Raw genomic sequence first — 57,671 nt, forward strand, 5'->3', positions numbered from 1 at the left:
CATGAAAAGTCGATTGGAATATTGCGAGGATTATTAAGTAATTTAATAAGTCCTTATGAAAAATTGCCAGTAGATTTTCAATTAAGTTTTGAACAGACTTATGGAATGCTTGAAGGAGATAGTGCTTCTGTGGCAGAGATAATATGTATTTTATCAGCTTTAAGTAAGAGGCCAATAAGACAAAATATTGCTGTCACTGGATCTATAAATCAGTTTGGAGAAATTCAGGCAATTGGTGGGGCCAATGAAAAAATTGAAGGATTCCATAGAGTTTGCAGCATTATTGATAAAACAGATGGAAAAGGTGTCTTAATTCCAAGTACAAATGCCGATGAATTAATATTAAGATATGAAGTTGAAGATGATGTTAGAAATGGAAAATTTCATATATATACCATGGAAACTTTAGAGGATGCTATTGAAGTATTAATACTTGATGAAGGAGAATCAGTAAAAAGTTTCTTTAAGGAAATAGAAAATGAAATTTTAAAATATAAGGGTGGAAAAAAGAAAAAGTAATTATTGGCTTATCTAATAAGTCAAATCTTTAAGTTAGATATCACAACTAAGATATGAACTTATTTCTAGTTGGGATATATTTCATAGTATAAATCTAACTTATAGTTTGGTTATCTATAAGAAAATAAAATAGAAGATGATCTTATGATATATATTTATATGAGTATATCGGGATTATCTTCTATTTTTTATGCATTAAGCAAAAATAATATATTCATTTAATATTTGATAATTATGTAGTGTAGTTAATTATCGGTATCTTTATTTTATATATCGTTAATATGTGTGATATAGGCGGATAATTAAGATAATGAGTTATAATAAATAGAAAAAAATGTAATAAATAGTTTGACGTTGAATAAAATAGTATGTTAAAATATGGTAAAAGGTGAAATGAGGGAAAAGAGGAGGTGAATGTAGAATATCTTAAAACTTAAATATATAAGTTTAAAACTACAATGTGAGATATTCTTAATTAATATGTATTTAAAATTTGAGAAACAAAAAAATATTCTAATAACTACTCTTAGTGGTGAACTAGATCATAATAGTGCAGAGGAAGTTAGAGTAAAAATTGATGATAGGATAGATAGAGATAATATAGAAAAAGTCATTTTAAATTTTTCAGGAGTTACTTTTATGGATAGTTCAGGAATTGGAGCTGTCTTGGGTAGATATAAAAAACTATCGAACAAAGGGGGGATGCTTTGTATTGCAGAACCTAATAAGAATGTTAATAGAATTTTTGAACTGGCCGGATTGTACAAGTTAATTAAAAATTATAATACTGTAGATGAAGCAGTAAGGTGCATTTAGATGGAGGGGTTATCATGTCTGACAATAAAATGAGCATAGAATTTGTAAGCAAATCTCAAAATGAAGCTTTTGCAAGAGTTGCAGTTGCAGCTTTTGTTGCTCAATTAGATCCAACAATTGATGAAATAAATGATGTAAAAACAGCAGTGTCTGAGGCAGTTACTAATTCTATAATACATGGATATGAAAATAGAGAAGATGGATTAGTTAGAATTGAAGCAGAAATTAATGAAGATCAAGTAACTATAGCGATTATTGATAAAGGAATTGGAATTGATAACATAGAGCAAGCTATGGAGCCATTATATACATCAAGACCTGATTTGGAAAGATCTGGTATGGGATTCACTGTAATGGAGACATTTATGGATGCGTTAGAGGTTGACAGTGAAAAAGGTAATGGTACAAAGGTGGTAATTAAGAAGAAATTTAACGTGGTAAGTTAGGTGAAATAAGATGGAAAAAGAGGATTTAAAACGAGAGGATTATAATTATGATAAGAATCCCAAGCTATTAGCTCTAGCAAGAAGTGGCGATACTGATGCTATGAATACATTAATAGAAATGAATTTGCCATTGGTGTCATCTATAAGTAAGAAATTTCTAAATAGAGGATATGATTATGAAGATATATTTCAAATAGGATCTATTGGGTTAGTTAAAGCTATTAATAATTTCGACTTAAATTATAATGTTAAGTTCTCTACTTATGCAGTCCCTATGATTATAGGAGAAATAAAGAGATTTTTAAGAGATGATGGGATGATAAAGGTAAGTCGTAATGTTAAAAGCCTTGCTAGAAAGATACATTTTCAGAAAGAGATTTTAACAAAAAAGCTCAAGAGATCACCTACTATAGAAGAGCTTGCAGATTATGCAAATGTTGATAAGGAGGAGATTTTATTTGCAATTGAATCTTCTAATAGCTTACAATATTTATATGATACAATACATCAGGATGATGGAGCTCCAGTTCTTTTAATAGATAAACTAAGTGAGAAAAGTGCAGATGATGAAAATCTTATTGAAAAGATAGCTCTTAAAGAAGCATTAAATAGTTTAGATAATAAAGCTAAGCAGATTATAATGTTACGTTATTTTAAAGATAAAACACAAGTTCAAGTAGCTAAAATGTTAGGTATAAGCCAAGTGCAGGTATCGAGAATTGAAAAGAAGGTTTTAGCTGAAATGCGGAAAAAATTAGAAGAATAAAATTTGCTAATTACACATTGGTAAGAAAAATGATAAACATAAAAAAGAGTTATTATAGAATATGTATTTGTATAATTTTTTATTAAATTAGATCAAATATATATTCTATTTTTTTATAAAATATATGCCAAAAAATAACACGATTAATCTTAATAATTTTGCAAATGATAGATATACAGGTAAAAAAGGAGAGTGATCATCTTGACTAATAATAAAGAAGTAAGTGAAGAAAGCATAAAGCAAAAATATAATGATATGGCCAATGAAGCCATTCCAAAATCAAAGATACTTAAAGATTGCTTAAAAGCGTTTTTAGTTGGAGGATTAATATGCGATGTGGGTCAATTGATTTACAATATTGCAGCAGGATTTGGAATTGCAGAAGAACAAATAATGAATATGGTTCCTATTATAATGGTATTTTTAGGAGCTTTGTTAACAGGTACTGGAGTATATGCAAAATTGGCTAATTTTGGTGGAGCTGGTACTGTTGTTCCGATAACTGGGTTTTCTAATGCTGTAGTTTCTCCAGCAATAGAGTTTAAAAAAGAAGGATTTATATTTGGAGTCGCAGCCAAAATGTTTACAATTGCGGGACCAGTATTGGTATATGGTATTGGTACATCAGTAATAATAGGAATAATTTATTATATAATTGCAATAATTTAAATCAAAAAAGGAATTGGAATTTTAAGATGGGGATATGTATTTTTTTGATAAATAATCGAGTTGCTTTTAATTCAAAAATGTAGAGGAGTGATTAATTTGCAAATGAAGAATAAAAAGATAGGAAATCAAACTGTAAAATTAGATAATCCACCCAAAATAATATCGACGCATTCTATAGTAGGCCCTAAAGAAGGGGAAGGACCGCTAAGTGAATATTTTGATGATATATTAAACGATGACATGTTAGGAAAGGAAAGTTTTGAAAAAGCCGAAAGCGAGATGATGTTTACAGCCATATCGCAAGCTTTAAAAAAAGGGAACCTTAAAGAAACAGATATAGATTATTTATTTTCAGGAGACCTATTAAACCAAATTATTTCATCAAGCTTTGCAGCTAGAGAATTCAGTATTCCATTCTTTGGATTATACGGTGCTTGTTCTACTATGTCAGAATCTTTGAGTTTAGCGTCAATAATTATGGATGGAGGATTTGCTAAATACGTGGTTGCAGCTACATCTTCACATTTTAGTTCAGCCGAAAGGCAGTTCAGATTTCCGCTTGAATATGGATCTCAGAGACCGGCCACAGCTCAGTGGACAGTGACTGGATCAGGAGCATTGGTTTTAGGACATGAGGGGAATTATCCGGAAATAACATATGTGACAACAGGAAAAGTTAAAGATTATGGGCAAAAAGATGCTAATAATATGGGAGCAGCTATGGCGCCAGCAGCGGCAGATACAATTGTAAATCATTTTAAGGATACAGGAAGAAAACCGGAAGATTATGATGTTATAGCTACAGGAGATTTAGGTGTAATAGGAAGAGAACTTGCTGATAAATTAATTGAAGACTTTGGATATAATATTAGAAATCAACATATAGATTGCGGCGAAATTATATTTGATAATGAAAAGCAGAATACATTGTCAGGTGGAAGTGGTTGTGGATGTTCAGCAGTTGTTTTTACAGGTTATTTATATAAAAGACTTATGAAAAAGGAAATTAAAAGAGTATTATTAGTTTCTACAGGTGCACTTATGAGCACTACGTCTTCTCTTCAAGGTGAGACAATTCCAGGAATAGCACATGCAGTCGCTGTTGAAATGAATTCAAATTAAGGAAGAGGAAACTTATAAATAAACGAGATATTAGATTATAAAAATCTTTTGTTTGAAAGGAATGAAAATTGAATGAATTATATAAGTGCATTCATAGTTGGTGGCATTATTTGCGTTATAGGTCAAATATTAATAGACGTCACAAAATTAACTCCAGGAAGAATCTTAGTAGTGTTTGTTGTGCTTGGAGCTATAGTAGGTGCTTTTGGATGGTATGATAAATTAGTTTCTATTGGCGGAGCGGGAGCTACAGTTCCGTTACCGAGCTTTGGAAATGCATTAGCTAAAGCTGCAATAAAAGAGGTAGATGAAATAGGATTATTAGGAGCTTTTACAGGTGGAATTAAAGGAGCTGCAGCAGGGATTACAGCATCAATATTCTTTGGATATCTTATGGCACTAATCTTTAATCCAAAAACCAAAAAATAAATAAATTTAATATGGAAAAATAATTGAGCCCAATGAAGATTATTATAGTAGAAATGCTTAAATAAAATTAACTTTTATAAATATGTATCGAAAATATATATAAGATATTAAAGTTTTGCCTTTTAATGTCTTTAAACGTATAATTATACTATAAATGAATGTATATATATAAAAATGAAAAATATAGTATAATAAAGAAGTTATTAATGAAGTAATTAGAATGGTGGGGTTTTTTTGGAAAAATACTGCAATAACTCTTGGGCTCAAATAGTTGAATTACTAAATAGTAATGTTCAAAGTGGACTTAGTGAAAATGATTGTGAAGCATTAAGATTAAAATATGGGACCAATAAGATTGATTTACCAAGTGGAAATAAAATTTATAAACATATACTAAATGCTTTAAAGCAAAAATCTATAATTATAAATTGGATAATTACAATAATTTTATTCGTATTTGAACATTATTTATTTGGTATAATAACAGCCTTGATATTATTATTAAATTTAATTTTAATAGTAATGCATACTATAAAAAGAGATAAAGAAATTGGAGCTTTAGAAAGGCTGAATTCTGCAGATACAGTAGTTATTAGAGATGGAGCCCAGAAAATTATAAAATCTGAAGAATTAGTAATGGGCGATATAGTAAAAATTAATAAAGACTCTGTTATTCCAGCAGATATAAGAATAATAAGTGCTAATGAAATTAAAGTTGACGAAAAGAGTATAACAGGAGAAGCATTTTATAAGGAGAAATTTGAAAGTAAGATAGTAGGAAATATATTTTCTTTAACAGATATGAAAAATATATTGTTTAAAGGGTCTATAATAAAATCAGGTAGCGGACTAGGTATAGTAATATCCACTGGTAATTCTACTCAGTTAGGTAGAATGCTTACCATGCTTACGTATGCAAGTAATAGAAAACATAATTTTGGGACAATGATATCTAAAATTTTAGAAAGATATTTATTAATTTATTTCCTAGGAATTATAATTATAGGATCATATTTTGTATATACAGGACAAGATGCAAACAAAAATTACATATGCACAGCTTTATTTGCCCTTGGTTGTTTTCCAGTTACTATAATCGCGAAATTAGTTTTTAAAAATATAATTAAAAGCTTTAGGAATGAAAATATAGAAATAATAAATTTTTCAGTATTTAATTTAATTAAAGATGTTAATATTTTATTTTTAGATAAAGTTGGTGCAATAAGCAAAAAAGAAATGATAGTCAAAAAACTATTTATTAACGATAATTTGATATCAACTGAAGATCCGTATGTAAAAGAGACAACCTTTGATAGGATAGTTGAAATATCATTAGTATGTAATAACGCTATTTATAATCCAAGTGATGATAGTGGAAAAGGAGAGTTAGATGAGCTTGCTTTTCTAAGTTATGCTGCTAGAAAAAAAATCTACAAAGCTGCTATAGATAGTAGGAATTCTAAAATTTTAGATATACCTATGGATTCTGATAAAAGATTCTCTACAGTTGTAAGTAAATTTAATAACAGATATAGAGCTAATACTAGAGGAAACGTAGATGATGTTTTAGAACAATGTACACATGTCATGATAGAAGGTATTGAGAAAGAGATTACGGATGAATACAAAGCAAAAATAAAGGAAGTTGATATGAATTTATCTATAGAAGGGTTAATAACAGAAGGTTTTGCGTATAGAAACTTTACTTATGAACCATCTAAATCTGAAAATATAGAAAGCAACATGGTCTTTGTTGGAATAATTGGATTGGAAAATCCACTTGAAGAGAATCTCGAAAATACAATAAATCGAATTAAGGATAAAGCAATAGTACCAATATTATTTACAGAAGAAAGTAAATTAAGTGCTATAACAAATGCAAAAATGGCTAATATAATAAAGAATAATAATCAGGTAGTAGCAGGAATAGAACTGGATTCTTTAAATCATCAAGAATTAAAGGATTTGCTTTGCAGGGTAAGGGTTTTTTGCAGAGTAAATCCAGAAATTAAATCAAAGATTGTTTCATTATTTATAAAAGATGGCCATAAAGTTGCAACTACTGGTGAAACGTTAGGCGATCTTCCAGCACTCAACTTATCAAACGTAGGAATAGGTAAGGGAAAAGCATCTACAATTGTAAAAAAGGTATCAGATGTATATATTAAAGAAAATTACCTAGATGGGTTCTTTAAAATAAGAGATTTTTCCAGAGTATTTGATGGCAATATAGATAGAGGATTCAAAGTATATTTCATTGCTCTATTCTCAGAACTTCTAACTTTAGTAGGAAGTATTATAATGGGACAAACTGGAAGTTTAGAATTTGGAAATGTGGTAACGATAAATGGAGTTTTATTCATTCCATTATCATTAATAATATTACTTAAAAAAGGGCGAGATATTACTAGAAATGAAATGATAGTTAGATCATTTGTTCTAAGCATAATTACAATGGTTTCAATTTACAAACTTGGTGATAAGGAAGCAGCGATAGTGACATTAACTATATTATCAATTGGAATTTTATTATTTACATTGTTTAATAGCAATATTTCTATAAGAAAATTTTCTAACGAATTGATTATGCCTGTTATATCATTGTTAGTAATTATTATTGCCGTAATTAGTATGATTCTAATTAATGGAATATTAATTAGAGATATAATAGGAATAGAAATAGCAGCATCGATAATATTTTTATTAATCTTTGAAATTTTAGCTAGAAAGTGGCAAAACTCATTAATGAGGTGAGTTGATGTTTTCTAAAAAAATAGGAGATGTAGGAAATCCACTAATATACATATTTTTGACGCTTGCAATTAGTTGTATTTTCTATGGAATGAATAAGGAATTTAGGGGGCTTACAATATTCATTGTAGCCTTCTTTTTTATATGTATATTTTATTATTGTGGTTTCAGTTTCTTTGTTATTATGATTATCTTTTTTGTTGTTGGAATTTTAATTAATTGTTCCTATTATAAAATTCCAAGCAAAATAGACGGCGAAGTAAGGATAATAAAAATAAGCAATTATGGTGTTATAGGAAGCTATGAAGGTAAGAGTATTACGATAAGAACTAATGATAAGAATTTAAGCGTAGGTGAAAAATATGAAATTATAGGAAAAGTTGATGACATACAAGATAGATATAATGGGATAGTTGGGGAAGTAGAGCCTAAAGTATTGTATAAGATTAATGGAGACTTGATAACAAAGCTTTATGAGATTAAAAGAAATATATATTTGCGGTTAGAAGAAAATTTAGGAACAAGAAAGGCAGGGCTAATATCATCAATTGCTTTTGGTTATTGCGATTATTTAGATTTTGAAGACAAAGATGAGATGAAAAACTTTGGAATCATACATAGCATAAGCGTTTCAGGGTTACATGTAGCTATAGTATATGGTTTTATAAGAATTTTTGTTGGGAGAAATTTAGGAATTTTGGTAACTATGATATATGTTGTATTTACAGGACTCAATTATTCTAGTATAAGGTCTTTTTTAATGCTTGCATGTGTAGAAGGTGGACGTATTTTAAAAAGAAATAATAATTCAATTTCTGCTCTGTGTTTCTCTGCAACATTTTTGGTTTTTTATGAACCTTATAGTATTTTTAATATATCTTTTCACTTATCTTATTTAGCTACTTTGGGAATAGCAATGTTTAATAAGAAGTTTAACAATACATTATATAAATTGAACATTAAATTAAGAGAAGCATTAAGTTTAACATTAAGCGCTCAGATATTTACGTTACCATATCTAATTTTAATTTTTAGGGATTTTTCAGCAAATTTTATTATTGGAAACTTAATTTTGGCTCCATTTGTAGATCTTATGGTTATTACAGGAAATGCATTGGTATTGACATATACTTATACTCAATTATTTGATTTTTGCAGTTATATAAACTTGAAAATAATAAATATGTTTGATTGTATTCTAAATTATATGGAGAACTTTTCATTGCCAATGTTTTATGGAAATGAAAATGTAGTTTTCTTCTATCTATTTTTAATGTTTAGTGCTTACTTTGTGAATAAAGGATATAAAAAGTTTGTTTATCTTCCTCTTATAGCTATTTTTATAATTACAATTCAGATATATAGTCCAATTCCAAGTATAAGGTATTATAAAGAAGGTGCCATTTTATTTTCTTATAAAGGTGATAGAATACTAATGTCCAATAAAAATCAAATTGATTTAAATAGACTTTCTAAATCAGCACTTGCAACAAAATATTTTAGACAGAGAAGTACGATTATTATGAATGGAATTTATAAAATAAGTTTCAAAGGAAAAGATTACGTTCTAGATACTGGTACTAAAAAATATCTATTAAAAGTTACAAGTGATAAAACTCAACATGAAGAGTATGATATAATAAATTTTAATGATAGGATCACTAATAACATATTTATAATAGATGGAAGATTAGTATAGTTTTATAGATTTATATTAGAATTAAATTAGAAGCACATTTTATACGAAAGGAAAATTAAAGTGATTAATTACGAAGTTTATGAGCAAGAGATCGAAAAAGGAAATATAAAAAATGGATATATATTTTGTGGGTTAGATGAAGAATTTATTAAAGATGGAATAAGTCTGATTATAAAAAAGAATATAGCTGAAGAATTTATGGATCTTAATTTAATAAGGATAGATGGAATGAATACAAGTTTTGATGCTATCATGAATGCGTGTGAAACAATGCCATTCATGGGAGAAAAAAAAGTTGTGGTTGTTTATAGGTCTAATTTTTTACAGGACAAAACTGATTCGTCAGGAACTAAAATATACAATGATATTAAGAGCTATATATCAAATTTACCTCCATATACAGTATTAATAATGTATTATTTATTGAATGATAAGAGAGATAGACCAAATAAAAATAAGAAATTAGCTACTATTGGTAAATCCTTAACAATAGTATATTGTGATAAATTAAAAAGGGACAAATATTTAAAGAAAGTATCGGAAGTATTTAAAGAGAAGGGAAAACAAATTGGAAGAACTGAGTTATCTTATTTCTGTGAGAAAGTCTATAATAATTTTGACATTATAAAAAGAGAAGCTGACAAGCTTATATCGTATTGTGGTGAAAGAGAGATAAAAAAAGAGGATATTGATATACTTATTTCAAAATCCAGTGAGGATGATACTTTTGATTTAGTTGAATTAATAGCTACAAAAAAAATTGATAAAGCTATAGATACTATGAAGGAAATTTTATATAAATCAGACCAGCATATGCTGATAATAAGTGCTATTCAAAAGCATTTCTTGAGATTATATGAGATAAAGATAAAACTTAGCAATGGAAAAAAAGTAGATGATTTTATGTCAGACTATAGGTTGCCGCAGTTTGTTTGTGAAAAATTAATAATGCAGACAAATAAATTCACAGAAAAGCAGTTATCAGAGTTAATTAGGCTTTGCGTTAATACAGAAACAAAGTTAAAATCAACTGGAATAGATAAGAATATGGAAATGGAATTCCTTTTAATAAATACACTTACAGTTAAAAAATAATATTTATTAAGAATATAAAAAAATAACCCATCTACTTAGATGGGTTTTAAGATTATGCCATAGAGTTTAACTTAGCAGCTAATCTTGATTTCTTTCTAGCAGCCATATTTTTATGAACAACTCCCTTAGTAGCAGCCATATCTAATGACTTAACAACTGATGTAAATAAAGCTTTAGCTTCTTCATTATTCTTAGCTTCTATAGCAGCTTCAAATTTCTTTATAGTAGTCTTTAAAGCAGACTTAATCATTCTGTTCTTTAAAGTCTTAGTTTCAGTAACTTTAATTCTCTTTTTTGCTGATTTTATATTTGCCATTCTTAATTCACCCCCTTAAATTTTTATAGGGTCTCTGCAGTTTTTGGGGAAATCTGCGTACGAGTTCATATTCAACAAACCTTATTATAGCATCAGAAGTTATGTAATTCAAGTATTAAATTCAAAGAAAAAGGAAAAATAAGACTGAGTAAATTTATAAAGAGGTGTTGGTATGATAAATGTAAGAACGGATTTAGTACTTGAAGCGAGAGAAATTTATAAAGAAAGTCACAAGGATGAAGTAGATATAGATGGAATAGAAGTTATAGAAGAAAGTGATGATGATATTAAGGTAACTACAGTAAAGGTAAAAAATGATGAAGGTGCTAAAAAAATTGGAAAGCCAAAGGGAAATTATATAACTATAGGAATGCCAGACTTTACAGCATATGATGGTGAAACTATGGATAGAGTTTCACAAGTAGTATCAGAGATTTTGCAAAGATTAATTAAGATTGATACAGAGAAAACAGTATTAGTTGTAGGACTTGGAAACTGGCAAGTGACACCAGATGCTTTAGGTCCTAAAGTGACAGAAAAGATTATGGTAACTAGGCATTTACAAACAGTTATGCCAGAAGCAATTGATGAGTCTGTAAGACCTGTTTGCTCTATAGCGCCTGGAGTACTTGGAGTTACAGGAATCGAAACTGTGGAAATAATTAAAGGCGTTGTGGAAAAAATTAAACCAGACCTAGTGATATGTATAGATGCTCTAGCTGCAAGAAGAGTTGAAAGAGTCAACACAACAATTCAAATTGGAGATACTGGAATATCGCCGGGTGCAGGAGTAGGCAATAATAGAAAACAAATAAATGAAGAAAATTTAGGAGTTAAGGTTATTGCGGTAGGAATTCCAACAGTTGTAGATGCAACAACAATTGCTAATGATACTATAGACTCTGTAATAGATTCATTAATAAATAATTCATCAAGTGGAAATGAATTTTATAAAATGTTAAAATCTCTTGATAAAAATGAGAAGGAAAGACTCATTAAGGAAGTGATGTCATCAAAAGCAAGTATGGATATGATAGTTACACCTAAGGACATTGATTTAATGGTTAATTCTTTATCAAGAATAATAGCCAATGGGATAAACATGGCAGTCCAACCTAATATGGATATGGATGAGATTAATAAGTTTATGGGTTGATTATTAATAATTTATTTCTTGAAATTTAGAATAAGAAGAAAAGATCTCAAAGTAATTTGAATTATTTTGGGATCTTTTTATTTTAGATTGATTATCAATGTATATTTTAATCTATTCTAATTTTTAAATAGATAGAATGATATTTATTAGAATAATTATGTAAATCCGTTAATATAAATATAAAAAAGGGCAAGGGGGGGATTACCGTGATATATATGAGCAGAAGAGGAAAAAAAGGTGAAATTAATAAAAGGATAAAAGCAAAACCTAACATTAATATAGGCTTAATAATCCTCATTTTAATTATAGGTGTATTTTTCATAAGATTAGGTAATGTTTTAAAAAATAGCAAGGAAAGAGGAGCATTTGCCTATGTTCAATTGTTAAATTTAGGAATGCCGATAATAGAATCCCAAGTTTATGATGAAGGAACCTATGCTGAAAATAAACTTTCATTAAAGAATGTTTGTTTTCAAGTATTAGGATTAAATAATCTTAGCTATAAAGGAATAATTCAAAATGAACTTAGTTTCTTTGGTGATGGAGAAAGTTCTAGCAATACTGAAACTAATTTTAGTTTTAATCCGTTTCAAATAAGCGAAGACAGTATATCAAAAGTACAAGTAAACACTGATAGTAAGAATACCCCAATATATGATCCTAGCTTAAAGAAGACATTGGATAAATCTAAGCCAGAAGTATTAATATATCATAGTCATACTACAGAAAATTATAATGCATCAGAACCAGATAGTTTAAATGAAGATACCAATGTAGTGGGAGTAGGCGATGTTCTTGCTAATGAATTAGAAGAGAATTATGGGATTTCAGTTATACATGATAAAACCAATAATTGTATTTCTTATAATGATAGTTATACAAGATCTGGAGAAGTGGTTGATAAATATTTAAAACAATATGGAGATTTCAAAATGGTTATAGATCTGCATAGAGATTCCGTAGAAGATAAAGCTGCGACAACAACAGAAGTTGATGGAATGAGCGCATCTAAAATAATGTTTGTAAATGCTGAAAATAGTACGAGATATCCTAAAAATAAAGAGCTTACAGAGAAAGTATTTAATAAAACATCTGAATTATTCCCAGGATTGCCTATAAAAATATTAACATATCATAGAGGGAAAAATGCATTTAATCAAAGTAAAAGCGATGGATGTTTACTTTTTGAAATAGGATCTCATACTAATACACCAGACGAGTCAAAAGTTACGGCAGAATGTATGGCTAGAGTAATTGCGGAAGTTTTAAATAAGAAATAAGTATAAAGTTACATGGAAAAGGGTTGGAAGTTATATTGAGTGCATAGGAAAAGTTAGATAACATGCAAGTTTGAGTTTTAGCACTAAGTATTTAAATAGATATTTCAAGTTGAGATTTAAATATAATCTTGATGATAAAAATTAAAGGAAAGATTAGGAGTCTAAAGCTAGAATTTAGATCCCTAGTCTTTTCTTTATTTTAATTTATTAATACATAATATTGAGATAATTGGTGAGTAGATTGTTTGAATGAGAAAGTTGAGGGTGAATAATAGTTTTGCTATATGGAAAGAATCTAAATAAAAATCAAAAAATAAATTAAAAAGGGTGTTTCGACATTGAAGAAAATTATTAAAAGTAACATTTTAAGAAGAATATCACCAATGATTTTTATATTATTCATTATTTTTATTGGAATAATTAAAATAGATATGATTAATACTAAAGCATTATCTCCTCTTGGAAATACTAATGAAAATTATAAACTTGTAAGCAATGAATTTGGAGAAGATTTCTCGAATTTTATCAAGGATAATTCATTTCTTAAAATTTATAAAGAATCTGAAAAAGATGTTTTAGTTAAGATAGGAAGTAATGATTTTAGGATAAATAATCAATCTTCTTTTATTAAAAAAATAGAGGATATAATTGAAAGAATAAAACCATAATATTAGTTAAATTATTTAGTTGATTTTAAAATATATATAAGGCATATTAGACATAGAGCATTGAGGGAAAGTTTTGATAGCCTTTCTTTATGGATATATGTTATAATTTAGCTGATTTAATTATAACGGGGGTGAAAGGACTGTTTTTCGTTAAGGATAACAGTTATGCGTATGAAAAGTGAAAGACAAAAACATATCAGAAATTTTTCAATTGTAGCACATATTGATCATGGTAAATCAACCCTTGCGGATAGATTACTTGAAACTACAGGAACCTTAACTAAAAGGGAAATGGAAGAGCAAGTTCTAGATAATATGGAGATAGAAAAAGAAAGAGGAATTACAATAAAGTCTCAAGCAGCGAGGCTTGTATATAGAAGAGACGATGGTGAAGAATACATTCTTAATTTAATTGACACTCCAGGACATGTAGATTTTAATTATGAAGTTTCAAGAAGTTTAGCAGCTTGCGAAGGAGCGATATTAGTTGTTGATGCAACACAAGGTATTCAAGCCCAAACTTTAGCTAATTGCTATTTAGCTTTAGATAATGATTTGGAAATTGCACCAGTAATAAATAAAGTTGATCTGCCATCTGCAAGACCAGATGAAGTTAAGAAAGAAATTGAGGATGTAATAGGAATTCCAGCAGAAGAAGCTCCTACTATATCTGCTAAAACAGGGCTTAATATAGGTGATGTATTAGAGTGTGTTGTTAAAACTATACCTTCACCTGATGGCGATGAAGAAGCTCCTTTAAAAGCATTAATTTTTGATTCTTACTACGATAGTTATAAAGGTGTTGTATGTATAGTTAGAGTGATGGACGGAAGAGTAAAGATTGGAACTAAAATTAAATTGATGGCTACTAATAAAGTTTATGACGTTACTGAAGTCGGAGTGTTTACTCCAGGAGTGCTTCCAATCAGTGAGTTAAGTGCTGGTGATGTTGGATATGTAACAGCATCCATAAAGAATGTTAGAGACGCAAGAGTTGGGGATACTATAACTGAAGCTAATAGGCCAACCGAAACAGCACTTCCAGGTTATAAACCTGCTATACCAATGGTTTATTCAGGAATATACCCAGTTGACGGAGCAAAGTATGATGAATTACGAGAAGCTCTTGAAAAGCTACAAATAAATGATGCGGCATTAAGCTTTGAGCCAGAAACATCTATTGCTTTAGGTTTTGGATTTAGATGTGGATTCTTAGGATTATTACATATGGAAATAATTCAAGAAAGAGTTGAAAGAGAATTTAATTTAGATATAATTACTACTGCACCATCTGTTATATATAAAGTAATCAAAACTGATGGAGAAACATTAGAAATAACAAATCCAACTAACCTACCACCTTTGACAGAAGTGGATTATATGGAGGAACCAGTAGTTAAGGCATCTATAATAACCCCAAAAGACTATGTTGGAGCAGTTATGGAGCTGTGTCAAGATAGGAGAGGTATATACATAGATATGCAATATATAGAAGAAACCAGAGCTGTTGTAAATTATGATATACCATTGAACGAAATTATATATGATTTCTTTGATACATTAAAATCTAGAACTAGAGGATATGCGTCTTTAGACTATGAATTTAAAGGATATATTAGAACTAAATTAGTTAAGTTAGATATATTATTAAATGGGGATGTAGTTGATGCATTGTCAATGATAGTTCCAGAGGAGAGAGCTTACCATAAAGGAAGAGGAATAGCTGAAAAGCTAAAAGAAATTATCCCAAGACAATTATTTGAAATTCCAATTCAAGCAGCAGTAGGATCTAAAATTATAGCAAGGGAAACCGTAAAAGCTATGAGAAAAGATGTATTAGCTAAATGTTATGGTGGAGATATCTCAAGAAAGAAGAAACTACTTGAAAAGCAAAAAGAAGGAAAGAAGAGAATGAGACAGGTTGGTTCTGTTGAAGTTCCACAAGAAGCATTCATGGCGGTATTAAAGGTAGATTAGTTAGTATAAGTAATATAAATATAGAATACTTTATACATGTAAATTATATTTATTTAAAGAGTAATTCTAAAAAACTAGCGAATGTATAAAATAAAAATATATTATTTTTGAGGAATTATTTGTATAATATTAATTAGTATTATACAAATAATTATTTTAATGCCGGTTTGGGAGGGGTTTGAATGTTTTTAAATGAGTTAAAGAAAAATGAAGGAATTGCATTTATGCAATTGGTTAAAATCCTTGCAAATTCAGACAATGTTTTTGCGAAAGAAGAAAAAAATCTTTACAATGACTATCTAGAAGAGCTAAATATAAATGAAAGTGAAATATCAGAATCAGATCTAAATTCTGTATGTGAAACTCTAAAAGGTTCGTCTAATAGATGCAAAAATATTATTTATTTTGAATTAATAGGCCTTGCTCTTATTGATGGAGAATATAATGAAGAAGAAGTTGAACTTTTAGAAAAGCTAGGTGAAGCATTGGGTATAACACGTAGTAAGAGAATAGCATTTGCTAATTATTTTTACAATTTTGTTAATGTGTATGGTTTCTCTGTTGTAGATGCAGAAAGTAAAATTGCCTTATTAAAAGAACAGGCAGAAAAATTATTAGTATAGATAGTTTTTGATATGAAAAAAGTATGATGTATATTATCTAAAAATAAATAATAAAGAATGAATGATAAAAGCGAGAATATCTATTGAAATTTAAATTAAAGGTGTACACACCTTATAGGTTTAAATGAAGGGTAAATGCTCCTCTAGTTATTCATTCTTTATTTTTGCTTTATTTTATCAAGTAAAATATTTAATAATGTATTGGAGGAAAAATTAATGAGGGATATATCTTTATATATACATATTCCTTTTTGTAAACAGAAATGTTTTTATTGTGATTTTCCATCTTATTCAGGAAAAGAAGGATTAATGAACGAATATATAGAAGCGTTAAGTAATGAAATATTACAAAAAGGAAAAGAATACAGAATAAGTAGCATATTTATTGGAGGAGGAACGCCATCCTACTTGAATGACTTAAGTCTAGAAAAACTACTAGGTACTTTAAATAAATTGAATTTAAAGGATGATTTGGAGTTCACAGTGGAGTGTAATCCAGGTACATTAAATGAAAGAAATCTAAATATTATGAAGGAACATAATGTTAATAGGATTAGCATGGGATTACAATCAACAAAAAACTCTTTATTAAAAGATATTGGAAGAATACATAGCTATGAAGAATTTGAAGAAAATTATTTTCTTGCTAGAAAGCTAGGATTTAATAATATAAATGCAGACTTGATGTTTGGATTACCTAATCAAACTATTGAAGATTGGGAATGTTCTTTGCGAAAAGTAGCAGAACTTGAACTAGATCACATATCTGCATATAGCTTGATTATAGAAGAAGGAACTCGGTTTTATAATTTATATGAAGAAGATAAGTTGAATTTACCTGAAGAGGATAAAGAACGAATTATGTATTTGGCCACTAAAGATATATTGAACGGGTATGGATATCATCAATATGAAATATCTAATTATTCAAAGAAAGACAAAGAGTGCTTTCATAATAAAGTTTATTGGAAATGCGATGAATACTTAGGGCTAGGGGTATCGGCTAGCTCATTTATAGATAAAAAAAGAATTAAAAATATAGACAATATTAAGGAATATATAAAAAGAATAAATAACAAAGAAAGTGTAACTGAAGAAATTCACGTAAATGATATTAAAGATGATATGGAAGAATTTTTATTTATGGGGCTTAGGATGATTGAAGGGATAAAAGTAGAGAAATTTAAAGAGCGATTTAATAAAGATATATATGAAGTGTATGGAGAAATTATTGAAAAAAATATTAAAAAAGGATTATTAATTCATAATTCGGGAAATCTATATCTAACTGCGCATGGCATAGAAATATCAAACTATGTAATGAGTGATTTCATTTTATCTTAATGGATTCTCTTATGAAAAGTTTAAAGAAAGATTAAGCGCAATTATAAAAATATATTGCGTATAAAAATGGAGAAAATAGGAGATATAAAGAGCTAAGTTAACAAAATTGCTTTATTATTAACGTTAGGTAGCTATAATAAATATAAATAGAATTGACAAAAAACATCATAAATAATATATTAAAAACATAGTCATTAGCACTCGAGGTTAATGAGTGCTAACAAAAAGAGGTGAGGTTATGAGTATTGATGACAGAAAAATAAGAATACTTCAAGCTATTATCAATGACTATATTCGAACAGGAGATCCTGTAGGATCAAGAACTATTGCTAAAAACTATAACTTAGGTATTGGGTCCGCAACAATAAGGAATGAGATGGCTGACCTTGAAGATATGGGATACTTAGAACAACCTCATGCTTCTGCAGGAAGAATTCCTTCTAGTAAGGGATATAGATTATATGTTGATCAGCTCATGGATAATCAGATGCTAACAGTTGAAGAAGATCTAAGGATAAAACAATATATAATCGATTCGGCAATGCTTGAAGTAGATAAAATAGTTAAGCAAACTAGCGCCTTATTGTCAGAACTTACTAAATTAACTTGTGTAATTGAGACACCATCAGTAAAAAGGAGCTTTATAAAGTCAATTCAGCTGATTAAAGTTGATGATCATAATTTAGTATCAGTTTTTTTAACAGATACTGGTGTCATAAAGAATCATATAATGAAGCTAAATAATAGAGTTCCTGAAGTTGAAACTTTAACACGAATAAATGAAGTTATAAATAATAGATTGGTGAATCTTTCTATACAAGAAATTAATTTAGAAGTAATTAATAACTTAAAAAAGGATCTAGGAGCCTATGAAGAAATATTCAATGCTTTATTGCCTATTTTATATGAGACTCTAAACTCGGCGGATTCTACAGAAGTATTCATGGAGGGAACTACCAACATATTTAATTATCCTGAATATAACGATATTGATAAAGCTAAAGAAATGCTATCGCTTTTGAATGATAAAGAAGCTTTGATGGAACTGTTTAATCCTCAAGACAATATAACAGTCAGTATAGGGGATGAAAACTACAAGCCACAAGCTAGAGATTGTAGTATAATATCAGCTGAATATTCCTTTAAGGATAGGCCTATTGGGAAAATTGGATTAATTGGACCTAGAAGGATTAATTACTCAAAGGTAATAATGATTATGTCAGAAGTTATAAAAGAGCTTAATAATATATTGAGCAATCCAAAATAGATGTTAGATTTAAAGAGAAGAGGTGTGTGTTAGATACATGGAAGAAAATAGAGATGTTAAAAATGAAGAACTAGAAAAAGAAGAAATTGCAGATGAAGTAGCAGAAAAGGATAATGAGACTCAAGAAAGTAATGATGCAGCAGAAACAAATGAAGCTAGCAAAGAGGCTTCAGAAAATATAGAAGCTGCAGAGGAAGATCAAGAAGATTTAGTAAAAAATCAAGAAGAGGAAAATAAGAAATTGAGAGAAGAATTAGATGCGACAAAAGATAGACTTTTAAGATTAACAGCTGAATATGATAACTATAGAAAAAGAACAGCTAAAGAAAAAGAAGGAATATATAGCGATGCATATGTAGATGTATTAAAAGAGATTGTTCCTATTCTTGACAATTTAGAAAGAGCTGTTGCAGCTGATGGTAGTATTGAAGACTTGAAAAAAGGAATTGAAATGACAATAAAGGGATGCAAAGATTCATTTGCAAAACTTGGTGTTGAAGAAATAGATGCTACTGGAGAATTTGATCCTAATCTTCATAATGCAGTAATGCATATAGAAGATGAAGAATTAGGTAAAAATGTAGTAGCAGAAGTTTTCCAAAAGGGATATAAGAAAGATGATAAGATAATAAGACATACTATGGTTAAAGTTGCTAATTAGAAATAGGAACAAGTTTCTTATTAAGATATATAAATAGAATTCAAAAATAATAAACTGAAAAATTCAAGTTTAAATAAACTAATAAAGTTTTAGGAGGAAAATATCATGGGAAAGATTATAGGAATTGATTTAGGAACTACAAATTCATGTGTAGCAGTTATGGAAGGTGGAGAACCAACAGTTATAGCAAACTCAGAAGGTGCTAGAACTACTCCTTCAGTAGTATCATTCCAAGCAAATGGAGAAAGATTAGTTGGTCAAGTAGCTAAAAGACAAGCGATTACTAATCCAGATAAAACAGTTATTTCAATAAAGAGACATATGGGAACTGGATATAAAGTTGATATAGATGGAAAACAATATTCACCACAAGAAATTTCTGCTATGGTTTTACAAAAAATAAAAGCAGATGCGGAAAGCTATTTAGGTGAAACAGTAACTCAAGCGGTTATTACTGTACCAGCTTACTTTAATGATAGCCAAAGACAAGCAACTAAGGATGCAGGTAAGATTGCAGGCCTTGAAGTATTGAGAATAATCAACGAACCAACAGCAGCATCATTAGCTTATGGTTTAGATAAAACAGATTCAGCTCACAAAATCCTAGTTTATGACTTAGGTGGTGGTACTTTCGATGTATCTATTCTAGATCTTGGAGATGGAGTATTTGAAGTATTATCAACTAACGGTGATACAAAGCTTGGTGGAGACGATTTTGATGAAAAGATAATGAAATATATTGCAGATGAGTTTAAAGCTTCAAATGGAATTGACTTAATGCAAGATAAAATGGCAGTTCAAAGATTAAAAGAAGCTTCTGAAAAAGCTAAAATTGAATTATCAGCATCTCAACAAACAAATATAAATTTACCATTTATCACTGCTGATGCAACAGGTCCAAAGCATATAGATTTAACATTAAGCAGAGCTAAGTTTAATGAAATTACTCATGACCTAGTTGAAAGAAGTATTGAACCTATGAGAAAGGCATTAGCTGATGCTAAACTTTCATTAAATGATATAGATAAAATAATCTTAGTTGGTGGATCAACAAGAATTCCAGCAGTAGTAGAAGCTGTTAAGAACTTTACAGGAAAAGAACCATCTAAGGGAGTTAACCCAGATGAATGTGTTGCAGTTGGTGCAGCTATTCAAGCAGGTGTATTAACTGGTGAAGTTAAAGACGTTGTATTACTTGATGTTACTCCATTAACACTTGGAATTGAAACAGCAGGTGGTATAGCTACTCCATTAATCGAAAGAAATACAACTATTCCAACAAAGAAGAGTCAAGTATTCTCAACTGCGGCAGATAACCAAACATCAGTTGAAATTAATGTAGTTCAAGGTGAAAGACAAATGGCTATGGATAACAAGTCACTTGGACAATTCACATTATCAGGTATAGCTCCAGCACCAAGAGGAATTCCTCAAATCGAAGTTACATTTGATATAGATGCTAACGGTATTGTTAAAGTATCTGCATTAGATAAAGGAACTGGTAAAGAAGCAAATATCACAATTACTGCTTCAACTAACTTAAGTGATGATGAAGTAGATAAAGCTGTAAAAGAAGCAGAAAAATTTGCTGAAGAAGATAAGAAGAGAAAAGAAAAAGTTGAAGCTGTAAATAACGCAGACCAAACTATATATCAAATAGAAAAGACTTTAAATGAAGTTGGAGATAAAGCTACTGAGGATGAAAAGGCAGCAGTAAGAGCTAAAATTGAAGATCTTAAGAAGGTTAAAGATGGAGATGATGTAGAAGCTACTAAAGCTGCAATCGAAGCAGTAAATCAATCATTCTATCCAATAGCTACAAAGATGTATCAACAAGCTGGTGGGGCTGAAGGAGCAGCTGATCCAAATGCAGCAGCTGGAGGAGCTCAAAGTGCACCACATGATGATAATGTAGTAGATGCTGATTTCAAAGTAGATGAAGATAAATAAGATATAAATTAGGTGTACTAAACTACAGTTATCTAATATAATAGGATAGGGAAGGCAAGCTCGTCTTCCCTTTTCTAAGGCATATGAAAGAAAATAACGAGCCCAAAATGTCATGATTATTTTTCATTAGGAGAAGAAGCAGATTGGACTCATAGCGAGCCTATTAGTGGAATCTGCTGATGAATGATAATGGAAAATAGGCACTTATGAAAAGAGCAGCTATGCTGCAAAAAGGAACTTTTCTTGGTAGGTGGATTCGTTATTTTTTTGATTATGACTAAAGTAAATAAAACTAGGTGGTGAATTTAAACGAATGGCAAATAAAGACTATTATGAATTGCTTGGACTTCAAAAGGGTGCAAGTGATGATGAAATAAAAAGAGCCTTTAGAAAATTAGCTGTAAAATATCATCCGGATAGAAATCAAGGAAATGCTGAGGCAGAAGAAAAGTTTAAAGAAATAAATGAAGCTTATCAAGTACTTTCGGATCCAGAAAAGAAAGCTAAATATGATCAGTTCGGATCAGCTGCCTTTGATGGTAGTGGCGGATTCGGAGGAGGAGGCTTTGGTGGCTTTGACGGATTCGATATGGGCGGCTTTGGAGATATTTTTGAATCATTCTTTGGAGGCGGAGGATCAAGTTCTAGAAGAAGAAATGGTCCAGTAAGAGGAAATGATATTGAGTATACAATAACATTAACTTTCGAAGAAGCTGTTTTTGGAGTAGAGAAAGAAATTTCTGTTACTAGAAATGAAAACTGTGAACATTGTCATGGAAGTGGAGCCGAACCAGGAACTAATGCGAAGACTTGCCCAACTTGTAGTGGATCAGGTCAAGTAAGAGTTCAAAGACAAACTCCTCTTGGAAGTTTTGTATCAACTTCTACATGTGATACTTGTAGAGGTACTGGTAAAATTATTGAAAAGCCATGTTCAGAGTGTAGAGGAAAAGGCAGTATTAGAAAAACAAGAAAGATAAAAGTTAACATACCAGCAGGTGTAGATACAGGAAATGTAATGCCTTTAAGAGGACAAGGAGAACATGGGTTAAGAGGTGGAAGTCCTGGAGATTTGTATGTAAGAATTAATGTTACTCCATCAAAGGTGTTTACAAGAAAAGGAAACGATGTTTATATAGATGCTCATATTTCTATGCCTAAAGCAGCATTAGGTACAGAAATAACTGTAGCTACAGTTGATGGAAATGTTAAATATACTGTTCCACCAGGTACACAATCAGGAACTATGTTTAGATTAAAAGGCAAAGGAATACAAAGAGTTAACTCAAACGGAAAAGGAGATCAATACGTAAAAGTTATTGTTGATATTCCTAAAACCTTAAATAAGGAACAAAAGGAAGCTTTATATGATTTTATGAGAGCATCTGGTGAAGAATTTGATGAGGCCAATGTTCCTAAGAAAAAATTATTTGGGAAAAATAAATAAAAAGATATCAAAGAAACTATTTGAATAATGCTTATAAATTGGCATTATTTTAATAGTTTTTTTTAAAAATAAAAATTCCCCGACAAAACCTATAGTTATAGTCATATTTTAAAATATAGGTTATAATATATTAAAATAATTATATTTAGGAGGAGAAAAAGTGAAGGAATTGAAGGAAAAATTATTGATTGAAATAGAAGAGTTTAGAGAATTAGGAAATAAGTTTTTATCTGGAGAAGTGTCCATTATGGATTTTAAAAAAGTTTCTGGAGGAATGGGCGTATATTCAGAACGTAATAAAAAAGAATTTATGATAAGACTAAGAATTCCTTCTGGAATAAGCAGTTTAGAAAATATGAAATGGTTATGCCATATAGCTGATAAATATAATTTAGATAAATTTCATTTAACTACAAGGGAAGCAGTGCAGTATCATAATTTAACGATAGACCAGGTTTGTGGAATAATGAAAGATGGTATAGATCATGATATATATTCTAGAGGAGGCGGCGGAAACTTCCCAAGAAATGTAGCTATGTCTCCACTATCAGGTGTAGATAAAGATGAAGCGTTTGATGTGACACCATATGCATTAACTGTAAATAAACATTTTTTAAGCAAAATAACATCATATAAATTTCCAAGAAAGTTTAAAGTATCTTTTTCAAGCAGCGACTCAGATCAGGGGCATTGTAATGTAGCTGATTTAGGGTTCTTAGCAACAATTAAAGATAATGAAAAGTATTTTAGAGTTTTTATGGGAGGCGGAATTGGAAGAAATCCTCAAGTTGCAGTCGAATATGATGAGCTTATAAAACCAAGTGATGTATTATACCACGTAGAAGCCATGACTAGCTTATTTATAAAAGAAGGTAACTATGAAGATAGAAATAAAGCTCGTATAAGATATATATTAGAGAGAATGGGCAAAGAGAAATTCATAGAAACATATAAAGAACATTTAAAATATGTGTTAGATAATAATGAGTTAGATTTATTTGTAGAATCTAAGGAAATTACTAAAGAAGGTAAAGAAATTGAATTAACACATTCAAGATTATATTCACAAAAGCAAAAAGGATTATACAGCGTATATTTCCATCCAATTGGCGGACAAATTTCTGTTAAGACATTAAGAGAAATTTTAGATAAATCAAAAGCAGTAAAAGGCTTAGAAATAAGACTTACCATGACAGAAGGTTTATATTTTAGAAACTTAAATGGTGATGAAGCTAAAGAACTTTTAAATGTAACACAAAATATTGGAGGAGAAACAGCTCTTCAGCAAAGTGTATCATGTATTGGAGTACCAATATGTCAAGTTGGAATTTTAGAGAGTCAAAAAATGCTTAACAATATAATTAATTACTTTGCAGAAAAAGGTTATAATAAAGATATACTTCCAAGAGTTCATATATCAGGATGTGGAAATTCATGTGCAGTTCATGAAGTCGTTGGTATCGGACTTACAGGAAAACGTAAAAAAGTTGGCGATGCTGTTGAAGATGTATTTGAATTACATATTAACGGAGCATTTGAAACCGGAAGTGCAAGGCTCGGAAAAGTTTATGGTGACTTACTTGCTAGTGAAATACCAGAGTTTTTATATGAATTATCATTATATATAGAGAATAAAAATATGAATTTTTATGAGTTTGTAGAAAATAACGAGGAAGAACTATTAAAAATAATAGAGAAATATAAAAAATAAGTCGTAATATACATCAGTTAAAATAGTACATTCTCTTAGATATGAGATGTACTATTTTTTATATTTAATAATAATAGGTGTTAAGTATTAAATCGGATGATTTTTTAGATAAACAACTTAAGGGAGTTCAAGAATTTTTAATTAGTATTAAGAATGTATAAAAATAATTTGAGATAAAAGATTCAGTACATATATTTGAGTTATTTGCAATACCTGTATATTTTTGAGATAAAAATTGCAATATAAATTTTTATAGGTATAATTATTATGAAGGATACGGCCGATTAATAGAACAATAAGACGGTATGAGAGTCTTGTTTATATGGTATTGTGTCGATAAGTTCAATTTAATGATCTAAAAAACTTAATGGCAGTAAAATGCTATTTTTTAAAAGCTTATAAAAGATGGAGTGAACTAACATGAGAATGAGAAAAAAACCGTGGGCAAGACCTGAGCTTGAAGGTTGCGATTTTTTTGTTATAAATCCGAAAGAATATAAAGGTAAGTGGAAAGAATTTTTCGGTAATGATAAACCAATATATCTAGAACTTGGATGTGGGAAAGGAACTTTTATGGCAGTTCATGCCTCCGAGAATCCAGATATAAATTATATTGCAATTGACATAAAGGATGAGGTATTAGGATTAGCAAAAAGAAATATTGAAAAGGCTTATGAAGAAAAAAATAGGAAGTCTGATAATGTAAAATTAATGGCTCAAGAGATAGGACTTATCAGTGAAATCTTAAGTGAAGAAGATGTTGTAAGTAGAATATACATAAATTTTTGTAATCCGTGGCCAAAGGAAAAGCATAAAAAGAGAAGATTAACACATATGAGGCAGCTTGAACAGTACAAAACATTTTTAAAGAGTGAAGGTGAAATTTATTTTAAAACTGACGATGATGAATTATTTGAGGAATCGCTTGAATATTTTAATGAAGCAGGGTTTAGAATTAAATATATAACATATGATCTTCACAATAGTGATGTTGAAGGAAATGTTCAGACTGAGCATGAAAAAATGTTTAGTGAACAAGGAATAAAAATAAAATTTTTGATTGCCATGAAAGACAATTAGATTTATAATGACCAGAATTTAAGAATTTAAGAATTTAAGAATTTAAGAATTTAAGAATTTAAGAATTTAAGAATTTAAGAATTTAAGAATTTACCCGATTCACATGTGTTTGCTGGGTAAGTTCGAGGAACCAAATGCAAGATGCTCGAAGAGAAAGTTCTGCTAACCAAATACAAAATTTGAAGCATCACTTTTGGACTCTCACTTAAGAATTTAAACATATGAAAAGATACGCACATATGAAAAAAGTGCGAAGCACAATTAAGATCAATTCACATATGAAAAAAGTGCGAAGCAAAGTTAAGATCTTCTAAGCACAATACGGAACTTACTGGTCACAATTAAGAAGTTTCATATTTTAAAATTTAAATATGAAACTAGGATATCAATAAAAATATTTTAAAATATATAAATTTAACTAGATATATATGTAAGTAGTTAAATAGAAATCTATGTAAATAGTTAACTATATAAATATATATCAATGTTAAATATATAAATATGTAAATATGTAAATATTTATAGTTATTGTAAGGGTTACAATGACTCTAAAAAAATAAAATTATATAGTTAGCAAAGAGCAATTGTAGGAAAAAATTCTATGGAATTTAAAAATATTTTTAATGAATTTTGAAAAAAATGTATTCCTAAATTGCAAACTGTTACTGAAACTGAATTAGAAAGGTTGATAAACATGGATGGAATATGGATTGAAGTTAGTGTAATAACAAAGAGCGAGGCGTTAGAGCCTATATCAGGAATATTTTATGGATTAAATTGCCCTAATGTTGCAATAGAAGATCCGGAGGATTTACTTTCAAGAGATCAAGGACCATTAACTTGGGATTTTGCAGATATAAATATCTTAGAACATAAAGGAAATGCAGCTGTAGTTAAAGCTTATTTTTCTCAAGATGATAAGGTTGAAGAGATTGTTGAATATGTTAAGGAAAAACTTTCTGAAATCAAAGAATTTGGAATAGATATTGGTGAAGGTACAGTAGAAGCTAAGAAGATGCACGAAGAGGACTGGGCTAATAATTGGAAGCAATATTATAAACCAGTTAAAATAACAGATAAGATTGTTGTTAAACCAATTTGGGAAGAATATGAAAAAAATGATGAAGAACTAATTATAGAGTTGGATCCAGGAATGGCATTTGGAACTGGAACTCATGAAACTACAAGGATGTGTATTCAAGCTTTAGATAAGTATGTAAAGCCTGATACAACAGTATTTGACGTAGGATGTGGATCAGGAATACTTGCGATAGCAGCAGCGAAGCTTGGAGCTAAACATGTTGTTGGGGTTGACCTAGATCCTGTTGCTGTTGATTCTTCTAAAGAAAATATAAGCTTTAATAATTTGAATAATATTGAAGTATTAGAAGGAAATCTTTTAGATGTAGTTGATGGAAAAGCCGATATAGTAGTTGCAAATATAATAGCAGAAATTATTTGTGTACTAACTGAGGATGTTAAAAAGGCTCTAAATGAAGGTGGATTATTTATAACTTCAGGTATAATTCATGATAGGGTAGATATGGTTACAGAAAAGTTTGCTGAATGTGGTTTTGAAGTTATTGAGATGAATAAAGATGGAGAATGGAACTGTATAGTTGCTAAAGCAATTAATTAGTATAAATATAGATATTTGTAATGCAAATTTTGGTTAACGGTTTGAAAATGTAATTATGAAAATAATGCACAATGTACAATTCACAATGCACAGTTTGGGAGAAGTTTCTAAGAGATTTTTTAGAAAATTTATAGTTGATATACCGTAATCAATTATTATTTAATTGTGCATTGAGCATTGTGAACTGTGAATTAGAGAGGAGTCGTATGCATAAGTTTTTTACAGAACCTCACAATATTAGTGAAACTGAAGGTAGAATACTTGGAGATGATGTAAAACATATTTATAAGGTTTTAAGATTATCTGAAGGTGAAGAAGTAGTATTAAACAATTGCGAAGGAATTGAGTATCTAGGTGAGATAGAAACTATAACTAAAAGTGAAGTTATAGTTAAAATTATTAAAAGATTAGATATAAATAATGAAAGTAAAGTTAAAGTACATCTGTTTCAGGGACTACCAAAAGGTCAGAAAATGGACCTGATAGTACAAAAGGGAACAGAACTTGGAGTATCTGAGTTTATTCCTGTAACAACTGCAAGAGTAGATGTAAAACTTAAAGGCGAATTTAAAAAGCTTGATAGACTAAATAGAATTGCTCTTGAGGCATGCAAACAATCAAAAAGAAGTGTAATTCCTCAAGTTAAAGAAGTTATAGATTTCAATGAGGCAATAAATGAATTAAAAAAGATGGATTTGATTATTGTACCTTATGAAAATGCCGAAGATTTTGGAATTAAAACTCTTGTGAGAAAATTAGAAAGAGATAATGTGGATTTAGATAATATAAATAATGTTGGAATATTGATAGGACCTGAAGGTGGATTTGAGGAATCTGAAATTGATACTTTAAAAGAACAAGGTGCTTATATAGTGACTCTTGGAAATAGAATATTACGTACAGAGACGGCTGGATTTACAGCTACGGCATTAATTCAATATGAATTAGGAGATTTAGGAGGAAAGCTATCATAATGGGAGAGAACCAAATGAAATTAGTCAGAGCAGGTAGTGACAAGACTAAGCTTAAGAAGTTATCTAACAAAGAACCAATAAAAAATACAGAGGGGAAGAGTCTTGTGGCTTTTGCAACTCTTGGATGCAGGGTAAATCATTATGAAACAGAGGCTATGGCGGAAAAGTTCATAAGAGAAGGTTATGAAGTAACTGACTTTGAAGGTTTTGCTGATGTTTATGTTATAAATACTTGTTCTGTAACTAATATGAGTGATAAAAAATCAAGGCAAATAATTAGCAGAGCTAGAAGAAGAAATGAAAATGCAATAATTGCAGCTGTTGGATGCTATTCGCAAGTTGCGCCAGAAGAAGTTTCTAAAATACAAGGGGTAGATGTTGTACTTGGGACTAGAAATAAAGGCGATATTGTTTATTATGTGAATAAGGCTAAGGATGAGCAAAAACCTCAGTTAATGGTTGGAGAAGTTCTAAAGAATAAACAGTTTGAAGAATTAAATATAGAAGAGTATCAAGATAAAACAAGAGCATTTTTAAAGATACAAGATGGTTGTAATAGATTTTGTGCATATTGTCTCATACCTTATACCAGAGGAACAACTTGCTCAAAAGACCCTCAAAAAGTATTGGATGAAATAAAGAATTTAAGTGAACATGGATTTAAAGAAATAATATTATCAGGAATACATACAGCATCTTATGGTGTTGATTTAGATGGAAATGTAACTTTAATAACTTTATTAGAAGAAATAGAGAAACAGGATGGAATTGAAAGAGTTAGGATAGGTTCTATAGAGCCTAGTTTCTTTACAGATGAAGTTATCGAGAAAATGAAAAAAATGAAAAAACTATGTCCACAATTTCATTTATCACTTCAAAGCGGCTGTGATGCAACTTTAAAAAGAATGAATAGAAGATATACTGCTAAAGAATACGAAGATGCAGTTAATAGAATAAGAGAAAACCTTAAAGATGCCTCAATAACTACTGATGTAATCGTAGGTTTCCCCGGTGAAACTGATGAGGAATTTAATGAAACTTATGAATACTTAAAGAGAATTAAATTAACTAAAACACATATATTCAAATTCAGCCCAAGAAAAGGTACGAAGGCTTCAGATATGCCTAATCAAATAGATGGAAATGTAAAGGACAAGAGAAGTAAGGCTTTAATTGAACTAAATGCAAAGAATGAAGGCGATTTTAGTAAATCTTTAGTTGGAAGAGAACTAGATGTATTAGTTGAGCAAGAAGTATCTAATAAGCCTGGGGTATTTGAGGGGTATACAAGAAATTATGTAAAAGTTGAAATTCCAAATGGAAGCAGAGACATGATAGGAAAAATAATTTTATGTAAAATAATGGCCTCAGATGCGGAATATGTTGTTGGAAAAATTATATAGTTTTGGTATAATATAAATCAAGATAAGATTGATTAAGGATCATTTTTGGAATAAGATATATAATTCAAAGAGAATTTCTAAATATGAATTATAAAATCTCGATTCTTACGTTTGTGAATTGAGATTGTTACTTAGAAGGAGGTGAATTTATGGAAGGTTGTATATTTTGCAAAATTATAAGTGGGGATATCCCTAGTAAAAAAATATATGAAGATGATAAAGTTTATGCTTTTTATGACATAAATCCTGAAGCTCCAACTCATTTCTTAGTTATTCCAAAAGAACATATCGAAAGTGCTAATACTTTAGATGACAGCAATATTGATATTGTATCACATATATTTAAAGTTATTGGTAAATTAGTAGTAGATCTTGGAATATCAGATAAAGGATATAGGGTTGTAAATAATTGTGGTGAGGATGCAGGACAGACAGTAAAACATATTCATTTCCATGTACTTGGAGGGCGAAGTTTACAGTGGCCACCAGGCTAAATTTGAGTTGTTATTTGATCAATAGTAACTGGAGATTTTTTCTTAATTTCTTGACATTATTAATTTAAATATTGTATAATATAGCATGTGTTATTAAGCCCATAGCTGAGTTAATTTAAGCTAGCGGAGGGAGGGATAGTAAATGTCAGAAATTAAAGTTGGAGAAAACGAAACACTTGAAAGTGCGTTAAGAAGATTTAAGAGAAAATGTGCTAGAGCTGGGGTTCTTTCTGAAGTTAGGAAGAGAGAACATTATGAAAAGCCAAGCGTTAAGAAAAAGAAGAAATCAGAAGCTGCTAGAAAGAGAAAGTTCAAATAATGATATTTTCTTTTGAAAGAAGGTACAAAAATGTCATCAATTAAAGATAGATTGCAAGATGATTGGAAAATTGCTTTAAAAGCAAAAGATAAGTTCACATCTAGTGTAATTAGTACAGCTAAAGCTGCAGTATTATTGGTTGAAAAAACTGATAATAGAAAGCTTGAAGATGATGAAGTTATTACAATATTAGCTAAAGAAATCAAGCAAAGAAGAGAAGCTATGCTTGAATTTGAAAAGGGGAATAGGCAAGATTTAATAGATCAGTCTAAGGCTGAGATTGAAATTTTGTTGAAATACCTTCCTCAGCAGTTAAGTGAAGAAGAGATAAAACAATTAGTAAAAGAATCAGCTGAAGAAGTGGGTGCAAATAGCATTAAAGATATGGGAAAAGTTATGTCAGCTGTTAAACCTAAAGTAGTAGGAAAAGCTGATGGTAAACTTGTAAGTCAGCTTGTTAAGGAATATTTAAATAATAAATAAGAATAAAATTCAAGATTGTTTTGAGTTTTATACTAATATAACAGGACATAGGATTATAAATAGTATCCTATGTCCTGTTTCATTGTTATCTAAAATTGGACTAGCAATGAAAGGATAATATTTGGTTCATATAACTAGAATACATTATCGTAAATGAATTAGATAAAGCCATAATAGTAATGATTGGCTTTATTTTTTTGCAGGAAATTATCATTATTATTAAATTATAGAATTAATTCGCAAATCCTATCATAAATTACAATGAGAAAGTTTATGTGGGAGGAAAGTATGGAAGAAAAATTTCAAAGAGGTAAAGAAAAGATACTTAGCAAGTTAGATTTTCCAAGTGACATTTCATTAGATCTACCAAAGATAATAGTCGTGGGAAACAGAGAAATAACTATTGAAAATCATAAGGGCATTATATTTTTCGAAACTAATATGGTTAAAATAAATTCCAGAATAGGTGCAATCATAATCGAGGGGAAAGAGTTCGAAATACTTTTTATTGCAGAAACGAGTATAACAATAAGCGGAATCTTTAAAGGTATTTCATATGAGAGGTAGAATATTATGTTTAGCAGCTTGAAATCGGGACAAGTAACCATAGAAATTAATGCTTTAGTGCCAGAAAAAATATTAAATGCCTTTTGGAATAGCCAAATCTATACCTGTAATATAGTGAAAGTAAGCTTGACAACGGTAAGAGTAACTATATATTACAGAGATTATAAAGATGCAGAAATATTAATAAAAAAATATAAAGGAAAAGTTAAGATAGTAAGAACTAGTGGAATAATAGTTTTACTTATGAAAATGAGAAGAAAGATTTCTCTAGTTATAGGAATGGGATTATTTTTTGCTGTGATATATATATTATCAAATTATATATGGGCTATAGATATAGAGACACAGAGGAATTTAAGTCCATTTGAAGTTAGACAACAGCTCTCATCAATTGGAATCAAACCAGGGCTTAACAAATCACAAGTTAATGTATATCAAATAGAAAAAAAGATGGAAGATTTAAATAGCCAGATAATGTGGATTAGGGTTAGGATAGAGGGGTCTACATTAAAATTGGTTATAAAGGAAAAAGTAAATCCTCCGTCTACAGAAAAAACATTATATAATCAAGTTGTTGCTAAAATGGATGGAGAAGTAAAGAGAGTATATACGAATTCAGGAAATCCAGCAGTTGTGCCAGGAGATATAGTAAAGAAAGGTGACGATCTAATATTGCCTATCCAAGGAAGGGAAGGCTTTCAGATGGAAGTAAAACCGAGTGGAACAGTTATAGCAAATACTTTTTATGATAAATTTATGGAGGTTCAAATAAGTGGAGAAAAGCTTGAGAGAACTGGTAACAAGAATAGTGATATATACTTAAACTTTTTTGGGAAAAAAGTTTACTTGAAAAAAGCTATAAATCAATTTGAATATTATGATAAAATAGAAGAGAAGGATGGTTTCTTTAATAAGATAACATATTTTGAAAAAAAAGGTATAAATGTAAACTTAGATAAAGAAAGTACAGTTAAAGAAGCTACAGAAAAGTTAGAGGGGTCATTGAGAAAAACACTTAGCAACGATGCAAAGATAATAGATAAGAAAACTGCAGTAGAAGATATTGAAGGCGGAAAGATCTTAATTAATGTTAAATTTACTGTAGAACAGGATATTGCTAAAAACGTATCATAAGGGGTATTCAAAGTTGTTTTTATGCCTATTACTTATTATTAAGATGAAAAGGTGAATTACATGGATATAAAACAAAATAATAAATGGAAAAATAATAGAATTCAAAGAATTCTATTATTTATACTTGTATTTAGTATAGGCTATTTATTGCTTGTTACCGCAATAACTCCTAAGCAATATAGCTTAAAAGAAGGAGATATACCAAGAGTAGATATAAAAGCTCCAAGAGATATAGTGGATGAAAAAGCTACAAAGGAAAAGGAAGATCAAGCGGCTGAAAAGGTAGGGAAACAGTATACATCGAAGCCAGAAGTTAAGAAAGAAGCTGAGGATAATGTAAGGGCAGTGTTCGATAAAATTGTATCATTAAGCAATATGGCGAACTCTACCATAGCTGATAAGCAAGCTGAGCTTAAGAAATTAACTATATTTCAATTAACAGATGAACAATGTAAGGCATTGATAGGAATATCAAAAGATACTTTGCCTGGCATAGAAGACAAAATAGTAAATATAATTGACAATGCATATGAAAAAAATATACAGGAAAAAGACGAAGGTGCCTTAAAAGAAGCAAAAGGAGCTGTTTCAACTCAAATAGATAATTTAAACTTGGATAAAGATGTATCAAGTGCTTTAAAGCAAATAGCTCAAACACAAATAAACCCCAATGTTTTTTTTGATGAAGAAAAAACACAAGAAAAGATACAGGAAGTCAAGAAGAATGTATCTAAAGTAATAATAAAACAAAATCAGATTATAGTTAAAGAAGGAGAGCCTGTAACACAAGATCAAATTGATATTCTATCAGATCTTGGAATGCTTAACGATGAAAATGTAACAGCTTATGTATATATTTATTTAGCGCTTGCAATATTTTGGATGATAATATTGTTTCTTCAATATGGATATGTGAGAATAAATTATGGTGAAATATATAAGAACAATAAAAAGCTTATTCTTATAAGTACAATTAATTTGATTTCACTTGTGTTAGCTAGAACTGTAGGGGTTATATCGCCTTTTCTAATTCCGTTTGCGTGCGCGCCTATGATGCTTACGCTATTACTAAATTATAAGATATCATTTGTACTTAGCGCTTTAAATGCAATAGTTATAGGAGCATTAAATGGTTTTGATGTTCAGATTATTATTCTAGGAATAGTAAGTTCGGTATTAGGAGCGGCATTTTTGAAAAAGATGCAACAAAGAAATGAATTGCTATATTCAACATTGTATACTGCTGTTGTTACCGTAATACTTACATTGTCTACGGGAATATTAATATCGAGCAATTTCGGAGATGTGTTAGTAAAAGGTGGAATCACATTCATTGGAGGCCTTTTATCAGGTATATTTGCATTAGGAATATTACCGTTTTTAGAAGGTACATTTAATGAGGTTACTACATTAAAGCTGCTAGAATTATCAAATCCTAATACACCACTGTTAAAAAAATTATTAATGGAAGCTCCAGGAACATATCACCATAGTATGCTTGTTGCAAATCTCTCAGAAATGGCAGCAGAAGAAGTTGGTGCTAATTCGGTAATTACAAGGATAGGATCATATTATCATGATATTGGAAAAACAGAGAGGCCATATTTCTTTGGAGAGAATCAAATGGGGATAGATAATCCACATGAGAATATACCTCCAAATTTAAGTGCTATGATAATAAAATCTCATGTTAAAGATGGTCTGGAGTTAGCTAAAAAATATAAGCTTCCTAAGGTTATCCAAGATATTATATTAGAGCATCATGGTAAAACATTAGTAAAGTATTTTTACTATACTATGAAAAATAGTGCTGAAAACCCAGAGGAAATAAAAGAAGAAGATTATAGATATGAAGGCCCAATACCAAGCTCAAAAGAAGCTGGGATAGTAATGCTATCTGATAGTGTTGAAGCGGCTGTAAGATCAATTAAGAAACCTACTAAGGATGCAATTAACCAAATGGTTAATTGCATTATAGATGATAAATTATCATCAGGACAATTAAATGATTGTGATTTAACATTAAAAGATATAGAAAAAATAAGAGTATGTTTTTTGACTTCGTTAAATAGCATATACCATCAAAGAATAGAATACCCTAAAGAAAAAATGAAGGATTTCAATGATGAAAGCAATAAAGGTGAATTTAAAACTAAGGAGTAATTTAAATAATGATTTATGTAGATAATAGACAAAATAAAGTGGAAGCAAGTGAAAAATTAATAGAAAGATTAACAGAAGTAATAGAATTTACATTAAAAGAAGAGGAAGTAAATATGAAATGTGAAATTTCATTATTGTTCGTTGATAATAATGAAATAAAGGAAATTAATAATGAAACAAGAGGAATAAATAGAGAAACAGATGTATTATCTTTTCCTATGTTAGAATACGAAGATAAGAAAGTATTTAAGGATATGTATAAAGATTATAAGTTTTCTCAATCTGATTTTGATGGTGATGAACTTGTACTTGGAGATATAGTTCTTTCATTAGAAAAAGCATTAGAACAGAGTAAAGAATTTAATCATTCATATGAAAGGGAAGCCTCATACTTAGTTGTACATTCAGTATTGCATCTATTGGGATACGATCATATGGAGGATGATGATAAAATAATTATGAGAAGTAGAGAAGAAGATATTTTAAATAAACTTAACATAATCAGAGGGTAATATTTTTTATTATGTAATAGAAGTAGGGGTAAATAATGAAAATGAAAAAAACACTGGAAAGCTTCAATAATGCCATAACTGGGATTATCGATACTGTAAGAACTGAACGAAATATGAAAATCCATTTAATAGTGGCGTTAGTAGTACTAATTGCAAGCTTTTTCTTTGACATAACAAAATATGAGTTTCTGATATTAGCTGTTACAATAACTATGGTAATAGCTGCTGAACTTATAAATACAGCCATAGAGGCGACTATAGATATGACAACTAATTATTACCACCCTTTGGCTAAAATCGCTAAGAATGCGGCGGCAGGTGCGGTATTAATAACAGCCATAAATGCATTATTAGTTGGTTATATTATATTTTGGGATAGGCTCAGTAGATTTTCATTTTCTTTAATTAATAAAGTAAAGAATTCAGAGCCATATACGATATTGATTGTTCTAGTAATAGTATGTATAGTAACTATAATAGCGAAAGCAATATTTGGAGAAGGAACTCCGTTAAAAGGGGGAATGCCCAGTGGCCACAGTGCTTTGGGATTTTCAATAGCAACTGCAATATCATTAATAACGGAGGAACCAATTTGCATTCTATTGAGTTTTTTATTGGCGTTTATAACTGCACAAAGTAGAGTGGATTCAGAAGTTCATAGTATTTTAGAGGTAATAGTTGGAGCTATATTTGGTATATTATTAACTTTGTTTATTTTTACATTATTTAGGCTTTAATTAAATATAGAATAATAAAAATAATATTTATAGGAGAAGATATAAGATGAAATAAAACTTATATTGTCTCCTATTTCTTAAATTATAAGAATTAATGATTTAATTCATAAGGAAACAATTGGAAGCGATTATTAAATTATTATATGATCAAATTAAGAATAGTAGATTGTCAATTTACTTATAAATAGAGTATACTATTTGTAAAATAGGATAACGTTAGTTAAGCTTTTTTAAGCTTATTTTGAGGAGGAAAAAATGTTTAAATCAGGATTTGTTACAATAGTTGGAAGACCTAATGTAGGAAAATCGACTTTATTAAATTATATAATGGGGGAAAAGTTATCAATAGTTTCTAATAAACCTCAGACAACAAGAAATAACATACAAACAATATTGACAGGTGATGATTATCAAATGATATTTGTTGATACACCAGGTATACATAAACCTAAACATAAGTTAGGAGAATACATGGTAAATTCGGCAAAAGAATCTACTAAAGATGTTGATTTAGTATTATTCTTAACAAATCCAGATGAGGAGATTGGAAAGGGCGATAAATTTATATTAGAAACCTTAAGGGATAAAAAGTGTCCTGTATTTTTAGTTTTAAATAAGGTTGATGAAAGTACACAAGATAGAGTGGCAAAAAGTTTAGAAATGTATTCAAAAGAATTTAAATTTGCAGAGATAGTACCTATTTCTGCAATAAAAGGGAAAAACGTTGATGTATTAGTAGAACTTATGAAGAAAGCAATGCCAGAAGGACCTAAATATTATCCAGACGACATGATAACAGATGTTCAAGAAAAGTTTGTAGTATCAGAAATAATTAGAGAAAAAGCTTTAAGAACCTTGAGAGATGAAGTGCCTCATGGTATAGCAGTAGATATAATTCAAATGAAACAAAATGAAATAGGTACATATCATATAGAAGTAGATTTAATCTGTGAAAAAGATTCCCATAAAGGAATAATAATTGGAAAGAATGGTCAAACACTTAAAAGAATAGGCGAAAATTCAAGATATGAATTAGAAAGATTTTTAAGATCCAAGGTTAATCTAAAAATATGGGTGAAAGTTAGAAAAGAATGGAGAGATAATCAGCTTTTATTAAAAGAATTAGGATATAAAGCGAATTCAAAGAGATAGAGTATTAATTAGAAATAGATAATTAGCCTAACATATTATTTTTTTTATATATTCCAAGTGGGAGATGGTTGACCTGTCAATAGTTGAAACAAAAGCTGTAATTATAAAAACGCAAGATTTTAAAGAGAATGACAAACTAGTTTGGTTTTATACTGAGAAGTTAGGTAAAATTACAGCTATAGTTAGAGGCGCTAAAAAAAGTAAAAGTAAGTTCTTAGCATTGACATTGCCATTATGTTATGGAGAATATATGGTATATAAAGGTAAGAGCTTGTACACTCTTCAAGAAGGAAAAATAATTCAATCTTTTCAAGGACTTTTAAATGATTTACATAAACTTACATATTCCTCATACTTATGCGAATTAATAGATATTGCTTGTACTGATAATGAAATTAATATGGAACTTTTTAAGACATTGATTACAACATTATACCTACTGAATACAGATGCCCTGGATTACGAACTACTAATAAGAGCATTTGAATTAAGATTATTAAAAACAACTGGATATAATCTAACATTGAATAATTGTAGCGTATGTAGAAAAAAGATATCTTCATCTAATTATATAAGTTTATCCCACTATGGAGGTATATGTGATGAATGTCCCAAAGAACATGGAGTATTTATTTCAAAAGGTGCATATAATGCCTTGAGGTTTTTGATGAATATGGATATAGATAAATTATATAGACTAAATTTAAATCATGAAATAAAAAGTGAGATTGAAAAAGTAATTACTTTTTTAGTATCGAATAGCTATGCTAAAAAGCCTAAAAGTTTGGAGATGTTAAAATTTATTAAGGAGTGATGATTTATGGAAAATATAACATTAGAAAAAGTTGATATGATACGTGAGAGAACAGGAGTAAGCTATGAAAAGGCAAAGGAAGCTTTAGAAGTATGCGAAGGAGACGTATTAGAGGCTTTAATATACATTGAAAAGTCTCAAAAGTTATCAGATATTAATGATGAATTTGTTGATGAGGAAGTAAATAGGGCTCCTATATCTATAGAGGAACTAAGGGTTTTGATTAAACAAATAATAGAAAAGGGAAATGTTACTAGGATAAAGGTTAAGAAAGATGATAAGGAACTTGTAGATATTCCAGTTAATGCAGGAATTGCAGCAGGAGTTGTAGCTATTATAATTCCACCAATACTTGCAGCAGGAGTTATTGCGGCAATAGCGACTCAAATTACAATAGAGATAACTATGGAAGATGGATCTGTGGAAGTTGTAAACACGTATGTTTCAGAAATGGCAAGCAATGTTAAAAATAAAGCTACTGATTTTGCTGATAAAATTAAGACTAAGGTTAATGAAATGAAGAATGACATAGGTAAACATAGTGATGATTCAAAGCAAAAAGTATATACTGGTTCAGATACTGTATATACCTATACAGTTAATTTTGATGAAGAGAAAGAAAATTCAGAAAATTAAGTGATATTGAGAGTAATATAAAGAAAAATAGATATATCAGTGATATAAAATTAATATACAAGAAATATTTAGCGAATTTATTTGATTTTTCTGAAAATTAAGTCTAGTCAAACAATAATTACATGATATAATTAGAGAGTAGTAAAAATTAATGAATTTGAACTAAATATTTCTTGTATTTACAGAAAGAGGGATAAGATTGAAATTATCACCTAGGCAAGAAGAAATAGTATGCTTAGTAAAAGAAAATGCACCTATAACTAGTGAAGCTCTTGCAGAAAAAATTGGAGTTACTAGAGCTGCGCTCAGGGCTGATTTGGCGGTACTGACTATGATAGGAACTTTGGATGCTAGACCGAAGGTAGGATATGTATATACAGGAAAGACTTCTAATGGATTGATTTATTCAAACATTAACAAAATTAAAGTATCCGAAATAATGTCAAAACCTGTGACTGTCAGTGAAGATACGATGGTATATGATGCAATCGTATACCTATTTCTGAATGATGTAGGGACATTATTTATAGAAAATAATGGGGTGCTTACAGGTGCAGTCTCTAGAAAAGACTTTCTCAAAATTTCAATAGGGGGGACTGATATACATAGAGTTCCTGTTGGAGTAATTATGACAAGAATGCCAAATATAATTTGTGCGAATAAGAATGATAACGCATATGATTTGGCTAAGAAAATTATTGAACATGAGATCGATAGTATTCCGGTTGTTGAAATAATAGAAAAGTCTGATGGAAAAGATCAGATGAAGATAATCGGAAAGGTTTCTAAGACTAACATAACAAAATTATTTGTTAAAATTGGAGAAAATGAGAATTAATTAATTAAGGGTAACTACGAAGTCTTTAAGCATATGAAATAAAAAATAAGTCTATGATGCGATATATATTTCTTGTTAGACAAGGAAGTCTGTTTATCTCATAGTGGACTATTAGGTGAACAGACCGACGAAGTATAACAAGAAATAGATTAGCATGCTGATTTACTTTTTGTTGAATATGCTTAGGATAGGCATCGATAGTAAATATAGTGAGAAATAATAAGAAAAGAGGGAGTATTGAGATGTCAAATAAGTATGTATATCTTTTTAGTGAAGGAAATGCTTCAATGAAAAATCTACTTGGAGGAAAAGGCGCTAACTTAGCAGAAATGACTAGTCTAGGAATTCCAGTGCCAGATGGTTTTATTGTTACAACAGAATCTTGTAATAAATATTATGAAGATGGTAGAAAGATTTCTGATGAAATAATAGGTCAAATCTATGAAAGTTTATCAAAGCTTGAAGAATCTACAGGTAAGAAATTTGGAGATAATACAAATCCTTTACTAGTTTCAGTAAGATCTGGTGCAAGAGTTTCAATGCCGGGTATGATGGATACTATCTTAAACTTAGGATTAAATGATATAGCTGTAGAAGCAATGGCAGAATTGACCAATAATCCAAGATTTGCATATGATTCTTACAGAAGATTCATTCAAATGTTCTCTGATGTTGTTATGGGAATAGAAAAGAGATTATTCGAAAATAAGATTGATGAACTTAAGGAGAAGAAAGGTGTTGAATTTGATACAGATTTAACAGCAGATGATTTAAAAGAATTAGTTAGTGAATTCAAAGAAATCTACAAAAAAGAAAAGGGTGAGGAATTCCCAAGCGATCCTAAAGCTCAATTAATTGAAGCAATTACAGCGGTATTTAGATCATGGGATAATCCAAGAGCTATAGTATATAGAAGATTAAATGATATTCCAGGTGAATGGGGTACAGCTGTAAATGTGCAACAAATGGTATTTGGTAATAAGGGAGAAACATCAGGAACAGGAGTTGCATTCTCAAGAAACCCTGCAAATGGTGACAATGCTATATATGGTGAATATCTAATGAATGCACAAGGCGAAGATGTTGTTGCTGGTATTAGAACTCCACTTGAAATTGGAAAATTAAAAGAACAAAATCCAGAAATATATGCACAATTTGAAGGAATTGTTAACACACTAGAAGATCACTATAAAGATATGCAAGACATGGAGTTTACTATAGAAGAAGGTAAATTATATTTCTTACAAACTAGAAATGGTAAGAGAACAGCTCAAGCTGCTTTAAAGATTGCTGTTGATTTAGTAGAAGAAGGAATGCTAAGCAAGGAAGAAGCAATTTTAAAAGTTGAACCAAAACAATTAGATACATTATTACACCCTGCTTTTTATACTGAAGATTTAAAGAAAGCTACACCAATTGCAAAAGGATTACCTGCATCTCCTGGAGCTGCATGTGGTAAGATAGCATTTACTGCTGATGAAGCTAAAGATAGAGCAGCACTTGGAGAAGATGTTGTACTTGTAAGACTTGAAACTTCACCAGAAGATATAGAGGGAATGATAGCAGCACAAGGTATCCTTACAGTAAGAGGGGGAATGACTTCTCATGCTGCGGTTGTTGCAAGAGGAATGGGAACTTGTTGTGTAGCTGGATGTGGAACTATAAAAGTTGATGAAGTAAAGAGAACTGTAGAAGTTAACGGAAAAGTTTATACATCTGAAGACTACATTTCAATTGACGGTACTTCAGGAAATGTATATGGAGAAAAAATAAAAACAGTTACACCAGAAATTTCAGGACATTTTGCGACATTCATGGGATGGGCTGATGAAATAAGAAAATTGAAAGTTAGAGCTAATGCAGATAGTCCAAGAGATGCAAAACAAGCTGTTGAGTTTGGAGCAGAAGGCATAGGTCTTTGCAGAACAGAGCATATGTTCTTTGCAGAAGATAGAATTATGGCTGTAAGACAAATGATTACATCTAAAGACTTAGAACAAAGAAAAGTAGCTTTAGATAAGATTTTGCCAATGCAAAAGTCAGATTTCATAGGAATTTATGAAGCATTAGAAGGAAAAGCGGTTACAATAAGATTATTAGATCCACCTCTACATGAATTCTTGCCAACTGTGGATTCAGATATAAAAGAATTAGCAAGAGAAATGGGAATAACTTATGAGGAATTAAAATCTACTGTTTCAGAATTACATGAGTTTAATCCTATGATGGGTCATAGAGGATGCCGTCTTGCAGTTTCTTACCCTGAAATTGCTGAAATGCAAGCAAGAGCTATTATAGAGGCAGCAATAGAAGTTAAAACAACTAAAGGCTACGATATTGTACCTGAAATAATGATTCCATTAGTTGGAGAAATTAAAGAATTAAAATATGTTAAAGATGTAATTGTATCAACAGTTAAAGCTGTTATGGAAGAAAAAGGAGTAACTTTAGATTATAAGGTTGGAACTATGATTGAAATTCCAAGAGCAGCATTAACAGCTGATGAAATAGCAAAAGAAGCAGAATTCTTCTCATTTGGTACAAATGACTTAACTCAAATGACATTTGGATTCTCAAGAGATGATGCAGCTAAGTTCTTATCTGCTTATTATGAAAAGAAGATTTATGAACAAGATCCATTTGGTAAATTAGATCAAACAGGAGTTGGTTCTCTAATTAAAATAGCAGTAGAAAAAGGAAAATCTACTCGTTCAGATATCCATTTAGGAATCTGTGGAGAGCATGGTGGAGATCCTTCATCAATTGAATTCTGCCATAATATAGGACTTAACTATGTATCTTGTTCACCATTTAGAGTTCCACTAGCAAGACTTGCAGCAGCACAAGCGCAAGTAAAAAATCCAAGATAACTTTAAGAAATTAAAGCTTAAAGTGAATGAGTGAAAAATAAAGTATGGGTATTGGCCTTAAGAAATTTTAAGGTCGATACCTATTTTTATTCTACAGAAAATTATAGATAAATTGTAATAATATTTGGATATTAATACTAAGGCAATAAAAGTTAGGCAGATATTAAGAATGGATTTGCTGAGCACATATGTTTATATAACTAGAGTATATTTTATATATAAAAGTAAATTTCGTAATAGATGCGACAAGCTTTATACTATTAAATTGGCTAAGAAACAGCAATAAAATATGTTGAGGCATGGCATGGACAGCGTGTTTTCACAATACCAGAAGAATTAAGAGATTTTTTCCATGGTAGAAGAGAATGGAAAAAGAAGAGGAACATTCATATCTCATAGCAGATGATGAGTGTGCCCCCCTCTAGAGAGAGGCTACTATTGTTTAAGGGACATTTTATGGATGCCATACTTTATCTGTTCTAGATACTATAAGTTTTAGATATCTGCGTCTGTATCTCTTCACGAAATACTATTTTACCTTTTTCTGTGAGTATAGGATAGATTATGCTCCAAAAGCAGGTCATAATATCAACTTGACCTAACAAATCATTGGAAGGCATCCAATATATTTTAATCAAATTTAGTACCTCAATTATACCATTCATTTGTTCTGGAATTTCCTCTTTTATAATAAATCCGCTTTTTTGCAAAATAGTAAATGAACTCTGAAGTACTTCATGTCGTTTCTTTATATTAGATACCTGAATTTGATAAATTTGTGGACTTATTTTTGCGAGTTGATCAAAGTGACGATAATAGTAGGAGTTGTTTTCTTGATGCTGTATTCCATGGATAAAAAATTCATTTAATTCTACTAATGTCGTTGGAGTTTTGGGGATACTAAAATTCTTGTTTTGTTCAAGAATAACTGCTTCAATCAAGTCCTCTTTTTTTTTAAAATAATAGGTAAGATTTCCAACACTGATATTAATGGCATCTGCGATATTTCGCATAGAAACATTATTATACCCCTGCTCATTAAATAATTGTCTGCTAATTTCTAGGATTTCGCTTTTTCTGTCTTCATTCATAGCTATATCTCCTCAATTTGAATTACTGCTCTTATATTGACATGTTAGTACAGTTGTGCTAATATGTCAATATGTTAGTACAATCGTACTAATGCATAATCTAGAATTTTATATGAAGACTAAAGCGAATAAGGAGGTTCTTTATTATGAATTACAAAAAAAACGGAATTCAAATATCAAGACTTGGACTTGGATGTATGCGTATGACAAATACTACTGGATATGCTAATAAATCTGAAAGCATTGCTACAATCCATGCAGCCCTAGATGCTGGGATACAACTTATTAACACTGCAGATTTCTATAATAGCGGTTATAACGAAATGCTAATTGGAGAAGCATTGAACGGATATAAGCGAGACAAAGCGTTTATATCTGTAAAGTTTGGTGGGTTAAGCGATCCTAAAGGAAATTACTATGGTTTGGATGTAAGACCACTAACAATAAAGAACTATATCACTTATTCTCTTAAACGGTTAAAAGTGGATTACATAGATCTTTATCAACCTGGAAGAATTGATCTAGGAATACCTGTTGAGGAGACTATAGGAGCCATTTCAGATTTAGTTAAGGCTGGATATGTAAGGTATATTGGACTTTCAGAAGTTGATGCTGATACTTTAAGAAAGGCTAATTCAGTTCATCCAATAAGCTTTATAGAATCGGAATATTCTCTTTTCAATCGTAGAATAGAAACGGAAATTTTGCCTACAGCAAGGGAACTTGGAATTGGTGTTGTAGCTTTTGGGTCATTAGCTTATGGCTTGCTTGGAGGCAATTGGTCAAAAGAACGTAAAGTAGAGGGTGCTAATGCCAGAATTCCATTGTTTGCTAAAGAAAACATAGAGAAAAATCTATCTCTTGTTGAAGCATTACGTGAAATAGCCGAGGAAAAGCAAATTACTTTGTCACAGATTGCTGTTGCTTGGGTTTTAGCAAAAGGCGAGGACATTATACCGCTAATTGGTGCTAAAAAGGTGTCACAAATCCAAGATGCAATAAAAGCTGCGGATATTACTCTAAGTGAAAATGAAGTAAAACGAATTGAAGCGGCTATACCGGAAAGTGCCATAGCTGGAGCCGCTCAATCTAATGGATTGTTATTCAAAAATGGAGTAATGGTCCGTTAAGAATATTGTTATTAGGGGGAAATCAAACTACCACAGAAGGCTAAAAAAGGAATTTTTCATTAGACCTATGAGATATACGAGGGTTATTTAATATAAAGCAATAAATGTACAGTTTTCCTAAATAACAAAAGTGTTTTATAATGCTAAAAAAGTGACTTGGTCTATTATGATTGTAGCAGCACAATCGCAAGTAAAAAATACAAGATAACTATAAAAGATTATAATAAAGTAGCATATAAATCTTAGTAAAAGAATATTTAAAGCAAATTATATTATAAAAATATAGGGCATTGTAAGTTGAAATCACATGTGATTTTAATTACAATGCCCTTTTATGATTATGTTATTGAGTTATTATGGTGAACTTATTTTAGGATACAAGTTGGCTGATATTTTACGATATTGAGCTGGACTGATACCGTTAATTTTTATAAAATTTCGGAGAAAAGAAGAGTAGTTCCCAAAACCATAATGACTACTTATATAAGAAAAGGTTCTATTTGTATTTTTTATATCCTCGCAGGCACAAATCATCTTTTTATTTATTATATAATAATGAACAGTGATACCTGTTAAGTACTTAAATTTTCTTATAAAATGATATTTACTTATATTTAAATAGCTAACTAAATCATCTATAAGAATTTCATCTGTAATATGTTCATCTATGAAATAAGATACTTGATCTATTAACCGATGATGATTATTAGATAACAAATTATATATATTTTTTTGACATAGATTGCATAGACAGGTGAAGAAGATAGTTAAATTTGCTTTGTCAAATAAATCTTTGCCTTTAAAATCTTGCTTATCATCAAAATTAAATGTTGATATTTTGATTAGCGAATATTGGAGCATATCATTGTAGTAGCTAGGAAAGTGGTATGCGAAGTTATTAGTATTCTGACTATATTCAAAACATGAATAAAGTTTTAATGAACTGTCAGATAGTGAATCTAAATAAGATCTGCTAATCCATAAAATTAAACGTTTAGAATTGGTATGTATAGTATCGTTGTAGTTATACTTATGCATTATACCACTACTTATTAGAAGAAAATCACCACGCTTTAAGTAATATGTAGAATCATTTACAAGCATAGAACATTCTCCATCCAATATAAATACGACTTCATAGAAATCATGATAATGATAAGTATCTACAGTCATAGGGACGCCATGCTTTTCATAGATTTCGAAGTTATTTCCAACAATTTGCTTGTGATTATCGTCTTCTGAAAGATACTTGTTTGTAATTTTTCTCATAAAGGTTCACCCCGGTAATAAATTTTATTAAATATTTTTATAACCTAATAAATACAGATTTTTAATTATAAAAATAAGCTGAAAATATTTGTGCTATAAATTCAGTTAATCAATTTGCTGGATAGCAATATTTGCATGAAAGTAAGCAATTCCGATAATATATAAATACAATTTCTAAGAGTATAATAACAACTAAAAGGAAGTAAATAATTAGAGTCCATAAATATAACAATAGTTAATCATAATATGTAAGTATTAAACAAAAATGATTATTGAAGTGTTAATTGGCTATAATTATAGCATATTAGTATAGAGTTTTGTTTAGGTTAAATAGGATTATTGCTAGAAAGAAGCAGTATATAATAAAAGGAGAGAGAAGCGATGGTAGATTATGATATTTTGAATTATGGAGCACAACCAGATGGAAAAACGAATAATCGTGAAGTTATTCAAAGAGCAATTGATGAGTGTACTGAAAGTGGAGGTGGCAGAGTTGTTATTCCAGCAGGAAACTTTTTAAGTGGAACTTTGATTTTGAAGAGTAATGTTGACCTACACTTGGAAAGTGGAGCGATTTTAACAAGTAGTATTCGGCAGGAAGATATGATAGATTTTGCTAGAAATTTTAAAGATGAAAATGAAGACATTGGATGGGAAGGCGGATGTTTTCTATGTGCTTTTCATGAAGAAAATATAAGTATTACAGGTCTAGGAACAATTTACGGTCAAGGTGATAAAATATTTTATGATGATAACTCAGATGGAGGTTTTAATGAATGTCCCTTAAATATAAGAACAGAGCTGCGCCCAAGAACAACTTTTCTTGAAGATGTTAAAAATTTAGTTGTAAAGGATATTACATTTAAAGATGCAGCATTTTGGACTTTACATATGGCTGGATGTGAGCATGTTATCGTGAATGGAATAAAAATTTTAAACAATCAACGCGGAGCAAATAATGATGGTATAGATCCAGATACATGCAAAGATGTTGTTATAAGTAACTGCATTATCAAAGCAGGTGATGATGCTATAGTTGTAAAAAACTCTGAGCCTATGGCAGCTAAATATGGAAGTTGTGAGAATATTGTTATAAGCAACTGTGTGTTATATTCTCATGACAGTGCGCTAAAAATTGGAACAGAAACATTTAATGCAATTCGTAATGTCATATTAAGTGATTGCGTATTTTGTGATTGTTCACGTGGAGTTGGAATATGGGCAAGAGATGGTGCTATTATAGAGAATATTCATATACATCATATATCAGGTAACACTAAGCGATATGCAGATTGCCCAGAGAGAAGTTTCGCTCCGAGATGGTGGGGAAAAGGGGAGCCGATATTCATTAGTTCTACTTATAGAAATTCTAAGCATAAATTCCCAGGAAAGATTCGAAATATTACATTTGATCATATTTATATGAAATGTGAATCAAGTATATTTATTGCAGGTGAAGAAGACTCACGTATTAAGAATATATCTATACAAAATATTAATTTATCTATGGAAAAACAGGGAACTCAACCTGCTGATATTTTCGATGAGCAGCCTTCTGAACGTAATGTTTATCCTCATGCGATTCCAGTAGTTTACTCTAGATTTACTGATAATTTAGAAGTAGACGGAAGTGTAAAATATGTAGAACCTTATAATATAGTAGAGAATAGAATTTATGAAATAGAAGATTGCTCTAACGTTAATATTTCTATAAAGGAATGTGAATAATTATGAAAACAGTTTTGAGAGTTCATTATAGAGCAAATTTAAAAGATAATTGTGATAGTGGATTTTTTGAAAAAGCGTTAGAAGAATGTAAACAAAGAGTTTCACTTGAAATTAGTAATGGTAAAATATTGACATGTGCTATGTTTCACTATAAAAGTATGGCATTTTTATATATTGAAGTTATTACAGATAAAGAAATTTCAGAAGATGTAGATATCAATTATATCTATCACAAAGCAATAGAAAATATATTTGCGCCTCTTCAGAACTTTTTAAAAGTTTGGCCAGGCATCGAAGAGGATCGTGTTTGGGTTCAAATGTTCCACATTTATTGCTTTGCTTATCCTGAAAGTTTAGAAGAATGGAGAAGACCTATCCCACCACATAAAAGATGCGGACGAATTGCTATATTATACCCTGATAAACTGCATTCATATATATATCATCATTACGCTATTGTAAAAGAAGGATGCTTTAAAGGTGATAAATATCAATCAATTGCTATACATGAAAATATTGCTTTTCAATATTTTGAAACACCACGTGATCGATATATAACTAGTTTAAAAGGAAATTCATCACAAGAATCTATTGAACTGAAAAATTGGACAAACATGAGCCCCGAAAGTCATTTTATTCATTTACCTGGTTCAAATGGACAAAATTTTTTGGAAATTCCTTGTTATTTTTCAATTTCTGATAGTTAAATTCTTGCTTATTTAAAACAGTATTATCTTGATATAAGATAGTAAAAAAGGCCTCTTAAATTATAAATTTAAGAGGCCTTTCATATTAAGTTTACAGAAACAATTTCAAAGTAAAGTCATATTGAATTTTTTTTGTACTTGATTTATTATATCTAGCGCAAAATCATATTGAAGATTTGTTTTTGATGTCGCGTTTATTATTAAAGTTAAGAAAGCAGATTTATTACACTTGTGAATATTCCTATAGTAGTCTCTTGATATCCTCCAATATTTTTGCGGAAAGCAAATATAAGAAATTAAGTAACGTAAATCTGAGTGTGTTAAAGGACACAATTCATTATAGGCATCTAATATAGAGAGAGCTAACTCAACATTCCATTTTGTGTTTTCTCGTTTAAGTAATCTTCGCATAAAATATGCTAGATCTTTTGCACTGTAATCTACTTTGCACTTATCAAAATCTATCACCCAAGGATCTAGATCAGGAGGAAAAATTAGGTTTTTGTTTACATAGTCACCATGGCATAAAGATTTACTTAATTCATTATTGTCAATTTTATTTGATATGTCTAGAGAGAGTTTAGCAAGGCGTAAATTTATATCAAAACTTGAAATAAATTGTCTTGAAAATGAATCTTTGTATTTAAACGATTCATTTGATGCTTTAAGTAAATCTTCAAAATGTTTTAAGGTAGATATGTAATAATCCTCAAATCCTTCTTTTGCTGAACTTCCTAAAATAGGTCTAAATTTACGAGATACTGAATGAATCTCAGAGAGTTTTCTTACAGAGATTAAAACATGATCCAAATTATCGAAATTACATTTCTCACCCTCAATCCAAGGAGTTAATATAAAAAGCATATCTCGATAAGATACAAATCTATTATTATCAATTGTAGGTAAAAGTTTTGAGACCCTAATATTATTTCTATATAGCCACTCAATAGCTGAATATACATATAGCAAGTCATTCAAATTATAATAAACTTTTTTTAGACAGTAATTTTTATCTTTATAATTTACCCTATAAACTGCTCTTTGCTTATCAGTATCTTTAAATTTAATTATTGAAATCTGAGAGTTTTGTAAATTATAGTATGGTAAAACATTTTGTTTTATAATTTCTGGGGAAAGATTAGATTCTTGTAAAGATAAAACTTCAGTACCCATAAATACGCTCCTTTATAAGGTGATTTTTATTGAACTTTTATGATACAAGGTAAACTTTGATTGAAAGTTATACCTTTAAGTAAAATTAACATGTTTTTAAATTTTAATTAAGATATAGAAATATATATATAGGTAAGATTTCTATATAAAAAAATTCCTAATTATTAAATAATATTAATTTAATCTTAGTATTAGACTAAAAATAATAAAAAATAAAAATTAATGAATATAAAGATATTATTTTTTAGTTATTTGCAAATAATAAATATAGTTAATAAATAGAGGAATATAATGATATAGATAGAATACATAAAAAGAGGTGATAATATATGAATGTAAGAGAAAAAATTCAAAATTTTGAAAGCTTGACATTAATTAAAGAAGCTGCTTTTTCAAAAAATTCTATTGGCAGAAAAATTAGAGAAGAAGATGATGATATTAGAACTTGTTATATGCTTGATAGAGATAGAATTATTCAAAGCAAATCATTCAGACGCCTCAAGCATAAAACACAAGTATATATAAAAACATTTGGAGATCATTATAGGACTAGATTAACTCATACATTAGAGGTATCTCAAGTTGCAAGAAATATTGGATCTGGAATCGGATTAAATGAAAATTTAATTGAAGCTATAGCGTTAGGGCATGATCTTGGGCATGTTGCTTTTGCACACAATGGAGAAGAAGTGCTAAATGAATACTTAGAAGATGGATTCCGTCACAATGAACAAAGCGTTAGAGTTGTTACTAAACTCGAAAATAACGGGCAGGGACTTAATCTAACTGAAGAAGTAATTAATGGAATATTAAATCATAGTGGGCTTGGGAGCGTTAAAGATATAATTACATTAGAAGGAATAGTGGTGAAATTTAGCGATAAAATGGCGTACTTGAATCATGACATTGATGATTCTATAAGAGCAGGTTTATTAAGCAAAGAAGAGATTCCAAGAGAAATTGTTAAAGTATTTGGAGATACTTCAAACGAAAGATTAAATGTCTTAATTAAAGATTTTATAAAAAAATCAAATGATAATCTCAACAATGGGGTAAAGGAAATTGGGTTAAGTCCAGAAATAAGTGAAGCAATGACTGAACTTAGACAATTTATGTTTAAAAATATATATTTAGGGGATACATTAAAGGTTGAAAGAAATAAGGCGAAATTTGTTTTAAATCAATTAATTAAACATTTTGAGGAAAATCCTTATGAGATGCCAGATATTTATGTGAGCATAGCTAAAAACGAAGGCTTGAAACGAGGAGTTGCTGATTATGTGGCGGGAATGAGTGATGATTATTGCTTATCACTATTTAATAAAATATTTATCCCTAAGTTTGTAATAGATTAATTATATATGGGATTCATGTCTTAGAAAGTTTAAAATTATAATGAATTTAATAATATTCTCAATGAATAAAGATTTGCAATAAAAAAAGAGGATTTTAAATTAATAAAAAGAATTACTTTAATATATAGTATTATTCAATAAATATTATTTTATAACTGGTGAAACTTTAAATTAAAAAAAATTAATAGTTTTCTAATTATTTTAGAAGGAAAACTCGTTATTATGTCGAATAATATATAATTGCCAAAAAAAGCAGTAGGAAGGAGATGTCTCCTTGCAAATATCAGAAGAAGTTCTTGAAAGGATAAAAGAACAAAATGACATCGTTGATATTATTTCAGAGGATGTAAGGCTAAAAAAATCAGGTAGAAATTTTATGGGATTATGTCCATTCCATAATGATAAATCTCCATCATTTAGTGTTTCAAGTGAAAAACAGATATACAAATGTTTTTCATGTGGAGAAGCAGGAAATGTGCTTACGTTTGTTATGAAATATAAAAAACTCACTTTTATAGAAGCTGCAAAATATCTAGCAGATAAAGCTAATATTCCGCTACAGATAAATGATAATGAAAATAGCGCAGTTTCTAGAAAGAAAGAATTTTTATATAAAGTAAATGTTGAAACAGCTAGATATTATTTTGCTAATTTACAAAGAATTAAAATGGCAAAAGAATATTTTTTGAAGAGAGGGATAAAAGAAGAAACCATAAAGAGATTTGGTTTAGGCTACTCTCAAGATAGCTGGCATGGATTAACAAACTACTTAAGAACAAAAGGATATAAAGATAATCTATTACTTGAAGCTGGATTGATTTCAAAAAGTGAGAAATCAGGGAATGTTTATGATAAATTTAGAAATAGAGTAATGTTTCCCGTGTTTGATGTAAGAGGAAAAGTTATTGGATTTGGAGGTAGGGTTTTAGATGATTCAAAACCAAAATATTTAAATTCACCAGAGACCATGATTTTTCAAAAAGGGATAAATCTTTATGGATTAAATTTTGCAATTAAGAATAAGCTAAAAGAGGATTACATTATTATAGTTGAAGGATATATGGATTTAATATCGCTTCACCAATCTGGTATAACAAATGTTGTAGCATCACTTGGAACTGCACTTACAGTAAACCAAGCAAGGCTTCTTAAAAGGTATGTTAATAAGGTAATAATTTCTTATGATGCTGATTTGGCTGGACAGACTGCTACCTTAAGAGGTCTAGAAATTCTAAGAGGTGCTGGATTTGATGTAAAAGTATTGATAGTACCAGATGGAAAAGATCCAGATGAGTTTGTGAGGAATCATGGAAAGGAGTCATTTCTGAAGTTGGCAAATGAAGCTCTTCCTTTAATTGAATATAGAATTAAGAAAGCAGCTGAAGGTATAAATCTAAATAGTGGAAATGATCTAGTAGAATATGGAGAAAAATTTGCAGAAATTCTAGCAGATCTAAATCCTATAGAAAAAGATGTATATATAAGGAAAATTTCAGAAGAAACAGCAATTAAAGAACAGGCATTATATGACTTACTTTCACAAGTAATAACAAAAAAACAAAAAGAAGACAATTTTGTGAATAAAAAGGAATATTTTGGAACAAAATTATATGTAGAACCCGCATACTTAAAGGCTGAAAGAGCATTATTAAAATTAATGTTCAAAGATGAATTTTATGATGAGATTAAAAGCTCCATAAAATCAGGAGATTTTGTAATAGAATCACATAATAAAATTTATTCATTAATATTACAAGGCAAAAGTGAGGATACTAATGATATAGGTAATATAGAATCCTATGTAGAAAGTAGATGTGACGATATAGAAAGTTCTAAAGAGTTGACCAAGATAAGGGAACATGAGATTTTAGATTTTACTGATAGAGAGCGACTAATAAAAGATTATTTAAAAGAGGTAAGAGGCTTTAAACTTAAACTGCAAATTGAGGATTTAAAGAAAAAGCAAAATAGGTTCGAAAAAGAGGGGAAAATTGAAGAATCTATAAAAATTGCAATAGAGCTTACTAAATTATCTGAAGCACTTAAAAAGGGAGAGAGAGGTTGAAGGTTATGACGGAAGGAGGCAATAATAAGATGGAACAAAAAGCTAATGGAAAAGTAACAAAGCCAAAAGACGATAAAAAAGATAAAAATGCTAAAATGGCGGCTGTAAAGGAATTAATTGACAAGGGTAAAAAGAATGGCTCACTAACATATAAAGAAATTATGGAAGCTATGGATCATATTGATTTGAGCCCAGAGCAAATAGAAAAGATATATGAAGTTTTGGAAATGACAGGTGTTGAAATAATAGGTGAAATTGCTGATACAGAAACTGAAGAAGAAATTGATTTATCGGTCCCAGAAGGTATAGCTATAGATGATCCAGTTCGAATGTATTTAAAAGAAATTGGAAAAGTGCCTTTATTGTCTTCTGAACAGGAAATAACTTATGCGAAAGAAATTGAAGAAGGAAACCAAAAGGCTAAGAAAAAATTAGCTGAAGCGAATTTAAGATTAGTTGTAAGTATAGCTAAAAGATATGTTGGAAGAGGTATGTTATTCTTGGATTTAATTCAAGAAGGAAATTTAGGTCTTATTAAAGCTGTTGAAAAATTTGATTACAGAAAAGGATATAAATTTTCGACTTATGCTACATGGTGGATTAGGCAAGCAATAACAAGAGCAATAGCAGATCAAGCTAGAACAATAAGAATACCTGTTCATATGGTAGAAACTATAAATAAGCTTATTAGAGTACAAAGACAATTGCTCCAAGAATTAGGTAGAGATCCATTTCCAGAAGAAATCTCGAAGGTTATGGAACTTCCAGTAGATAAGGTTCGCGAAATTCAAAAAATTGCACAAGAACCAGTTTCGTTAGAAACTCCAATAGGTGAAGAGGAAGACTCTCATTTAGGAGACTTTATCCCAGATGATGAAGCACCAGCACCAGCTGAAGCAGCAGCATTTACAATGCTTAAGGAACAATTAATCAATGTCCTAGATACATTAACCCCTAGAGAAGAAAAAGTATTAAGATTAAGATTTGGACTTGATGACGGAAGAGCCAGAACACTTGAAGAAGTGGGAAAAGAGTTCAATGTTACTAGAGAAAGAATTAGACAAATTGAAGCAAAAGCTTTAAGAAAATTAAGACATCCGTCAAGAAGCAAGAAATTAAAAGATTATCTAGATTAGTAGCTAAAAGCACCTAAAATTAGGTGCTTCTTTTTAAATAAGGAATTAATAGATATCAAACTTTAAAATTAGACTTGTGTAATAACATACCGAAATCATAAATATATTTATGATTTCTAGTGAAGATATGAACTTAAGGTTTTAGCAACTTTGTAAATACATTCATCTAATAAGTCGAATCCTTAAATTGGATATCTAAAATTTATAAGTAAGACAAAAAAGAGGTAAATATGGAATTAAGTAAAAGACTAAAATGGATTATAGAAAAAATTAATAAAGTAGAAATAATAATGGATGTTGGAACAGACCATGGATATATACCAATATATTTAGTTAAACATAATATAGCTAAAAAAGTTATTGCATCAGATATTAATAAGGATCCACTGAAAAAAGCTAAAATTAATGCAGCGCTTGATGGCGTATTAGATAAGGTAGATTTAAGATTAGGAAGTGGTCTAGCTGTATTAAAAAATAAAGAAGCTCAAGCTGTAATAATTGCAGGAATGGGTGGCAATTTAATTAGAGATATATTAGAGAATGATTTAGATAAGGTGAAAAAATTAGATTATTTATTGCTTCAACCAGCACAAAATCCAGAAGTATTAAGAGAATATTTATATACTAGCGATTATGAAATATTAGAAGAGGACATTTGCTTGGATGAAGACAAGTATTATGAGATATTTAAAGTTAAGTATAAGAGAGGTGATTATATAAAGTTAGAGAATATATTTTATGAAATAAGTCCATTTATATTAAATAAAAAATCACCACTATTTAAATCATACATAGAAAGTAAAATTGAAAAAAATGAAAAGGTAATAGATTTTATTAAAGATAATACTGAACATGCAATTTCGAGAAGAAATGAATTAATAGAAAAAAATGAGAAGTTAAAGAAGCTACTAAAAAGTTTTTAGGCGGTGAGATTATGGTCAAAGTAAAGGATATAGGAAAAGAAATAGAAAAATTTGCACCAAAATTTTTAATGGAATCGTATGATAATGTTGGCCTAATGGTTGGAGATGAAGATAAGACTATAAACAAGGTTTTATTATCTTTAGATTGCACAAATGAAGTGATTGAGGAGGCAGCGGATTTAAGATGTGAGTTAATAATAACTCATCACCCACTGCTATTCAAAAGACCTAAGAGTATAGTTAAAGGAGATTTATTGGGGAACAAGTTGATAAATCTAATTAAAGAAGATATAGCTTTATACTCTTGCCATACCAATTTAGATAGTGCTAAAGGCGGAATTAACGAAACTATAGTTAGAATGCTAGGATTTGAGTCACAAGAAATTATTGAACCTAATGAATCTAATAATTATAAAGATGGCGGAATTGGAGGACTAGTTAAATTAGACGAAGAAATAATGTTGAATGATCTTATAGAAATTATTAAAAAAAATTTAAATATAAAAAATATGAGGATTGTTAGGGGAAAAAATAAAGCAAGGACAATAGCTATAATTAATGGCAGTGGACAAGATTTCTTTTATAAAGCAAAAGATCTTGGTGCAGACTGTATAATAACAGGGGACACAACATATCATTTTGCATCGGATTTCAAAGAATTAGGTATAAGCATAATAGATGCAGGACATTTCTCAACAGAGTACCTTGTGTTTTTAAAAACATTGGATTTTTTAAAGGAAAAATTTAAAGATGTAGAGTTCATTGCTTCAAAAAAAAGTGAAGATCCTTATGAGTTTGTTTAATAAATTAATATTTAGTAAAACTTTATATTAAAGTCATAACTGCACTAAATTATTTAAATGTTAAGTTCTAATGCATATAATTAATTGAAAAAGAGTTTACTAAAAAAATGAATAGGTGCATATACTAATAGTGTAATAATAATTGTGCGGTGAATTATGGGGAAAGATCATGATTTTAATAATAAAAATAGTGAAGATTTAAAAGATGACTTGAAAAATTTCTTTAAACATAGTAAGAAAACAATACGAAATTTTTTTAGGGGAGGAAGCAGAAGAAGTAAATATGGTGGATGGAATGGTAGATTTCCACCATTTTTTCCTAGCAAGAATCCTCTTTTATTTTTACTTTATCCTAAATTAATTGTTGGTGGACTTATATTATTAACGCTTCTATTCTGTGGCGTAAGTTTATATGGAATAATAGTAATACTATTATTAACAATAATATTTTTTTTAATATAACTATAATTTAGAAATGTTGTATAAAAAATATATTTGCATCTTAAAAAGATATATGTTAATATAGATTTTGCGAGTGAGACGTGCAATCGCTGCTAGACTTAGATCTAGGAGAGGAAAGTCCGAGCTCCATAGGGCAGGGTGCTGGATAACGTCCAGTCAAGGCGACTTGAAGGAAAGTGCAACAGAGATATACCGCCTAAGTTTACTTAGGTAAGGGTGGAAAGGTGATGGTAAGAGCTCACCAGCGTGATGGAGACTTCACGGCTATGTAAACCCCACTTGGAGCAAGACCGAATAGGGAGGCAATTAAGGGGCTGCCCGTCCCGCCTCCGGGTGCGTCGCTTGAGCTTACTGGCAACAGTAGGCCTAGATAGATGATTGCTTAATACAGAACTCGGCTTATGGCTTATCTCGCATATGTAAAATAGGCAGTTGAGAGAATGGAAGGTTAATTTCTTCCGATATTCTTCCGACGGCTATTTTTTTGTGTTAATTTACATGAAGATATTTAATGATGTTGATTTTTTATAATATGTATAATCTTGATAGCTAAAAAACTAGAGTTTAGAAATAGACTCTCATGTTGTTCATTGAATTAAGGTTTTTATATAGGTTATAAACAATATAATGATTTTTATGATAATATCTGGCTTGTATTATCGTATAGTTTAAGGGAAAATTCAATGAATTAAACTTTTTGAACCTGTAGTTTCAAAGTAGAAATAAAATATTTAAAAGAAACTTTGCTAAAAATCAAATGAGATTTTAGCGAAGTTTTTATTTTTTTAAAATTAGTGTAAATTCATATGCAAGGTGATGTTAATTAAATTTTAATTCGCTCGGTAAAGATTAGAAGAACATAAAATAACAAACAACAAACAGGAAATAGTTTATTTATTATTGTTGTTAAATAACAGATAATTGAAATGTAACCGATATACAAATTATATGAAATACTAGTTTAAATATATTTTGTAAGGAGAGTAGAGAAAAACTGATTTTCATTACAGGAATTGTAGGTTACATCTAAAATACTAGGAGGTAATTTTATGAATCAAACTAAAAAGATAGATACAAGTATTTCTACAAGAGAAAAAATCGGATATGGTTTTGGAGATTTTGCATGCAATCTTGTATATGCGAGCATCTCTAGCTATTTACTATTCTTTTATACTGATGTTTTTGGATTAACATCAAGTGCAGCGGCATTTATGTTTTTTATAGTTCGTATTTTGGATGCTGTTTCTGACCCGCTTGTAGGAATGATTATTGATAAGACAAATACTAAATATGGTAAGTTTA

Annotated in this window: 52 protein-coding genes and 1 other RNA gene (2 of these 53 cut by a window edge); 49 read left to right on the forward strand and 4 right to left on the reverse strand. The window is 29.7% G+C overall.

The features are described 5' to 3' along the window. The 10 genes from L1S46_RS13250 to holA all read left to right on the forward strand — a co-directional run. Positions 1–519, forward strand: the end of a protein-coding gene (locus tag L1S46_RS13250) for an AAA family ATPase (protein WP_238900248.1). Its footprint begins 1,788 nt before the window's first position; only the last 519 of its 2,307 coding nucleotides appear in the window; its start codon lies beyond the left edge, outside the window; the stop codon is at positions 517–519. Positions 520–999: 480 nt separating this feature from the next. Continuing rightward, complete coding sequence (gene spoIIAA, locus L1S46_RS13255) at positions 1,000–1,335, forward strand: anti-sigma F factor antagonist (protein WP_011968156.1); 336 nt, start codon at positions 1,000–1,002, stop codon at positions 1,333–1,335. Between the two features lie 14 nt (positions 1,336–1,349). Continuing rightward, a complete protein-coding gene (gene spoIIAB / locus L1S46_RS13260; protein ID WP_077838065.1) occupies positions 1,350–1,781 on the forward strand; it encodes an anti-sigma F factor in 432 nt (143 codons plus the stop codon). A gap of 10 nt (positions 1,782–1,791) precedes the next feature. Beyond that, entirely contained in the window at positions 1,792–2,547 is a 756-nt protein-coding gene (gene sigF, locus L1S46_RS13265) for an RNA polymerase sporulation sigma factor SigF (RefSeq protein ID WP_011968158.1), read from the forward strand. A 201-nt stretch (positions 2,548–2,748) separates the two neighbouring features. Further along, positions 2,749–3,216, forward strand: a complete 468-nt coding sequence (spoVAC, locus tag L1S46_RS13270) for a stage V sporulation protein AC (protein ID WP_023974018.1) — start codon at positions 2,749–2,751, stop codon at positions 3,214–3,216. 96 nt (positions 3,217–3,312) lie between these two features. Then, complete coding sequence (gene spoVAD / locus L1S46_RS13275; protein ID WP_238900249.1) at positions 3,313–4,338, forward strand: stage V sporulation protein AD; 1,026 nt, start codon at positions 3,313–3,315, stop codon at positions 4,336–4,338. Between the two features lie 72 nt (positions 4,339–4,410). Continuing rightward, on the forward strand, positions 4,411–4,767 hold the full coding sequence (gene spoVAE, locus L1S46_RS13280; protein ID WP_011968161.1) for a stage V sporulation protein AE: 357 nt from the start codon (positions 4,411–4,413) through the stop codon (positions 4,765–4,767). Positions 4,768–5,001: 234 nt separating this feature from the next. Beyond that, positions 5,002–7,521, forward strand: coding sequence for a cation-transporting P-type ATPase (locus L1S46_RS13285; protein WP_171788797.1), 2,520 nt, complete (start codon positions 5,002–5,004; stop codon positions 7,519–7,521). A 4-nt stretch (positions 7,522–7,525) separates the two neighbouring features. After that, complete coding sequence (locus L1S46_RS13290; protein ID WP_238900250.1) at positions 7,526–9,217, forward strand: ComEC/Rec2 family competence protein; 1,692 nt, start codon at positions 7,526–7,528, stop codon at positions 9,215–9,217. 60 nt (positions 9,218–9,277) lie between these two features. Further along, positions 9,278–10,312, forward strand: coding sequence for a DNA polymerase III subunit delta (gene holA, locus L1S46_RS13295; RefSeq protein ID WP_238900251.1), 1,035 nt, complete (start codon positions 9,278–9,280; stop codon positions 10,310–10,312). Between the two features lie 52 nt (positions 10,313–10,364). On the opposite strand, the gene rpsT is transcribed toward holA, so the two are convergent. Continuing rightward, a complete protein-coding gene (gene rpsT, locus L1S46_RS13300) occupies positions 10,365–10,628 on the reverse strand; it encodes a 30S ribosomal protein S20 (protein ID WP_011968165.1) in 264 nt (87 codons plus the stop codon). Between the two features lie 172 nt (positions 10,629–10,800). Between rpsT and gpr the strand changes: the two genes are divergently transcribed. The 28 genes from gpr (at position 10,801) to ppdK (ending at position 42,527) form a co-directional block, all read left to right on the forward strand. Next, positions 10,801–11,784: a GPR endopeptidase gene (gene gpr, locus L1S46_RS13305; RefSeq protein ID WP_023974013.1), complete on the forward strand. Its 984-nt coding sequence runs from the start codon at positions 10,801–10,803 to the stop codon at positions 11,782–11,784. 206 nt (positions 11,785–11,990) lie between these two features. Next, entirely contained in the window at positions 11,991–13,064 is a 1,074-nt protein-coding gene (locus tag L1S46_RS13310; protein WP_023974012.1) for a stage II sporulation protein P, read from the forward strand. A gap of 338 nt (positions 13,065–13,402) precedes the next feature. After that, positions 13,403–13,732, forward strand: a complete 330-nt coding sequence (locus tag L1S46_RS13315) for a hypothetical protein (protein WP_011968168.1) — start codon at positions 13,403–13,405, stop codon at positions 13,730–13,732. A 171-nt stretch (positions 13,733–13,903) separates the two neighbouring features. Further along, complete coding sequence (gene lepA / locus L1S46_RS13320) at positions 13,904–15,709, forward strand: translation elongation factor 4 (protein WP_023974011.1); 1,806 nt, start codon at positions 13,904–13,906, stop codon at positions 15,707–15,709. A gap of 182 nt (positions 15,710–15,891) precedes the next feature. Beyond that, positions 15,892–16,332 carry a hypothetical protein gene (locus L1S46_RS13325; RefSeq protein ID WP_238900252.1) on the forward strand — a complete coding sequence of 147 codons (441 nt, stop codon included), beginning with the start codon at positions 15,892–15,894 and terminating at the stop codon, positions 16,330–16,332. 216 nt (positions 16,333–16,548) lie between these two features. Beyond that, positions 16,549–17,676 carry a radical SAM family heme chaperone HemW gene (hemW, locus tag L1S46_RS13330; RefSeq protein WP_238900253.1) on the forward strand — a complete coding sequence of 376 codons (1,128 nt, stop codon included), beginning with the start codon at positions 16,549–16,551 and terminating at the stop codon, positions 17,674–17,676. Between the two features lie 238 nt (positions 17,677–17,914). Next, positions 17,915–18,943 carry a heat-inducible transcriptional repressor HrcA gene (gene hrcA / locus L1S46_RS13335; RefSeq protein WP_011968172.1) on the forward strand — a complete coding sequence of 343 codons (1,029 nt, stop codon included), beginning with the start codon at positions 17,915–17,917 and terminating at the stop codon, positions 18,941–18,943. A gap of 37 nt (positions 18,944–18,980) precedes the next feature. Beyond that, the gene (grpE, locus tag L1S46_RS13340; protein WP_011968173.1) at positions 18,981–19,604 is read left to right on the forward strand and encodes a nucleotide exchange factor GrpE; all 624 of its coding nucleotides are present in this window, start codon (positions 18,981–18,983) and stop codon (positions 19,602–19,604) included. Between the two features lie 105 nt (positions 19,605–19,709). Next, the gene (gene dnaK / locus L1S46_RS13345; RefSeq protein WP_011968174.1) at positions 19,710–21,554 is read left to right on the forward strand and encodes a molecular chaperone DnaK; all 1,845 of its coding nucleotides are present in this window, start codon (positions 19,710–19,712) and stop codon (positions 21,552–21,554) included. Between the two features lie 313 nt (positions 21,555–21,867). Then, the gene (gene dnaJ, locus L1S46_RS13350) at positions 21,868–23,001 is read left to right on the forward strand and encodes a molecular chaperone DnaJ (RefSeq protein WP_238860504.1); all 1,134 of its coding nucleotides are present in this window, start codon (positions 21,868–21,870) and stop codon (positions 22,999–23,001) included. Positions 23,002–23,161: 160 nt separating this feature from the next. Next, positions 23,162–24,712 carry a nitrite/sulfite reductase gene (locus tag L1S46_RS13355; protein WP_238900254.1) on the forward strand — a complete coding sequence of 517 codons (1,551 nt, stop codon included), beginning with the start codon at positions 23,162–23,164 and terminating at the stop codon, positions 24,710–24,712. A gap of 420 nt (positions 24,713–25,132) precedes the next feature. Then, positions 25,133–25,792: a tRNA (guanosine(46)-N7)-methyltransferase TrmB gene (gene trmB, locus L1S46_RS13360; protein ID WP_087702247.1), complete on the forward strand. Its 660-nt coding sequence runs from the start codon at positions 25,133–25,135 to the stop codon at positions 25,790–25,792. A 694-nt stretch (positions 25,793–26,486) separates the two neighbouring features. Further along, positions 26,487–27,431: a 50S ribosomal protein L11 methyltransferase gene (gene prmA, locus L1S46_RS13365; RefSeq protein ID WP_238900255.1), complete on the forward strand. Its 945-nt coding sequence runs from the start codon at positions 26,487–26,489 to the stop codon at positions 27,429–27,431. Between the two features lie 206 nt (positions 27,432–27,637). Further along, complete coding sequence (locus L1S46_RS13370) at positions 27,638–28,405, forward strand: 16S rRNA (uracil(1498)-N(3))-methyltransferase (protein WP_077831054.1); 768 nt, start codon at positions 27,638–27,640, stop codon at positions 28,403–28,405. Further along, a complete protein-coding gene (mtaB, locus tag L1S46_RS13375; protein WP_238860497.1) occupies positions 28,405–29,808 on the forward strand; it encodes a tRNA (N(6)-L-threonylcarbamoyladenosine(37)-C(2))-methylthiotransferase MtaB in 1,404 nt (467 codons plus the stop codon). The genes L1S46_RS13370 and mtaB overlap by 1 nt, the downstream gene beginning before the upstream one ends. A gap of 149 nt (positions 29,809–29,957) precedes the next feature. Beyond that, positions 29,958–30,302, forward strand: coding sequence for a histidine triad nucleotide-binding protein (locus L1S46_RS13380; RefSeq protein ID WP_011968181.1), 345 nt, complete (start codon positions 29,958–29,960; stop codon positions 30,300–30,302). A gap of 142 nt (positions 30,303–30,444) precedes the next feature. Beyond that, complete coding sequence (gene rpsU, locus L1S46_RS13385) at positions 30,445–30,621, forward strand: 30S ribosomal protein S21 (protein WP_008429643.1); 177 nt, start codon at positions 30,445–30,447, stop codon at positions 30,619–30,621. A 30-nt stretch (positions 30,622–30,651) separates the two neighbouring features. Next, positions 30,652–31,104 carry a GatB/YqeY domain-containing protein gene (locus L1S46_RS13390; RefSeq protein WP_011968182.1) on the forward strand — a complete coding sequence of 151 codons (453 nt, stop codon included), beginning with the start codon at positions 30,652–30,654 and terminating at the stop codon, positions 31,102–31,104. 288 nt (positions 31,105–31,392) lie between these two features. Continuing rightward, the gene (gene yqfC, locus L1S46_RS13395) at positions 31,393–31,671 is read left to right on the forward strand and encodes a sporulation protein YqfC (protein WP_011968183.1); all 279 of its coding nucleotides are present in this window, start codon (positions 31,393–31,395) and stop codon (positions 31,669–31,671) included. Between the two features lie 6 nt (positions 31,672–31,677). Further along, complete coding sequence (gene yqfD / locus L1S46_RS13400; RefSeq protein WP_011968184.1) at positions 31,678–32,805, forward strand: sporulation protein YqfD; 1,128 nt, start codon at positions 31,678–31,680, stop codon at positions 32,803–32,805. Between the two features lie 60 nt (positions 32,806–32,865). Continuing rightward, positions 32,866–34,968, forward strand: coding sequence for an HD family phosphohydrolase (locus tag L1S46_RS13405; protein ID WP_238900256.1), 2,103 nt, complete (start codon positions 32,866–32,868; stop codon positions 34,966–34,968). Between the two features lie 8 nt (positions 34,969–34,976). Then, the gene (gene ybeY / locus L1S46_RS13410; RefSeq protein ID WP_238860493.1) at positions 34,977–35,480 is read left to right on the forward strand and encodes an rRNA maturation RNase YbeY; all 504 of its coding nucleotides are present in this window, start codon (positions 34,977–34,979) and stop codon (positions 35,478–35,480) included. A 35-nt stretch (positions 35,481–35,515) separates the two neighbouring features. Further along, positions 35,516–36,217, forward strand: coding sequence for a diacylglycerol kinase (locus L1S46_RS13415; RefSeq protein ID WP_011968187.1), 702 nt, complete (start codon positions 35,516–35,518; stop codon positions 36,215–36,217). 255 nt (positions 36,218–36,472) lie between these two features. Beyond that, a complete protein-coding gene (gene era, locus L1S46_RS13420; RefSeq protein ID WP_238860491.1) occupies positions 36,473–37,369 on the forward strand; it encodes a GTPase Era in 897 nt (298 codons plus the stop codon). 64 nt (positions 37,370–37,433) lie between these two features. Next, positions 37,434–38,183 carry a DNA repair protein RecO gene (recO, locus tag L1S46_RS13425; protein WP_017211782.1) on the forward strand — a complete coding sequence of 250 codons (750 nt, stop codon included), beginning with the start codon at positions 37,434–37,436 and terminating at the stop codon, positions 38,181–38,183. A gap of 6 nt (positions 38,184–38,189) precedes the next feature. Beyond that, a complete protein-coding gene (locus tag L1S46_RS13430) occupies positions 38,190–38,819 on the forward strand; it encodes a DUF4342 domain-containing protein (protein WP_017211783.1) in 630 nt (209 codons plus the stop codon). Between the two features lie 199 nt (positions 38,820–39,018). Then, the gene (locus L1S46_RS13435; RefSeq protein WP_011968191.1) at positions 39,019–39,657 is read left to right on the forward strand and encodes a helix-turn-helix transcriptional regulator; all 639 of its coding nucleotides are present in this window, start codon (positions 39,019–39,021) and stop codon (positions 39,655–39,657) included. A 242-nt stretch (positions 39,658–39,899) separates the two neighbouring features. Next, positions 39,900–42,527 (forward strand): pyruvate, phosphate dikinase, encoded by a 2,628-nt coding sequence (gene ppdK, locus L1S46_RS13440; protein ID WP_023974002.1) that lies wholly within the window; start codon positions 39,900–39,902, stop codon positions 42,525–42,527. Between the two features lie 479 nt (positions 42,528–43,006). Here the strand turns inward: ppdK and L1S46_RS13445 are convergent, their stop codons facing one another. Continuing rightward, positions 43,007–43,618, reverse strand: coding sequence for a helix-turn-helix domain-containing protein (locus L1S46_RS13445; protein ID WP_238900257.1), 612 nt, complete (start codon positions 43,616–43,618; stop codon positions 43,007–43,009). A gap of 146 nt (positions 43,619–43,764) precedes the next feature. Between L1S46_RS13445 and L1S46_RS13450 the strand changes: the two genes are divergently transcribed. Further along, complete coding sequence (locus L1S46_RS13450; protein WP_238860485.1) at positions 43,765–44,748, forward strand: aldo/keto reductase; 984 nt, start codon at positions 43,765–43,767, stop codon at positions 44,746–44,748. 354 nt (positions 44,749–45,102) lie between these two features. On the opposite strand, the gene L1S46_RS13455 is transcribed toward L1S46_RS13450, so the two are convergent. Beyond that, the gene (locus L1S46_RS13455; RefSeq protein WP_238860483.1) at positions 45,103–46,017 is read right to left on the reverse strand and encodes an AraC family transcriptional regulator; all 915 of its coding nucleotides are present in this window, start codon (positions 46,015–46,017) and stop codon (positions 45,103–45,105) included. Between the two features lie 381 nt (positions 46,018–46,398). Here L1S46_RS13455 and L1S46_RS13460 point away from each other — a divergent pair, with 381 nt between their 5' ends. Further along, positions 46,399–47,745, forward strand: coding sequence for a glycosyl hydrolase family 28 protein (locus L1S46_RS13460; protein ID WP_238900258.1), 1,347 nt, complete (start codon positions 46,399–46,401; stop codon positions 47,743–47,745). A gap of 2 nt (positions 47,746–47,747) precedes the next feature. Beyond that, positions 47,748–48,452 carry a hypothetical protein gene (locus L1S46_RS13465; RefSeq protein ID WP_238860478.1) on the forward strand — a complete coding sequence of 235 codons (705 nt, stop codon included), beginning with the start codon at positions 47,748–47,750 and terminating at the stop codon, positions 48,450–48,452. 105 nt (positions 48,453–48,557) lie between these two features. On the opposite strand, the gene L1S46_RS13470 is transcribed toward L1S46_RS13465, so the two are convergent. Further along, positions 48,558–49,625 (reverse strand): CotS family spore coat protein, encoded by a 1,068-nt coding sequence (locus tag L1S46_RS13470; RefSeq protein WP_011968193.1) that lies wholly within the window; start codon positions 49,623–49,625, stop codon positions 48,558–48,560. 329 nt (positions 49,626–49,954) lie between these two features. On the opposite strand from L1S46_RS13470, the gene L1S46_RS13475 reads away from it, so the two are divergent. The 8 genes from L1S46_RS13475 to L1S46_RS13510 form a co-directional block, all read left to right on the forward strand. Next, positions 49,955–50,980: a deoxyguanosinetriphosphate triphosphohydrolase gene (locus L1S46_RS13475; protein ID WP_238900259.1), complete on the forward strand. Its 1,026-nt coding sequence runs from the start codon at positions 49,955–49,957 to the stop codon at positions 50,978–50,980. 274 nt (positions 50,981–51,254) lie between these two features. Continuing rightward, positions 51,255–53,045, forward strand: coding sequence for a DNA primase (dnaG, locus tag L1S46_RS13480; protein ID WP_011968195.1), 1,791 nt, complete (start codon positions 51,255–51,257; stop codon positions 53,043–53,045). Between the two features lie 5 nt (positions 53,046–53,050). Further along, positions 53,051–54,181 (forward strand): RNA polymerase sigma factor RpoD, encoded by a 1,131-nt coding sequence (gene rpoD / locus L1S46_RS13485; protein WP_011968196.1) that lies wholly within the window; start codon positions 53,051–53,053, stop codon positions 54,179–54,181. Positions 54,182–54,411: 230 nt separating this feature from the next. Then, a complete protein-coding gene (locus L1S46_RS13490) occupies positions 54,412–55,104 on the forward strand; it encodes a class I SAM-dependent methyltransferase (protein ID WP_011968197.1) in 693 nt (230 codons plus the stop codon). A gap of 11 nt (positions 55,105–55,115) precedes the next feature. Then, positions 55,116–55,907 carry a Nif3-like dinuclear metal center hexameric protein gene (locus tag L1S46_RS13495; protein WP_238900260.1) on the forward strand — a complete coding sequence of 264 codons (792 nt, stop codon included), beginning with the start codon at positions 55,116–55,118 and terminating at the stop codon, positions 55,905–55,907. A gap of 156 nt (positions 55,908–56,063) precedes the next feature. Next, a complete protein-coding gene (locus tag L1S46_RS13500; RefSeq protein WP_011968199.1) occupies positions 56,064–56,369 on the forward strand; it encodes a hypothetical protein in 306 nt (101 codons plus the stop codon). A 70-nt stretch (positions 56,370–56,439) separates the two neighbouring features. Next, positions 56,440–56,787, forward strand: an RNA gene (rnpB, locus tag L1S46_RS13505) — RNase P RNA component class A. A 631-nt stretch (positions 56,788–57,418) separates the two neighbouring features. Continuing rightward, a protein-coding gene (locus tag L1S46_RS13510; RefSeq protein WP_236895489.1) for an MFS transporter crosses the window boundary here: on the forward strand, positions 57,419–57,671 show its 5' end (the start). It continues 1,139 nt past the right edge of the window; the window shows 253 of its 1,392 coding nt (coding positions 1–253); the start codon lies at positions 57,419–57,421; the stop codon falls past the right edge of the window.

This window comes from Clostridium sp. YIM B02500 (assembly GCF_022324665.1).
Taxonomy (GTDB): domain Bacteria; phylum Bacillota; class Clostridia; order Clostridiales; family Clostridiaceae; genus Clostridium; species Clostridium beijerinckii.

What these genes read in the sequence shown, in the direction of transcription:
- L1S46_RS13405 (WP_238900256.1), top strand. Translation starts at nt 32,866, where the DNA reads ATGGATATAAAACAAAATAATAAATGGAAAAATAATAGAATTCAAAGA.
- rpoD (WP_011968196.1), top strand. Translation starts at nt 53,051, where the DNA reads ATGACGGAAGGAGGCAATAATAAGATGGAACAAAAAGCTAATGGAAAA.
- L1S46_RS13415 (WP_011968187.1), top strand. Translation starts at nt 35,516, where the DNA reads ATGAAAATGAAAAAAACACTGGAAAGCTTCAATAATGCCATAACTGGG.
- yqfD (WP_011968184.1), top strand. Translation starts at nt 31,678, where the DNA reads ATGTTTAGCAGCTTGAAATCGGGACAAGTAACCATAGAAATTAATGCT.
- L1S46_RS13500 (WP_011968199.1), top strand. Translation starts at nt 56,064, where the DNA reads ATGGGGAAAGATCATGATTTTAATAATAAAAATAGTGAAGATTTAAAA.
- ybeY (WP_238860493.1), top strand. Translation starts at nt 34,977, where the DNA reads ATGATTTATGTAGATAATAGACAAAATAAAGTGGAAGCAAGTGAAAAA.
- L1S46_RS13325 (WP_238900252.1), top strand. Translation starts at nt 15,892, where the DNA reads ATGTTTTTAAATGAGTTAAAGAAAAATGAAGGAATTGCATTTATGCAA.
- dnaJ (WP_238860504.1), top strand. Translation starts at nt 21,868, where the DNA reads ATGGCAAATAAAGACTATTATGAATTGCTTGGACTTCAAAAGGGTGCA.
- prmA (WP_238900255.1), top strand. Translation starts at nt 26,487, where the DNA reads ATGGATGGAATATGGATTGAAGTTAGTGTAATAACAAAGAGCGAGGCG.
- sigF (WP_011968158.1), top strand. Translation starts at nt 1,792, where the DNA reads ATGGAAAAAGAGGATTTAAAACGAGAGGATTATAATTATGATAAGAAT.
- grpE (WP_011968173.1), top strand. Translation starts at nt 18,981, where the DNA reads ATGGAAGAAAATAGAGATGTTAAAAATGAAGAACTAGAAAAAGAAGAA.
- L1S46_RS13370 (WP_077831054.1), top strand. Translation starts at nt 27,638, where the DNA reads ATGCATAAGTTTTTTACAGAACCTCACAATATTAGTGAAACTGAAGGT.
- L1S46_RS13430 (WP_017211783.1), top strand. Translation starts at nt 38,190, where the DNA reads ATGGAAAATATAACATTAGAAAAAGTTGATATGATACGTGAGAGAACA.
- yqfC (WP_011968183.1), top strand. Translation starts at nt 31,393, where the DNA reads ATGGAAGAAAAATTTCAAAGAGGTAAAGAAAAGATACTTAGCAAGTTA.
- rpsT (WP_011968165.1), bottom strand. Translation starts at nt 10,628, where the DNA reads ATGGCAAATATAAAATCAGCAAAAAAGAGAATTAAAGTTACTGAAACT.
- L1S46_RS13380 (WP_011968181.1), top strand. Translation starts at nt 29,958, where the DNA reads ATGGAAGGTTGTATATTTTGCAAAATTATAAGTGGGGATATCCCTAGT.
- L1S46_RS13495 (WP_238900260.1), top strand. Translation starts at nt 55,116, where the DNA reads ATGGTCAAAGTAAAGGATATAGGAAAAGAAATAGAAAAATTTGCACCA.
- spoVAE (WP_011968161.1), top strand. Translation starts at nt 4,411, where the DNA reads ATGAATTATATAAGTGCATTCATAGTTGGTGGCATTATTTGCGTTATA.
- gpr (WP_023974013.1), top strand. Translation starts at nt 10,801, where the DNA reads ATGATAAATGTAAGAACGGATTTAGTACTTGAAGCGAGAGAAATTTAT.
- L1S46_RS13470 (WP_011968193.1), bottom strand. Translation starts at nt 49,625, where the DNA reads ATGGGTACTGAAGTTTTATCTTTACAAGAATCTAATCTTTCCCCAGAA.
- lepA (WP_023974011.1), top strand. Translation starts at nt 13,904, where the DNA reads ATGAAAAGTGAAAGACAAAAACATATCAGAAATTTTTCAATTGTAGCA.
- L1S46_RS13290 (WP_238900250.1), top strand. Translation starts at nt 7,526, where the DNA reads ATGTTTTCTAAAAAAATAGGAGATGTAGGAAATCCACTAATATACATA.
- L1S46_RS13490 (WP_011968197.1), top strand. Translation starts at nt 54,412, where the DNA reads ATGGAATTAAGTAAAAGACTAAAATGGATTATAGAAAAAATTAATAAA.
- rpsU (WP_008429643.1), top strand. Translation starts at nt 30,445, where the DNA reads ATGTCAGAAATTAAAGTTGGAGAAAACGAAACACTTGAAAGTGCGTTA.
- mtaB (WP_238860497.1), top strand. Translation starts at nt 28,405, where the DNA reads ATGGGAGAGAACCAAATGAAATTAGTCAGAGCAGGTAGTGACAAGACT.
- L1S46_RS13460 (WP_238900258.1), top strand. Translation starts at nt 46,399, where the DNA reads ATGGTAGATTATGATATTTTGAATTATGGAGCACAACCAGATGGAAAA.
- spoIIAA (WP_011968156.1), top strand. Translation starts at nt 1,000, where the DNA reads ATGTATTTAAAATTTGAGAAACAAAAAAATATTCTAATAACTACTCTT.
- L1S46_RS13465 (WP_238860478.1), top strand. Translation starts at nt 47,748, where the DNA reads ATGAAAACAGTTTTGAGAGTTCATTATAGAGCAAATTTAAAAGATAAT.
- L1S46_RS13450 (WP_238860485.1), top strand. Translation starts at nt 43,765, where the DNA reads ATGAATTACAAAAAAAACGGAATTCAAATATCAAGACTTGGACTTGGA.
- dnaK (WP_011968174.1), top strand. Translation starts at nt 19,710, where the DNA reads ATGGGAAAGATTATAGGAATTGATTTAGGAACTACAAATTCATGTGTA.
- ppdK (WP_023974002.1), top strand. Translation starts at nt 39,900, where the DNA reads ATGTCAAATAAGTATGTATATCTTTTTAGTGAAGGAAATGCTTCAATG.
- recO (WP_017211782.1), top strand. Translation starts at nt 37,434, where the DNA reads ATGGTTGACCTGTCAATAGTTGAAACAAAAGCTGTAATTATAAAAACG.
- hemW (WP_238900253.1), top strand. Translation starts at nt 16,549, where the DNA reads ATGAGGGATATATCTTTATATATACATATTCCTTTTTGTAAACAGAAA.
- hrcA (WP_011968172.1), top strand. Translation starts at nt 17,915, where the DNA reads ATGAGTATTGATGACAGAAAAATAAGAATACTTCAAGCTATTATCAAT.
- era (WP_238860491.1), top strand. Translation starts at nt 36,473, where the DNA reads ATGTTTAAATCAGGATTTGTTACAATAGTTGGAAGACCTAATGTAGGA.
- L1S46_RS13445 (WP_238900257.1), bottom strand. Translation starts at nt 43,618, where the DNA reads ATGAATGAAGACAGAAAAAGCGAAATCCTAGAAATTAGCAGACAATTA.
- L1S46_RS13390 (WP_011968182.1), top strand. Translation starts at nt 30,652, where the DNA reads ATGTCATCAATTAAAGATAGATTGCAAGATGATTGGAAAATTGCTTTA.
- L1S46_RS13455 (WP_238860483.1), bottom strand. Translation starts at nt 46,017, where the DNA reads ATGAGAAAAATTACAAACAAGTATCTTTCAGAAGACGATAATCACAAG.
- L1S46_RS13475 (WP_238900259.1), top strand. Translation starts at nt 49,955, where the DNA reads ATGAATGTAAGAGAAAAAATTCAAAATTTTGAAAGCTTGACATTAATT.
- spoIIAB (WP_077838065.1), top strand. Translation starts at nt 1,350, where the DNA reads ATGTCTGACAATAAAATGAGCATAGAATTTGTAAGCAAATCTCAAAAT.
- trmB (WP_087702247.1), top strand. Translation starts at nt 25,133, where the DNA reads ATGAGAATGAGAAAAAAACCGTGGGCAAGACCTGAGCTTGAAGGTTGC.